Genomic DNA, 57,671 nt, shown 5'->3' with positions numbered 1-57,671 from the left:
TCGAGGAAGCCTCCGCCAAGACGCAGGCCCGGATCGACGCCGGAAAACAGGCGGTGATCGGCGTCAACAAGTACAAGCCGGTCAATGAAGCTGCGATCGACGTGCTCAAGGTCGAAAACTCCACCGTGCGGCGGCTGCAGATCGACAAGCTGAAGCGGCTGCGCACCGAGCGCGATCAGAAAGAAGTCGAGCAGGCGCTCGCAGCACTGACGCGCAGCGCCGGCGAAGGCAATGGCAATCTCCTGGCGCTCGCCATCGACGCGGCGCGCGCTAAGGCAACCGTCGGCGAAATTTCGGACGCGATGGAAAAGGTATTCGGCCGTCACCGCGCCGAAATCAGATCCATCACCGGCGTCTACAAGCGGGAGGCGTCCGCCATGTCCAACCGGGTCGAGAAGGTGCAGGAGCTGATCGATGCGTTCGAGAACGCGGAAGGCCGCCGCCCCCGCATCCTCGTCGCCAAGATCGGCCAGGACGGCCACGACCGCGGCCAGAAGGTGATCGCATCCGCCTTCGCCGATGTCGGCTTCGACGTCGACATCGGACCGCTGTTTGCCACCGCCGACGAGGCGGCGCGGCAGGCGGTCGAGAACGACGTGCATATCCTCGGCGTCTCGTCACTGGCCGCCGCCCACCTCACCGCGGTGCCGGAACTGAAGGCCGCGCTGAAGAAGCACGGCCGCGAGGACATCATGATCATCATCGGCGGTGTGGTGCCGCCGCAGGATTATGACGCGCTGTATGCAGCCGGCGCCGAAGCGATCTTCCCGCCCGGCACCGTGATCTCCGACGCCGCCGAAGAGCTGATCCGCAAGCTCAACACCCGGCTTGGCCACAGCAGCGAAGCGGCGGAGTAGTTCTCCGCCCGCTACGTCTTCCAAAGGATCGCCCTTGCACAGCATAGCGTTCGTCACGTTCGCCCGGACCATTGGCTTCGCGGGCGCGATTGCATGCGCTGCGACGCTGGCGTCTGCCGCCGATCCCAAGCCGGACTTTTCCATCAAGACCAAATGGGTTGAAGCCAGCGTCATCCTCGACGCCGGGGTCAAGGCCGATCCGGCGCTGGCGGCGAACTGCCTGACCGAGGGCAAGGCATGGGCCACAAAGAACAAGGCCGATGCCGACAAGGAGCGCAAGCAGGACCCGGACCTGTTCCGCAATGCCTGGTCGTATGAACGGAAATACGAGACGCGCTCGGTGATAGATGGCCGCTACATCAGCATCATCAGGGCGGACTACGAATATACTGGAGGCGCTCACCCCAACAGCACGTCCGATACCATCCTGTGGGACAAGTCGGCGAACAAGCGCATCAGCATCCGTCCGTTCTTCACCGAAACCGCCGACAACGGCCCGACGCTGAAGGCGATGCGGCAAGGCGTCATTGCTTCGCTCGCGGCCGAGAAGAAGAAACGCGGCGCAGAAGGCACCGACGCCAGCGCCATCGAAGGCATCGAGCCGAAGCTTCTCAAGATCGGCCCGGTGGCGCTGGCGCCGTCGACCGAACAAGGCAAGAGCTCCGGCCTGAACTTCTACTACGCGCCTTACGCGGTCGGCTCCTACGCCGAAGGCGAGTATATCGCCTTCGTACCGTGGGAGACATTGAAGCCGTATCTGACGCCGGAAGGCGCCAGAATTTTCGGCGGCGCACGACCGAAGGGCGACGAAGACCGGCCTCAGTGACGGTTGCGCCGTCAAGCATCTTTGCGGTCGAGCGTTCGCTCGAGCGAATGGGTCCAGTCCGGAATCCATGACTGAAACAGCGCTTGCCAGCGATCCGCGTCCTGCGGCGCGGTGTCGAGTTGTACGGACCATTCGATGAAGGTCCGGTTGCCCTCCACGACCGGCAGCAGGTGCATCGTTCCTTCGTAGCGCGTCGGCTCGGTCGCACCCGGCGATAGCTCCGACGGAAACGGCAGCGGTTCGATGCCGGCATAGGTCAGCGAATGTCCTTGGTCGGAATGGCCGGCGAGCCGCTGGCGGATCCAGTTGCCGAGGTAGCAGAAGCGCCTGATGGCGCCGACTTCGTCGCCGCCCTTGTCGTCCTCGATCACGCTTTCGCTGACCCCTTCGATATAGGCCGGGTAGTTGTTGAAATCGCGGATCAGGGTCCACACGGTTTCGAGGGGATGGTTCAGCACGGTGCTGTAATAGGCTGTCGTCATGGTTCTCTCCGCATTTCGATCGCGGCCCGATGGGGGGCTGCACACGGATACCTATTTCGCCTGGCCCTGTTGCCGCCACCCGATTTCCGGATGTGGCGAGATGCCCACCGGCGATAAAACTGCTTTCACGACCAATGCCTTGCGAGCAGAGCCTAAAGCCGCCTAGAATGTCTCATCACAAGAGCGTCCGGCTTCACGGGCGCCGCAGGGAGACCGCCTAATGTCCAAAAAGATCACGCGCCGCGCCTTTGCGGCTTCATCCGCTGCTGCCGCGGCTGTCGCGGGCTTTGGTTTCAAGCCGGCCTTGGCGCAGGCCTATCCGGCGCGGCCGGTGACCGTGATCGTGCCCTGGGGCGCCGGCGGCGGAACCGACGCGACCGCGCGCATCGTCGCGGCGCTTTTGGAAAAGGATCTCGGCCAGCCGTTCAACGTGGTCAACCGCACCGGCGGCTCCGGCGTCGTCGGCCATACCGCGATCGCGACCGCGCCGGCGGACGGCTACACCATCGGCATGCTGACGGTGGAAATCTCGATGATGCACTGGCAGGGCCTCACCGAACTCGCACCCAAGAGCTACACGCCGCTGGCGCTGATGAACGAGGATCCGCCCGGCATCCAGGTCAGTTCCACCTCGCCCTACAAGACGGTGAAGGAGCTCGCTGACGCCATCAAGGCCGCGCCCGCCGGCAAGTTCAAGGCGTCCGGCACCGGTCAGGGCGGCATCTGGCATCTGGCGCTGGTCGGCTGGATGCAGGCGATGGGACTTGCTCCCAATCATGTCGCGTGGGTGCCATCGAACGGCGCCGCGCCCGCGATGCAGGATCTCGCGGCCGGCGGGCTCGACCTCACCACCTGCTCGGTGCCGGAAGCCCGCGCGATCATCGAGGCCGGCAAGGCGCGCAGCCTCGCCGTCATGGCTACGGCGCGCAACCCCGCCTTCCCCGATGTGCCGACGCTGAAGGAAGCGATGGGCATCGACTATTCGACCGGCGCCTGGCGCGGCATTGCCGGCCCCAAGAGCTTGCCGCCCGACGTCGCCACCAAGCTCACCGCGGCGCTCAAGAAGGTTTACGACTCCAAGGAGTTCAAGGAGTTCATGAGCAATCGCGGCTTCGGAACAGTCTGGGGCGATGCGACCGAATTCGCGACCTTCATGGACAAGGGCGACGCCCAGATGGGCGTAGCGATGAAGGCCGCCGGTCTGTCGAAGGCGTGATCCGTCTTCGCCGGCTGACATCGTTCGAAATCCGCGGAGTTGGTTCATGCGTCTACCCGATCGCGTCACGGGTCTGTTTCTCGTTGGCCTCGGCGCGGCTGCCGCCTATGGCGGCTGGCAGTTGCCGCCGGTGCCCGGTCAGCCGGTCGGGCCCAACGTCTTCCCGTTGGTGATCGGAACGGGCCTTGCACTGTGCGGGCTTGCGATTGCACTCGGGATTGGCCGCAGCTTCGAAGAAGAAGAGCACCTTATTCCGGTCGAGGGCGGCCAACCGACACCGCCGACCAGCAAGCTCTATGGTCTGCGCGCCCTGCTCCCGCCGGCGTTGCTGCTGCTTTACGTCGCGATCGCCGAGCGGCTCGGTTTCATCCTCACGGCGGCGATGATCGTCTACGTGACCTCGACCGCGCTCGGCGCCCGCTGGAAGGTTGCGTTGCCGCTCGCGCTGCTGGCGCCGATCGGCATCCACCTGATTTTCTCCAAATTGCTGCGCGTGCCGCTGCCGCCCGGCGTTTTGCCGATGCCCTGGTGATCGATGCTCAATACCCTCGCCCAAGCCTTCGCGCTCATCACCACCTGGGAAGTCATCGTCGCGATGTTCGCGGCATCGGTCTATGGCCTCGTCATCGGATCGCTGCCCGGGCTATCAGCGACCATGGCGACCGCCCTCCTGGTCCCGGTCACCTTCTATCTGTCGCCGATCGCCGCGATCGCCACCATCGTGGCGGCATCCACGATGGCGATCTTCGCAGGTGACATTCCAGGCGCCCTGCTGCGCATTCCCGGCACCCCCGCTTCGGCGGCCTACGCCGACGAAGCCTATGCGATGACGCGCAAGGGCGAGGCCGAACTCGCGCTCGGCGCCGGCGTCTGGTTTTCCGCTGTCGGCGGCATTGCGGGCACGCTGTCGCTGATGATCCTGGCGCCGCCGCTCGCTGAAATCGCGCTGTCGTTCTCGACCTTCGAATATTTCTGGCTCGCATTCCTCGGCCTGATGTGCGCCACGCTGGTCGCGCGCTCGTCGCCGGTGAAGGCGATCGCCAGCATGTTCATCGGCCTCCTGGTCGCATGCATCGGCATCGAGAATCCCGGCGGCGTGCCGCGCTTCACCTTCGGCATCACCAATTTGTTCGGCGGCATCGAGCCGATCCCGGCGCTGGTCGGCGTCTTTGCGGTGGCGCAGGTAATGCGCGCGATGCTGACGCCGGAACCGCCGCCGATCCCGAAGCGCAAGTTCGGGAGCATCATGGCGGGCCAGTGGCGACTGACCAAAAAGTACAACTGGCAGATGACCCGCGGGAACATCATCGGGATCATCATCGGCGTGCTGCCGGGCGCCGGCGCCGACATGGCCGCCTGGGTCAGCTACGCCATGTCGAAACGGTTTTCGAAAGAACCCGAGAAGTTCGGCACCGGCCATGTCGAAGGCCTGGTCGAAGCCGGCGCCAGCAACAACGCCAGCATCGCCTCGGGCTGGGTGCCCTCGCTGCTGTTTGGCATTCCCGGCGATACCATCGCCGCTATTGCGATCGGCGTGCTCTACATGAAGGGGCTGAACCCCGGGCCGACGCTGTTCACCGAAAAAGCGTCGAGCATGTATGCGATCTACCTGATGTTCATCATCGCCAACATCATCATGATCCCGCTCGGCATCGTCATGATCCGCCTCGCAAGCCATGTGCTGCGCGCCCCGCGCTCCACCGTGATGCCCGTCATCATGCTGTGCTGCGCGGTCGGCTCCTTCGCCATCGGCAACAACATGTTTGGCGTCGTCACCGTCGCGACCTTCGGCATCATCGGCTATGTCATGGAGGAAAACGGCTATCCGGTTGCCGCCATGGTGCTCGGCATCGTCATGGGCACCATGATCGAGCAGAGTTTCGTGACCTCGCTGATCAAGTCCGACGGCAGCGTGCTGCCGTTCTTCGAGCGGCCGATCGCCGCCATCCTCGCCGCCATGGCGATCGGCGCGCTGATCTGGCCGGTGCTGGTCTGGGTGTGGCGGAAACTCAGGCGCGAGGCTGCCCCAGCTACGGCGTCCCGCTGAACGATCCGCGCAGGCCCTCTCGCCTGCACGGCGCGGCCGTTGTAAACCATGGCATGACCTCGCCGAAAACTGTTTCCCCCGATTTCAAGAAGCTTGCCAAGGACCTCCGCTCGGGCCAGCGCGCGGCGCTGGCGCGCGCGATCACCCTGATCGAGAGCCGGCGCGCCGATCACCAGGCTGCCGCCCGCGAACTGGTGCAGGCGCTGCTGCCCGACACCGGGAAAGCCGTCCGCGTCGGCATCACCGGATCGCCCGGGGTCGGCAAATCCACCACGATCGACGCACTCGGCATGTTCCTGATCGAGCGCGGCCACAAGGTCGCCGTGCTGGCGGTGGACCCCTCCTCGGCCCGCACCGGCGGCTCGATCCTCGGCGACAAGACGCGGATGGCGCGGCTGGCGAATTCGGAAGCCGCCTTCGTCCGGCCCTCGCCCTCGTCGGGCACGCTCGGCGGCGTCGCCGCAAAGACCCGCGAGGCGATGTTGTTGTGCGAAGCCGCCGGCTTCGATGTGGTGCTGGTGGAGACCGTCGGCATCGGCCAGTCCGAAACCGCGGTCTGCGACATGACCGATTTCTTCCTCGCTTTGATGCTGCCTGGCGCCGGCGACGAGTTGCAAGGCATCAAGAAGGGCCTGGTCGAACTCGCCGACATGATCGCGATCAACAAGGCCGACGGCGACAATATCAAGCGCGCCAATCTGGCCGCCGCCGAGTATCGCGGCGCGCTGCATATTCTGAGCCCCCGCTCGGAGCACTGGCATCCGCCGGTCGTGACCTATTCGGCGCTGACCGGCACCGGCATGGATACGCTGTGGCAGAAGATTCTGGATCACTGCACCGCCATGAATGCCTCCGGCGAATTCGCCGCGCGACGGCGCGAGCAGCAGGTCAAATGGATGTGGTCGATGCTGGAGCAGCGCATGATGGCCCGTCTGCGTTCCGACGCCACGATCCGCGCCAAGGTGAAAAAGACCGAGGCCGAGGTTGCCGACGGCCGCATCACGCCGGCGGTCGCCGCCGAACAGATCGCGGAGATGCTGCGGTGAGCGACAAGCTTCGTATCCTCGTCACCGGCTTCGGCCCGTTTCCGGGCGCACCTTATAATCCGACGCAGCCACTGGTAGCGCGGTTGACGCGGCTGCACCGGCCGGCCTTCACCGACGTCGAACTCTCCAGCCACATCTTCCCCGTCACCTACACAGCGGTCGACCGCGAATTGCCGCTGGCGCTCGCGAAACACAAGCCGCACGCGCTCTTGATGTTCGGGCTCGCCGGCCGCACCGACTATCTCCGGATCGAAACCCGCGCCCGCAACGCCGTCACCATGCTGTGGCCCGACGCCGCGCAGACCCGCGCCCGCAAGGGCTCGATCGCTGACGGCGCCGACGCGCAACGGTTCGGCCCGCACACCGCAAAGCTGCTGCGCGCGGCCAAGGCCACCGGCCTCGATGCCCGCGCCTCGCGCGACGCCGGAAGCTATCTCTGCAACTACTTGAGCTGGCGCGCGATCGAATCCGTCGATGCCGGCAACGGCCCGCGCCTCGCCGCCTTCATCCACATCCCGCCGCTGGCGCGCAGCGGCGCGGTCAGGCGCAAGGGTTCTCCGCGCATCACGCTGGAGGAACTGGTCGATGCCGGCGAAGCGATGCTGCTGGAAATGGTGCGGCTGGCGCGAAGGGGTGCGTAGTCTCGTAGGGTGGGCAAAGCGCAGCGTGCCCACCATCTTCATCCGTGAGCCATCCGGTGGGCACGCTGCGCTTTGCCCACCCTACGGATTTTCGGGCGCACCCAACATTAACCCTACCCCGAACAATCGCCGCCGCTGTTCCCGGTCTTCACCATGCCCGGTCGCATTTTCGCGATACCTATGGGCCTTGCGAATGCCGCGACCTGCATTGCGCGAGGGCCATTCACCATGGACATGAACCGCCGCCGTCTCATTGGAGCATCCGCCGCCGGTGCCGCCGGCGCGCTGGCGATGTCGTCTGACGCTGCGCGTGCCGCTCCGCCCGCTTCCACGCTCGGCCGCGACGTCACGCAATTCGGTGTTCGCCCCGGCAGTCCCGACGATCAGACCGCGAAACTGCAGCGCGCGATCGATGAAGCATCACGCGTGCAAGTGCCGCTGGCGCTTCCGCCGGGCGTCTACCGCACCGGCATGCTGCGCCTTTCGAACGGCACCCAACTGGTCGGGATCCGCGGCGCGACCAGGCTCGTGTTCACGGGCGGCGCCTCGATGCTGCAGGGCGAAGGCGCCAACAGTGTCGGCCTGACCGGGATCACCCTCGATGGCGGCCGCATCCCGCTGCCAACGCGGCGCGGCCTCGTCCATTGCCTCGGCGGCCGCGACGTCCGCATCGCCGATTGCGAAATCACTGGCAGCGGCGGCAACGGCATCTGGCTCGAGCAGGTCTCGGGCGATATTTCCAACAACATCTTCACGAAGATCGAGACCACCGCGGTCGTATCCTTTGACGCGCTCGGCCTGATCGTCTCGCGCAACACCATCACCGATACCAACGACAACGGCATCGAGATCCTGCGCACGTCGATCGGCGACGACGGCACTCTGGTGCTCGACAACCGCATCGAGGACATCAAGGCCGGCCCCGGCGGCTCCGGTCAGTATGGCAACGCCATCAACGCCTTCCGCGCCGGCAACGTGATCGTGCGCGGCAACCGCATCAGGAATTGCGACTACTCCGCGGTGCGCGGCAATTCAGCCTCGAACATCCACATCACCGACAACAGCGTCAGCAATGTCCGCGAGGTCGCGCTCTATTCGGAATTCGCGTTCGAAGGCGCCGTGATCGCCAACAACACGGTGGATGGCGCCGCCGTCGGTGTCTCCGTGTGCAATTTCAACGAGGGCGGCCGCATTGCGGTCGTGCAGGGCAACGTCATCCGCAACCTGCTGCCGAAGCGGCCGATCGGCACCGCACCCGATGACGACGCCGGCATCGGCATCTATGTCGAGGCGGACTCCACGGTCACAGGCAATGTGGTGGAGAACGCCCCCTCCTTCGGCATCATTGCCGGCTGGGGCAAATATCTGCGCGACGTCGCCATTACCGGCAACGTGATCCGCAAGGCCTTCGTCGGCGTCGGCGTGTCGGTAATGCCCGGCGCCGGAACGGCGCTGGTCAACAACAACATGATTTCTGAAACCCCGCGTGGCGCCGTGGTCGGGCTCGACCACGCCCGCACGATTACGACCGATCTGTCAGCCGAAGGCGCCCAGCGCTATGCGCAGGTGGTGGTCGGCGGCAATGCGGTCAGGCGGTAACTTGCCCTCGCCGGCCTACAGCGCGTTGCGCAGCAGCGGATAGCGCTCCTTCATCGCATCGAGATCGAGCGCCGGGAACGATATCTCGTCCAGCGCCAGCGGATCGGCCACGGACGGCGCGGCATCGACAACGGCGAGCTGGCTTTCCAGTGCGACCAGAACGTCGGCGGGAACATCGCGCGGCGGCGTGGGAGCAATCGGCGCAGGCACCGGCTGAAGTTGCACCACCGGCTGCGGCCGACGATGCACGACCGGCGGACGGTACCCCTCATCGCGCGGCAGCGGTGTCAGCGGCAGCGGCGACGTTCGACGCCGGCCGAGCCAGGCCAAATCGATTTGCGTGTTGTCGAGTGCGGCCTCACGGCTCAAGAGATCGCGCCAGGTTGCAACCGCAGCCTTGGCTTCCCTGATGTTCTCGAGGAATTCGCGTTCGGTGTGAAAGCGGCGCCAGCGCCCGGTCTCGAACAGTTCAGTAAGGTATTCCAGCCGTTGCTCGGCGAGGTTGCACCACCGCGCAACAATGTTGCGGCCGCGTGCCACGTCTGCAGGATGTGCCATAAATTAGCCCGTAAGAGAGAGACGGACGCAGACGCAACCAGAGACGAATCAGTTTGGAGATGACAGGCATATTCTGTGGAAAACTTTTTGGTTGTCCAGTACGTGCAGCTACGGATTGCACCAGCAATCAAAGAAACCCGCACAAATACGGAGTCGTCAGCTCAATCCACCGTCAGGCTGCCCAGCAGCATGGGCGCGCTGCGAAGCGCACGCCGGGAATTGCGCTGGAGAAGACACACGGGAAAATTGCACGCTGCGCCGGCAAACGAAAAACTTGCACCCGGCAAGCACGTGCCGCGGCCCTGCATGCAACGCAACTTCTTCGAAAACTCGTGCTGAAAATGAAAGACCCGTCCGGGGGGACAACCGGACGGGTCAAGCCATATGGGCGCTTGGGGTGGATGGGCGCTCGCGCCGAATACAGCCACTGGGAGGGGATTACCGCTCCCACATTATTTGGTCGCAACACCCTCGCCAGACGTTCAAAACGCCGGTCGATTTTTTTAACGTTCTGTTTAGGGGGCGATTGCCGAAAATCACCGCGTATCGGGCTTATTTCGCGGCGTTTACGGCCGATTTGTCCGCTGCCATCGACGGCGGGGCGTCATTCAGCGCCCGGCTCACGGAAGCGTTATCGGCGGACGGGTCCAGCGCCGGCGCTTTTTCTCCCGCCGGTTTGCCTGAGGCCGAGGCAAGTGGAACCGCCGGCGCGGCGGCTGCGGCGGTAACCGCGGCAAAGGCGTCGGCCTCGCCCGCTCCGAACTGATCGTCGCGGCCGGGGATGCCGAGATCACGGGCGGTGTTGGTCAGGATCGTGCGGACGTCGCCAGGCTTCAGTGCCGGATTGCGCTCCATGATCAGCGCCGCGACGCCGCTGATATAGGCCGCGGAGAACGAGGTGCCCGACGTGATCTGATATTTGTCGTCGGGCGCTGGCAGGAAGATATCCGCGCCAGGCGCGGCAACCGCGATGTGATTGCCCCGGTTCGACGCCGTAAACAGCTTTTCCTGCGCGTCGGTGCCGCTCACCGCGATCACGTTGGGATTGGCAGCCGGATAGAGCGGCGGCGATTTCGCACCGGCATTGCCGGCCGCGGCGACCATCAGGATGCCGCGAGCCGCGGTTGCTGCGATACCCCGCTCGATCAGCGGATCCTTCGGGCCGGCAAAGCTCATGTTGATGATCTGCGCGCCGTGCTCGGCCGCATAGTCCAATCCCCGAAGGATCACATAGGACGTGCTCTCCGCGCCCTTCGATCCCGCGCCGAATGCGCGGATCGCAATCAACCTCGCTTCCGGGGCGCTGCCCATCAACCGGGCATGCGCGACGATCGCGCCGGCAATGCCGGTGCCGTGGGTATGCGGGCCTTCCTTGCTGCCGAGCGCGTCAAAACTGTCGGCGACCGAGTTGGCGAGTTCGGGATGTCTCGCGTCGATGCCTGAATCGATCACCGCAATGGTGACGTTCATGCCGCGGACAAGCTTGTGCGCCTGCGGCAGCCGAAGCTGGGCGACGGCGTATTGCGCGGCGTCGCCCTCGGTCGAAGCCTTCTTCTGGTCCTGCAGGAAGTACCGGAAATTGAGCTGCACCGAACGCACGCTGCCGTCGGCCGCGAGTTCGCGGCGTACCGTGTCCACCGGCCGGTTATCGACGATGCGGAACAGGCCGATGGTGCCGCCGAGCAGCGGGAAGCTCTGCGACGCGATGCGCTCCAGGCCGTGACGGCGCGCCAGTTGGTCGGCCTCGGCGGTGGACAACGCGCCGTCGATTTCGGCGACGAGCTCGTTCTTGACCGCGCGCAGATTGACCGCCGCCTGCGCATTGTTGTTGCCCGACCCGCCCTTGCCCTTCTTGGCCGAGGCGCTGTTGCCATTGCCGCCGCCGGCCGACGTCACTGGACGATCGAAACACTCGCCGTCGGGACCGCGCATCGCATATTGGCAGGCCGGATAGAGGTTGGGCGAAAACCGCGCATAAGGCAGGGTCGACCGCACGCCGGTGCCCGGGCGCACCCGCAAGGTCGAACTCATGGTGCCGATCCGGGTCGGCGGCGTCCGCGCGGCGGTATCGACGCTCGGGCGGACAGCGACAGTCGGGCGCGCCGCGATGGTGGGGTTGATGCGCGGCGTTATCGTTGGATTGATGGTGGGCGTGCGCGCCCCGACATTGAGATTGGGCGTGCGCATGATGCTTTGCGCATGAACAGGCGAAGCTGCAGCCGCGATCAAAGGCAAAAGCGCCGCCGGCAAAATCAATGCCGCGCGGCGCGTCTTCATCAGCCAATTCGGGCCATCGTGAACCATGGGACCTCGGCTTCCCGGGGCGCGCCGGAGCCTCTACGGCGTTGCGACCGCCAGGCTGACGATCTTCTCACGCTGCAGCCTGCTCAACAGGCTTGCGGCCTCGTCCTTGCTCATCGCCTTGTTGCCGAACTGCAGGCGGAACATGCCGCCCTTGGCGCCGTCGACGATCGAGGCCTGGTAATTGTCGAGCAGCGTGGTGATGTCGGCGATACGCGCTTCCGGCGCAAACCGCACCAGCGCGCGCGGCGGCGTCGCCGCAACACCGAGATCGCGGGTGATGGGCGCCGACGACGATTGCTCGTTCATGCTCAGCGATGCGGTCTGGAACGAACCGGTCTGGTTCTTCATCAGCACCGCGCCGATTACGCCGGCCTGCAACAGTAGCAGTACGGCGCCGAGGCTCGCCGACCAGGCCAGCGTGCGCGGTGACAGGCTTGCAAAGAATCCCGATAACCGCGCAGACAGGCCAATCGAACGCGATGGCTCGCGCGCCGGCTCCGCATCGATTGCCGCGAACAACTTCTGCATGGCGCGCGCGGACGGCGCACCCAGGCTCTCGTTGAGGCTGATCGTCTCGGCATATTCTTCGCGAATGACGGCGTACTGCCGGGCCAGTTCGGGATCGCTGGCGAGCGCTTCCTCGACGCGGCGCGCATCGCGCGCGTTCAAGGTGCCGGCCGCGTGAAAGGGCAACAGCGTCTCGACTTCGCTGGGCTCGTGATCCAGCATTTTTTTGCTCGCTGCCATCATGGCCAACCTCGCTCTATGCCTGCTGCCTTGAGCAACTCGGCCAATTTCTTGCGCGCATAAAACAGGCGCGTCTTGACGGTGTTCTCCGGAATACCGACGATTTCAGCCACCTCTTCCACGGATTTCTCGTGGTAGTAGACGAGATCGACGATCTCCCGATGCTCTGGCGAAAGTCCCGTCAGGCACTTCCGCAACGCTTCACCCGTATCCTTCTTCTGAACCACCACTTCCGGATCGTCGGACGTGTCCTCGATCGCGTTTGCGGTTTCGTCGTCCAGTCCAACGTCCTTACGGCGCCGAAGTGCCGAAAGGGCCTTGAATCGCGTAATCGCCAAGAGCCAGGTGGTAACGGCGGATCGGCCTTCGAACTTGCCGGCCTGGCGCCACACATCGAGAAAAACCTCGCTGATGAGGTCTTCCGCAATCTGTTCGTCCCTTACGAGCCGAAGCCCGAAACGGAACACCCTGACATGGTGCCTTCCGTAAAGCACCTGCATGGCGAGCCGGTCGCCTTGAGCGATCCGAGCGATCAGAATTTCGTCTGAAGCCGCCTGTGTCACGCTCAATGGCCGTCTCGCAAAGTTGGTCGGACGGGGGTGGCCGGCGGTTCGATGAGAAGCGTGAGATTCTTCACATTACGGCAATGCCGGATTTGCATGTGTGACCTACCCCACAGACGGACATGGTCCGGCCATCTTCCCGGCCGAAGCAAGTTGAGCCCCAATATTGGTACCATAATACGGAAACACTTTCCTAAAGACGCGCCACCCCGCGACCTTATCAAGGCTTCGCCTGCAGGGCAGCATCTGCGTGACGTCGGCCGCCCCTCGGGAGGCGGGTTCCACCCTATCGGAATTCGGCAGATTTCTACTGCGAAAACAGTGCAATGGCAGGGTTTTAACGGACCCGATTCGACCTCAAAAGATACCAAACCTAAAGGCTTTATTCCCTAAAGTTTCGTCCGACGCACACCAACAGCGACGGGACATGAGCAGCGCGGCTTCATTGCTTCAGGGACAAGCCTCCCACAGTGCGACCGCATATCCGGTCCGCCTGCCCTCGGAAGTATTGAAGCGCCGGGTCGGCCAGCGCCGCCATATGCTCGCGGTCCAGGGCGTCAGCTATTCGCTGATCACCTCGGTCCTGCTGGTCTACAGCTACGCCGGCACCATCCCGATCATCATCCCGTCGGCCTATTTCCTTTCCGGCATCGGATTGCTCTCGATCTTCGTGGTGCTGTCGGAAGCCCATTTCAACGACCGGTTCGAGGACCACTATCTCACGATCTTCCAGGTCGCCGGCCACGTCGTGATCCAGCTCGGCTTTCTGCTGGCGGCGCCCGGAATCGGATTTGCCTTCCTGAGCGTCGTGTTCCTGATCTTCGGGTTCGGCGCGCTGCGAATGACGTCGCGGCAGGCCATCATCGCCTGGACGCTGACCATGATCGGCCTGGCGCCGATCTTCCTCTTTACCAACACCCCGATCGGCCTGCCGATCACCACGCAGACCGAACGCGTCGCGGCGATGCTTTCCTTTGTTTTCACCATCGGGCAATGCGCCTTCGTGGGACTGTACGGCTCGACCATGCGCAAGATGCTCTACGACCGCAGCTTCGAACTGAAGGCGGCGTACAAGCGGATCGAGGAGCTTGCCGAACTCGACGAATTGACGGGCGCGTCCAACCGGCGCTGCATCATGCGGATGCTGGAGGAAGAGATTGACCGCGCGACCCGCGGCGGATCGCCCTGCTCCATCGCGCTAATCGACCTCGACTGGTTCAAGCGCATCAACGACGCCTACGGCCATCCGACGGGCGACGAGGTGCTGCGGACTTTCTCGATCACCACCTTCGCCAACATCCGCAGCGTCGACCGGTTTGGCCGCTATGGCGGCGAGGAATTCTTGCTGGTGCTGCCCGGCATGGACACCGGCCAGGCCATGCGGGCGCTCGACCGCCTGCGCGTTATCATCGCCGAGCTCGACTGGAGCGCATTCTCGCCGGGCATGAAGGTGACGATGTCGGCAGGCGTTGCAACGCTGAATCCGAACGAGACCTCAGACACATTCCTCGCGCGCGCCGACAGCGCGCTTTATGCAGCCAAGGCGCAGGGACGCAACCGTATTACCAGCGCCTGATCCAACATTTTCAGCTCCCTCCGGCGGTGAAGAATCCGCCGCCGGCTTTTGCTCCAGGATAGAGTCATGATTTCGAAGACCGCCACTTCTCCCTCGCCCGGAAGTCTGCTCGACGAGCTGCAGTCCACGCTCGCGCACGGAACGGTCGCGCGCCGGGTGGAAACCCTGCGCCGGGTGACCGATCTCTTCATCAACGGCGCGGTGGATTATTCGGACGAGCAGATCGGGCTGTTCGACGACGTCTTCCAGTGCCTGATCGATCACATTGAAACCTCGGCCAAGATGCTGCTGGCCAACCGTCTCGCCCCGATCGACACGGCGCCTCCGCTCACCATCCGCGCACTCGCGTTCGATGACGTGATCGAGGTGGCGGGTCCTGTGCTGTCGCAATCGATGCGGCTCGACGACAAGACCCTGATCGAGAATGCGCGCAGCAAGAGCCAGGCGCATTTGATGGCGATCTCGACCCGCAAGACCCTGAGCGGCGCGGTCACCGACGTGCTGGTCCAGCGCGGCAACGACCAGGTGGTCGCGTCGACCGTAAAGAATCCCGGCGCGGAATTCACCGAGCGCGGCTTTACCCGCCTCGTCGACCGCGCCGAAGGCGATGACGATCTCACGGCCTCGATCGGCCTGCGCCCGTCGGTGCCGCGGCACCTCTATCTGAAACTGCTCGCCAAGGCTTCCGACACCGTGCGGCAGCGGCTGGAGGCCGCCAATCCGGCGCAGGCGGCGCAAGTGCCTACCGCTGTCAAGGAGGCAACGCGGCGTGCGCGATCGGCGACCTCGACGATCACCAGGAACACCGAGATCGCGCACGCGCTGGTCAAGTCGTTGTACGAGGACGGCCGGCTCGACGAATCCCAGGTGGCGTCGTTTGCCAAGGCCGGGAAATTCGACGAGGCCAACGCCTCGATCGCGGCGCTCGCCAACGTATCGGTTGCGATCGCCGAGAACATGATGATCGAAAGCCGGGCCGAAGGCGTGATGATCCTGGCGAAGGTCGCCGGACTGTCATGGCCGACGGTCAGGACCCTGATCAAGATGCGCGACGAACTGTCCGGCGCGGAGCCGACCGATCTCACGGCCAGCCAGGACACCTATGAGCGACTGCGACCATCGACGGCGCAACAGGTGCTGCGCTTCCACCGCATGCAGCAGAACGTGCCGGCATAAGCTTCGCACCCTCCCCTGGAGGGTGACTACGCCGCTTCAATATTTCAGCAGCTTCGCCCCGGCGAGCGCGCCGATCGCCGTCACCAGCGCGGTCGCGATCGAGTACCAGGCCGCCACGAACAGCGGTGAATCATCCGTGCAATGCGAAGCGTAGAGCGTCGCGGCCAATCCCGCCGACAACAGTCCGGCGATGGCGCCGGCAACCGCCGGCCGCGACGGAGCGCCGTGGCGCAATCCGAGCAGCGCGCCAGCAAGCAGCGGCAGCGACATCAGCGGGATCGCTACCAGGCAGGTCGATGAATTCTTGCCGACCATCCGCGTCATCATCGGCAATCGCTGCGGCATCATCATCTCGCCGCCGATCGCGGCGGCCAGGATCCCGACCGGGGCCAGCAGCAGCCAGCCAAATCCGCGCAGCGAGGCCTCGGGCCGCGACAGATGCAGGCTGACGGCGATTGCCGCGATCGCCAGCGCCAGCGTCACCGCGAATTTCAGATCGAAGAACGGATTGCGCATCGCAACCATCACGTCGGGCCTGACGCCGAGTTCCGTGAAGAACATCAACAGCGAGACCGGTGCCGCCGCCAATAGCGCCAGCATCAGCGCGAAGCCGACCGGGCGTGCCCGGTGCGCATTGTCGGCAGCCAACGTTCGAATGAGCCGATCGGTATCCATTCTCATCGTTCCCGCAGCTTGGCCATCAGGCTGGTCAGCCCCCGGTGCAGCGCCACCCGCACCGCGCCCTCGCTCATCGAAAATTTCGCCGCCGTATCCCTGATCGAGGCGCTGTCGACCGCGATCGCCTGCAGCACATCGCGCTGCCGCGCCGGCAGCGTCTGAAGCTGGGCCGCGACCTCGCTTGGCGATGCGGTCTCGGCCGGCGTTTCACCCGGCAGCGTCTCGGCGAAATCGTCGATATCGACGAAAATGCGCCGGCCGCGGCGGCGCAACGCATCGATCAGCTTGTTCCGGGCGATGGCGAACAGCCACGGGGCAAACGGGGCGCTGACGTCCCAGGTGTGTCGCTTCAGATGAACCGCCAGCAAAATGTCCTGCACGATGTCCTCGGACTGATCGACCGGTTGCCCTGCCCGCGCCAAGCCACGGCGCGCCGCGGCCCGGAGCACCGGCGTGACGGCCTTGAGCAGGCGATGATACGCCGCACTGTCGCCTGCGATGGCCGACCGCATCAGGCCGGTCCATTCGTCATCCCGCTCGCGCACCCGCGCTCCTACCCTGCAATTCGGTCGATCTTTCAATTTGTTACGTCAGGATGCCTCGATCACGAAGTCGTGATAGAAGGTCCAGGCCGCAGCCGGAGCTGGCCGCTGTCCGAAGAATTCGACCGCCCACTGCACGACGGCAGGCTCATAACATCGATTGCGCGGGCCCGCATCCGGTCGGTTGCAACAGGATTGCCCAGCTTTCGCCGGGTGTTGCCCGAAGATTCCCTTTTTCTGCCGCGCTGTGGACATCCGCAGGGTCTCATTTCGCCGCTGGGCGGCGGCCAATGGGGAGATTCGGTAATGACAATCAAAGCCAGCGCGGCCTTGATTATTGCGGCAGGGTTCTTGGTAGGTTTCGCAGTACCGCTACCGGCGATGGCCGCGGGCGCAGATGACGCCGCCGCCGTCTCGAAATCGGAAAGCGCGACGTCCGACAAGTCCGCCAGGCAAGATTCGCGTTCCCCGAAGAAGCGTGACGCCCATCGCAAAACCACGCGCGCGGCTGAAAAATCCAACGAGAGCAACGAGGCGAAGAAGCCTGAGGAGAAGCAGGTCGCCGAGGCGAACGGCGCTCCGCCCGCGATCCCCGGGTGGCTCGCCAATGCCAACGCCCAGATGACCGCCGCCGATGCGCCGGCCGACAGCGCCAAGGGGATGTCGGCGGCGATGTCCGACAAGGCCAATACGGTCCTGCAGGCGGCGGCGGAAAAACCTGCAGACGCCGAGGCCCCGGCCGAAGCCGCCGTGGTTGCCTCCGACCAGCTCAACGATGTCGATCGGGCCCTCCAGGTGGGCTCGCCCGAGACCCCCTCCACGCAGACGGTCGCGATGGCTTCGGCGGCCAAACCGGCATCGGAAGCGACCGCTCAGGCCGCCAACAACGACAGCTCCACCCTGGACAAGACCTCGCTGATCGGAAAGATCTTCATCGCCTTCGGCGCCCTGCTGACGATGGCGTCGGCCGCGCGCATGTTCATGGCGTAGCGGCCTTCCGTTCCGGGCGCGGCAAGGCGCATCCGGAACCGGAACCGCCCACTTGAAGCCCACCCCGGCAGCGGGCACATTGCCCGCAAATCAGCTACCCGGGGTGGATCATGGCGACGTTCGAACACATCATTGTCGAGAGCAAAGGCGCGGTCGGCATCATAACGCTGAACCGGCCGAAAATGCTCAACGCGCTGTCGTTCGGCGTGTTTCGCGAGATTGCGGCGGCTGTCGATGATCTCGAAGCCGACGACAAGATCGGCTGCATCCTGCTCACCGGCAGCGAAAAGGCATTCGCCGCCGGCGCCGACATCAAGGAGATGCAGCCGAAAAGCTTCATCGACATGTTCTCCAGCGACTTCACCGCCATCGGCGGCGATCGTGTCGCGACCTGCCGGAAGCCGACGATCGCGGCCGTCAGTGGCTATGCGCTCGGCGGCGGCTGCGAGCTCGCCATGATGTGCGACATCATCATCGCCTCCGACACCGCCAAATTCGGCCAGCCCGAAATCACGCTCGGCACCATCCCCGGCATCGGCGGCACCCAGCGGCTGACGCGCGCGATCGGCAAGTCCAAGGCGATGGATCTCTGCCTCACCGGCCGCATGATGGATGCCGCGGAAGCCGAGCGCTCCGGCCTGGTCAGCCGCGTCGTGCCGGCAGACAAGTTGATGGAAGAGGCGCTGTCGGCCGCCGAAAAGATCGCCTCGATGTCGCGCCCCGCAGCCGCGATGGCCAAGGAAGCCATCAACCGCGCGTTCGAGACGCCGCTCTCGGAAGGCATGAACGTCGAGCGCAACCTGTTCCACTCGACCTTCGCGCTGGAAGACCGCGCCGAAGGCATGGCCGCCTTCATCGAGAAGCGCAAGCCGGTGAACAAGAACAGGTAGGCCTCGCTCGATTTCGTAGGGTGGGCAAAGGCGCACAGCGCTGTGCCCACCATTCTAGCATCCGGTGCAAACAATGGTGGGCACGCTGCGCTTTGCCCACCCTACGGCACGACAGCTACTTTGCATGGGGTTGTTTTCGATATTTTCATCGTCTCGCTATTTCGTCCTCGCCAGCGCCGCATTCACTAGTGCGCGATAGCCGCGCTCCGCAAACGTCGTCGGGCGATCGAGGCCGAGCCGCTTCAGGCATTCGCGCTTGGCAGCATCCGGCGGCTGCGTCATTCCCTGCCACAGCAATCCCGGCAGAAGCAGCGGCGTCCGCTGCGCCTCACGAAGCAACTGCAAGGCCGGGATCAGCCGCTGCTCGGTCTCGGTAAAATCGCTGCCGAACGGGAACGACGGCAGCAGCCCGGCCTCGCGCGCAGGTTTCAGGGCCGCCGTGATCCGCTCCGGAAAGTTCTCGCGGTGGCTGCGCGGAATTTCATACGTCTTCGGCAGCTTGCCGGCATCCTTGGCGATCCCGGCCAGTTCATCCTGGAAGCGGGAATCTGTGACCGCCAGCATCGCCGCGATGGTCTCGGCATCCGATTTACCCCTGACATCGGCCGCGCCATATTCGGTGACGAACACGTCGCGCAGATGCCGCGGGATGGTCTGGTGGCCGTAATTCCAGCGGATGTTGGAGAGCGTCTTGCGACCGGCCGGCCGTGTCGATTCCAGTGCGAGAATTGACCGCGCACCCTGAAGCGCGAACGCCTGCGCGACGAAATTGTACTGGCCGCCGACGCCACTGACGACCTGGCCGTCCTCGAGGCCGTCGGAGACCGCAGCGCCCATCAGCGTCGCCATCATCGCGGTGTTGACGAAGCGCGCATCGATCCGCGCGCGGCGCTTGGCATCCTCGTCGCCATAGAGCTGGTTGGTGAATGACACCGGCATCATCTGGATGCGCGCGAGCTTATCGGGGGCCATCTCGCGCAACGCGCGATAGAACGATTTCGGCCCGAGAAAAAATGCCCCGTGCAGCACGGCGCCATCGACTTCGCGCTTGAGAATGCCCGCATCGATCAGGCCGAGGAACGCGTCGATCAGCATTTCGCTGACGCCATAGAGCCCTTTCTCGAACGGACCCGTCTGCGCAGGTTCGCTGCCCGGCCCGAGCCGCTTCATGATGGCGCGAAACTGCGCATTGTCGCGGTGACGGACAATCAGCCCTTGCGCCAGCGCATCGCCGACCTGCCCGATACCAATCTGCAGCGTACCGCCGTCGGGCACGAGGCTCGCGGCATGCAGCCCGATCGCATATTTGGTGTCACTGACCGGCTCGGCCGGCGGCGCGAACAGCGGGAAATCCGTCGCAGGACCATCGAGCACCGCAGAAAATTCATCGCCCGGCAGGTCGCCGGCGCCCGGCATGAACGGCAGCTCTGAATTGACCTGGCCGATCAGCTTGAACGATGCCCGTCCCTCATTGCGGGCACGCAAAATGTCGAGCGACGTATCGGTGTTGCAGCTCAGGCTGTAGCGCGTCACGCCATCGACCACGCGTTTCGCCACCAGTTGGGTGACGACGTTGAGCCCGCGCGTCAGCAGATAGGATGAGGCGTGAGTATAATTCGCCGAGATGTAATGCTGCTGCGCGTACGGCACGCGCAGCCATTTGCCGGCCAGGAAGAAGAACTCGATCACCTCAATGTTCGGCGGCAGTTCGCCGGCATGCAGGGCATCGGCATAGGCGAGGTCCGGATAGCCGCCGAACAGGCGATCGATCACCGGTCCGATGAAGCGCCGTTCGAGCAGGCTTGAGGGCCGCGGCTTCTCCAGCGTCAGCGCCGAAAACAAGGTGAGCTTGATCGAGCGGTCGGCCACGGCGCGCGCGTACAGCGCGTTGACGACATGGTTCGCCTTGCCGAGCCCGAGCGGCAAGCCGACCACGAGGTCGGTCCCGACATCGCGGATGATATCCTCCGCGATCGCTTCGGGGTCGGAAAACAGTTTTGGCATCAGTCGCGGACCCGGGCGTAGCTTGGAAGCCAACCGCCCTGAGTCGGACGCCAGCTATCGGAGCATAGCGCATTTGTCGCCGAACTTCGTCTGTGACGAACCGGCAACAGCCAAGCACGGATTTCACCAAATTAATGTACTGATGTCGCGCGGCAGTTTGCCTGTGGCCACGACGCCCCCTAAACAGGTAGACGAGCCGGGGTTGTCGGGCGGGGGTGGGCGAGCAACGCATGATCCGGGAATGACGGCTAACCGGCATTTCCTGAAGATCATGCCAAACAGGAAGATAGAGCGGGATGACTCGAAGCAGGGTCATCACGTTCTCGTGTTGACTACGGGATCAAATGGCAAGGCGCGCCGTTAGCATTGGCTACGTTACGAGGCGGTTGCTTCAATCGAGCATTTGCCTTGCGGCAGGTTGCTTCGTGTTCGCGGCACCGGCCGCGCATGGCGAAAGCCTGCCCGACGCGCTGGCCAAGGCCTACCAGACCAACCCTGCCCTCAACGCCGAACGGGCGCGCCAGCGCGCGACGGACGAGAACGTGCCGCAGGCGCTCTCGGGCTATCGGCCGCAGATCATCGCGACGCTTTCCGCCGGCTTTCAGGCCGTGCGCAACCTGCTGCCCGACAACACCGTCCAGTCGGCGAACCTGAAGCCCTGGACCATCGGGGTGACTGTGTCCCAGACGCTGTTCAACGGTTTCAAGACTGCCAACAGCGTCCGCGTGGCGGAGCTGCAGGTGCAGTCCGGCCGCGAAGCGCTGCGCAATGTCGGCCAGGGCGTGCTGCTCGATGCGGTCACGGTCTATACCAACGTGCTCGCCAACCAGTCGCTGGTCGAAGCGCAGCGCGCCAACGTGGCGTTCCTGCAGGAAACGCTCGGCATCACCCAGAAGCGTCTCAATGCCGGCGACGTCACGCCGACCGATACCGCGCAGGCCGAGGCACGTCTGAGCCGGGGGCGCGCCGATCTGAATGCCGCCGAGGTCAATCTGGCCGTCAGCCAGGCGACTTATCTTCAGGTCATCGGCAACGCGCCCAACCAGCTCCGCACTGCCGATGCCATCGACCGCCTGCTGCCGCGCAGCCGCGACGATGCCACCGGTCTTGCGTTCCGGGAGCATCCGGCGGTGATGGCGGCAAGCTTCGATTTCGATGTCGCCTCCACGTCGATCCGCGTCGCCGAAAGCAGCCTGATGCCGACCATCACGCTGCAAGGCAGCGCCAGCCGCAGCAGGCAGTCCGACCCTACCCTGAGCAGCGCAGGGACCGACCAGGCTTCCATAACCGGCCAGCTCACCCAGCCGATCTATGATGGCGGCATGGCGGCCTCCCAGACCCGGCAGGCCAAGGAAATCGCGACTCAAAGCCGGCAGGTGCTGGACCAGGTCCGCAACCAGGCCCGCACCGCCGCGGTCGGCGCCTGGGTTGCCAACGAGGGCGCCAAGATTGCGGTCTCTGCATCCGAAGCCGAAGTCCGCGCCGCCACCGTCGCGCTGCAGGGCGTGCAACGGGAGGCCGCCGGCGGGCAACGCACCACGGTCGACGTGCTGAACGCGCAGCAGGACCTGATCCTGGCCAAGGCGCGGCTGATCGGCGCGCAGCGCGATCGCGTCATCGCCTCCTATACGCTGCTCAGCGCCATCGGCCGGCTCGACGTCAAGAATCTCGGCCTCAACACGCCGGATTATCTGCCTGAGGTGCACTACCATCAGGTGCGCGACGCCTGGCACGGGTTGCGGACGCCATCCGGACAGTAGGTTGTATTTTCTCCCGGTGTTAACCGGACGCTGATCATGTCGGGTATTTTCAGTCGCCAGTAACCGGCGTTGTTTTAAGACTCAGGGGTTCCCGCCCCGTTTTATTTCGATGGATCTTGCGAGGCCTCGTGGTTTCAAACATCCTGCGCTGGTCGGCCAACGGCCTGTTGATCCTCGTCCTGTCGATTATCCTTCTGATCACCTCGTTTCGCATGGCGGCGTCGATACGCGAGACCGGCATGCGCGCTCAACTTGCGCCAACGACCGGCCATCTGGTGCCGACACGATCGGGCGGCGTCTTCGTGCAGGAGAAAGGCCCCGCGAACGGCATTCCCGTGGTGCTGTTTCACGGCACGGCGGCGTGGAGCGAGCTATGGCGGCAGACCAGCGACGCGCTGGCATCCGCCGGCTTTCATGTGATTGCCCTTGATCTCCCCCCGTTCGGATTCTCGGATCGTCCCGGCAACTATACGCGGCAGGACCAAGCTGCCCGGATCAACGACGTGCTCGATACGCTGGAGGCCCCACCCGCCATCATCGTCGGCCACTCCTTCGGCGCCGGTGCCGCGACTGAGCTGGTGATGCGATATCCGGATCGGGCGCGCGCCTTGGTGCTGGTCGATGCGGCCCTCGGATTGACGGCCACGCCATCGGCCGCACCCTGGGTGATCCAGCCACAATGGATTCGCGAAATCCTGGTGTCGCTTACCATCATCAATCCGATCGCGACGCAAACGCTGCTGCAATCGATGATCGCCAAGAAGGAGCGCGCGCTGCCGGAATATGTCGCGATCCTGCAAAGGCCGCTGGCCCAGCGCGACAGCACGAGCGACATCGCCGACTGGCTCTACTACTTCCTCGGCAGCGACACCAACGCGGCAAGCGCGGACCGCACGGCCTATGCCAAGCTGGAAGTCCCGGTCGCTATCCTCTGGGGCGACAAGGACACGATTACGCCGGTCGAACAGGCCCGCGATCTCCAGACGCTGCTGCCGCCTGAAACGGACCTCACCTTGCTGCCCGGACTCGGCCACATTCCGCAGATCGAGGATCCCGGCATGTTCAACGACGCCCTGCTCAAGACGCTTGCAAAACTCTAGACTGGCAAAGATTCGACAAGCCTTACAGATTGCTGCCGGAGACATCATGGACATCATCAGACTGTGCGCCTGGGGCTATGCCGCCCTGCTCGGCTTCGTGATCCTCACCGGCTACATCCCGGCCTTCATCGACGCCAATGACATGATCTTCGGCCTGTTCCGCCGCACGTGGTACGCCGACGGGCTGCATCTGGTTTCGGCGCTATGGGCGGCCGCAGGGGCGATGACCTCGCGCCGCGCCTCGGAATTGTTCTTTCAGTTGTTCGGCGTGTTCTATTTCGCCGACGGCATGCTCGGCCTGCTCACCGGCAGCGGCTATCTCGATTTCGGCATCCTGATCAACGGCGTCCTCAACCTGCCGCTTTCGACGCGGTTCTTCGCCAACGCCCCGCATCTCGCCCTTGGCGGCGTGGCGATCCTGATCGGCTATTTGCTCGCGCCGCGGACGCGGACCGCCGTTCATGCTTAAATGGCTGCGGCGCATCCTCGCTGTCGTCGCAATCCTGATTGCGCTGACGGTGCTTTTGCCGCTGGCCTATATCGAGGGCACGTGCCGTCCGTCGTCCGGCACAACGGCAGCGAGCGCACCCGCCGTTACCCTGCCCGCGATCGATGAGGCGGGCTACCGGCGCAAGCTGAACAACACGTTCTTCACTTTTCCCGAATGGTACATCGTCTATTCCTTCGAGGAATTCGGCCGCTTCCTCGACCGCTCCAGCGAAAGCCATTTTGGCTATCTCGGCCACATCTTCGGATTCTGGCGAAGTTTCTGCACCATCAACCGCGCGGTGCCTGCGACGGGAGAATCGCTCGCCGAAGTGAAGACGATGATCTACATCATCGGCATCAGCTACTCCGTCGAATACGCCGTTAAGGGGTTTTACGAGAACACCATCGGTCGCGTGTTCGAATGGATCAGGGGCGAGAAGCGCACCCCGCAGGACGAGTTCGGCCGCGCCGTGCTGCAGGACTATGCCGCCTTCCTCTACACCGTCCCCTGGTACAAATATCCGTTCCGCGAAAAGCTCGACGGCCTGATGGCGATATCCGCGCCGACGCCGAGTTCATTGCGGACATGGGAGCGCGACTTCGCGCTCGGCGCCGAATATTTCGTCAAGATCGGCTATGCCTCGCTGATCCAGAAGGCACTCGACGCCGGCGGCGACACCGAGCCCCGCGACATCATGTTTGCAGTCGCGACACTGCCACCCGACGTGCTGGCAAAGGAGCCGCGCATCAAGCCGATCCGCGCGCTGACCCCGCAATGGCAATTGGTGCAGACGCCGCGCTACAAGGACTTTACCGACATCCTCAAGGGCCTGCTGGATCAGGGTTATGGGGTTGCGGAGATCGCAGGCAATCACGACATCCTCATCACCGTGATTGCCCCCGATGCCGCCAAACTCGACATCAAGGGCACGACAGAACTATTCTCGTTGGAATTGGATGCACGGCCCGGCTTCCGCCGCGCGGGCCTGAAGGCAAGGATCGACCGACTTGTCGATATCAACCGCGAGCTCAAGGCCAGGGGTGCAAGCATTGAGCACTTCTATGATTACTGACGAGCAGCAACGTGAGGGTTGGCGATGGGGTCGGGTTGCCGGCGCGATTGCACTCGTGATCGGCGGCTGGCTCGCAGTAGTCGTTGCGCTGACCTTCGGCTCGGCCCCGGGCAAGTCGATGGCCGTCATCGGTCCGCCATCGCAGGCACTGACAGCCATCGCAAAGGCAAATGGGCGTGTTCTCGCCTCGAGTGATTACGTCACTATCGCGCGTTCCGACGATGCCGACTTTGTCGCTCGCCTCTATGCCGCGGGCGCGCTGCTGGTGCTGGACGCCGAACAGGCCGGCGGTTGCACCGGCCTGTCACCGTCATTACGAGCGAAGCGACTTGTCCGCCGAAGCCTTGGCGAAGGCGGAAGCAATCCATCTTTGAGCCAGGCCGCGAACTCATAAATCTGCCTTGCCAGAGTCCGCTATGCTCCGATAGCGACCAACTTTCGCAGCCAGAAGCGGAAGTGGCAAAGGGAAGTTGCGTCAATAAAAAGCCGCCGAAAGGCGGCTTTGGATTTCGCATAAAAACTGCAGATCGGAGGGTATCAACGCCCCCCAGCCAACTAGCGAGGATCGCCGCCGCCGCCGATTCCCAACCCGATGTCTTTCTTCGGATATTTGACGAAAGTAGCTGCGTGAGCGGCCTGCAATTGGAGAATGGGACCGTAGAGCCACTCGTAGTCGCCATTGCTTCGAGTGAGACGCTCCTTGGGATCGCGATAGACGTCGAATATCCAAGGTGCAACTGCTATGGGCCCGTAGGTTGACATGCTGATGTTCGCGAAGGGCTGCTCGGATTGCACAACCTTGAAGTAGCCCTTGAAGTTTGCCCAGCGGATTGCCGAGAAATCGGCCTGATTGTAGGAAAACACTGCCTGACGACAAGTGTCGCCATCGTCAGCGAGCAAGAATGCCGTCTGGTTGACGCCGTCGATATAGCGTTCCGTCGGAATTTTGTTCTCGATACCTCCCAGAGCGAGCGACGTATTGAACAAATCCATGAGATCGAACAGTCCATCGCTGACGCGCCCCGGCTTGATCACGCCGGGCCAATAAGCAATGCCGGGCACTCGCACGCCGCCTTCCCAGGTCGTCCCCTTACCGGACCGGAAAGGCGTGAAACCAGAGTCAGGATAGGAATCTTCCTCAGGACCATTGTCGGAAGTGAAGAAAACCAAGGTGTTGTCGGCCTGTCCGGTTTCTTCAAGGGTTTTGGTCAGACGGCCAACGATGTCGTCTATCTCGACCACAGCGTCTCTGTAGGGCAACTTGGCAGCGCTGCGGCCAAGATACCCGTCGCCGGGATAGTTATCGAAGTGAACCTTGGCGAATGCATGGATCAGGTAGAACGGCTTCCTGGCCTGCGCAGCGCGCTTGATGAAGTCCACCGAAAAGTTGGCGAAGTCCTGATCGACGTTCCCCATTTGCTGGGGCGTCTCTAGCTTATAGGCAATCTTCAGATCGCCGCCCTTCTTTCCTTCGACGATTCCGTTGTATTCGCTCAAGCCCTTGAACGTCTTCAAGCGTTCGGCGTCGAGCATCAGCTGCGAATACTTTGCAAGGTTCATGTACTGCGTGTATTCGCTGACGACCGACAGAAAGCCGCGGAACTCGTCGTAGCCGACATCTTGCGGCTGCATCCCTTTGGCTTCACCGATATGCCACTTGCCGGACAAGCCGGTCACGTAGCCGTTCTGGCTCAGCAATTTCGCTGCGGTGACCTCGTCGGCCCACGGGTTTTTGGTTGGTTTATCGCTTGCAAGAAGAGGTCGCGTAAGGCCGCTCCGCGCCGGAATGCGGCCCGTCATCAAAGCCGCACGCGAGGGAGTGCAGACCGGTGTTGCGTAGGCCGACGTTAGCTTCAGCCCGCGGGCGGCGAGGCTATCGATATTCGGCGTCGGGGCTCCAAGCATCGCGCCGCCCCCGTATGCACCCGGGTCGCCATAACCCATGTCATCTACGAGTACGATCAGAATGTTTGGTTTTCGTCCGGTCCTGGCTTCAACCTGCCGTAACTTTTCCAAGGCCGCTTGTTGTTGAGTTGGACGTGGAATCGCAGGTTCCAGATAATCGGCGGTTCTGACCGTGCGGTCCCAGCCCTTTGCTTCTTGCGCCTGTGACGTCGCGGCTATCAATGTGAGCGAAGCGGCCAGCGAGTAGCGAAAAACATGCTTATTAGTTTTCATTGCGCATGCTCCTAGTTCAGGCACGCCGCCTTCGACGGCACCCTAGATTGTTTTCCCGCCTGCGCCGATGACCTTTACTGCGCTCGGGTCACGACGATGCTTCAGGCGGCTTCGCATTCGAGCGTCATGTCGTAGTCGGCGCTATCGTCCGAAAAAAGATGGACCTTGGTCCAGCAGGTAGCCCTGACTGTGCGAGGTCCCAACTTCGCGCGAGTATGACGTCACGCTGCCGCCATAAGCTCTCAACAGCGAATGGGAGCGCGCGGAAACTGGCGTGAAGTCGAAATCCGGCAAAATGTGTGTAATTTTCAAACCCGTCGACAAACCGCCGCAGTCGGCTGGGCTCGACAGGCACAACCCTATGTTTTAATTTGAGTATTGATTTCTACTAGACCGGATCGACCGTAGTGCGGGCTGACCATCGAAGTATTGGGCCCAGGGTCAAATACGCGCCACATCCGCGCGGCGTATCTTTTTTGGTCGTCCTCATTCTTCTGGGATCAGTTGCTATATCCCGCGCGCAAGACCGCCCGCAGCGCGTTCTCATCCTGCATGCATTCAATTTCACCTTTCCTGCCAACACGCTCATTGCGGACGCTCTTCGCCAGCGATTAACCGAAGCACCTTCCAGACGCGTCGAAATCGAAGCGGATTTCCTCGATCTGGCACGGCGCCCGGACGCAGCTCACGCCTCTCGTATGGCCGATTTCCTGCGCGAAAAATATGCCAATTGTAGTGATCGGCCCTGGGGGGGCACCATTTCTGATCAAATACCGCGACATGATCGCGCCTGGTGTCCCTGTTGTGCTTTCCGACATAACGCGCGCCACCTACGAGTCTCTGCAGCTGCCGCCTGGCTACACTGCGGTGATTACCGAATATAACCTGGAGAAGACGCTGGAACTCGCAGAGCGCCTTCAGCCCGATGCAAGACGGCTTGTGGTGATCGGTGGAAGTGACAGCGTCAGCGGCCGCTGGCGCGAGCGGATGCAGAAGGTCATTGTTGGCCGAAGTACAAAACTGGAGACGGCTTACTGGTTTGACCTTCCGTATGAACGGCTACTGGCGGACGTATCGCGGCTGCCGCCTGACACGATCGTCGTATTCCTCACTCACTTTTCGGACAGTGAGGGCAAACGCCTGGTCCCAAGAGACGTAGCCGCCGCGATTGCAACAGCATCCCCCGTTCCGGTGTATGGTTTCTTTGAGACCTACCTCGGCACCGGCGTTGTCGGAGGATATACCGATACATACAAGTCGGTCGGAACAACTGCTGCCGACATTGTCCTCGAAATTCTCTCGGGCACGGACGTCGCCAAAATTCCTCCGCGGGTCAATCCTGAGCTGGCCTTCCGCGTCGATGAGCGAGCTATGCAGCGATGGAACCTGAAGCAGACTAACCTGCCGCCCGATAGCGTGGTCATGTTTCATGTACCAGGCATTTGGGAGCAACATTACCTGCTGATTTCTGGAATCGCACTGGTCATTGCGCTGCAATCCATGGCCGTGGCGGGCCTGTTGTTTCAACGCCGCAGACGGCGGCAAGCCGAGGCATCGTTCAGGGAAAGCGAGGAGCGCATGACGTTTACCGCCGCTTCCGTGAATGCTGGCTTGTGGCAATTCGACCGGACGACGGACGAGTTGTGGGCGACCGAACATTGCCGCTCGATGTTCGGCCTCGGGAAGGGAGTTCCCCTCACGCGCGAGTCGTTCATTGCGGCCGTGCATCCCGAGGATCGGCGCGCTGCCGTAGCCACGTTGCGGGGGGCGTTGAGAGGACAGGCCGCCTTGACCGACGTTCGCGTCGTCCACCCCGGTGGCGAGGTGCGCTGGATCAGGGTGCGAGTTCGTTTTGAAGGAACGCCGGAACAACTCAGTGGACTTTTCGTGGACATTACCGACCAGAAAACCGCAGAAATCGAGGCGGAGCTGCAGCATCAGGAAGTCACCCATCTGATGCGGGTTTCAGTCATGGGTGAGCTATCGGGCGCGATAGCCCATGAGGTCAACCAGCCGCTAACCGCGATGCTGACCAACGCGCGGTCGGCGCTGTTTCTGCTCGACCAGGATTCCATAAACCGCGCCGAAATGGGCAACACGTTGCTCGACATTGTCAGCGAGGGTAAGCGCGCCAGCGAAGTCGTCCAGCGGTTACGCGGCTTGCTCAAGAAGGGCAAGCCCCGGTCCGAGGCGGTAGATCTCAACGAACTGGTCGGCTCGACCACGGCGCTGCTCCGCAACGAGTTGATCCGCCAGCAAGTGCTGGTCGAGACCGACCTTGCGACGAACCTCCCCGTAGTGTTTGGCGATTCCGTGCAGCTGCAGCAAGTGCTGCTAAACCTGACTGTGAATGCAGTGGATGCAATGTCGGCGACGCCCGTCCCTCAACGACGCGTGATGATCCGCACCCTTCGGAAGCCGGCCGGAGACATTCAGGTCCTCATCAGGGATCATGGACCTGGAATCAAGATGGCTAACGGAAAGCAGGCTTTCGCGCCGTTCTTCACCACCAAAGACCATGGCTTGGGACTCGGTTTGTCGATTTGTTCGACGATCATCCGCAAGCATGGAGGAACGATCAATCTGAGAAATGATGACGGCGGCGGCGCTGTCGCGGAGTTCTCGCTGCCCGCCCGTGTCATGATGGCGGCGCAATGACGAACCGTCCGTTTACAGTTTTCCTGGTCGACGACGATGCCGGCGTGCTCAAAGCGCTCGACCGGATGCTGCAGCTAAGGGGATATGAGGTCCGCTCATTCACTTCGCCACAGTTATTTCTTGCAAGTCACGACGCATCAGTACCCGGTTGCGCCGTACTCGATGTCGCCATGCCCGAACTGGACGGGTTGGCGCTGCAGCATGCGCTGACCGCGGAAGGATCGCAGCGGCCGGTCATCTTCCTGACCGGAGAGGGTGATATCCCAACCACCGTACGGGCGATGCGCGCCGGGGCCGTCGACTTCCTGACCAAACCCTTTAGCGACGTTGACTTGCTCGCCGCCATTTTACGCGCCGAAAAGGAAGATGCCGAAAACCGGACCGCGAACGCCAGCCTGAATTCGATTAACGCCAGGCTTGCGATGCTAACGTCCCGGGAACGCGAGGTGATGACGCATGTAGTCGCCGGCCGGCTCAACAAGCAGATCGCAAGCGATATCGGAACCGTTGAGAAGACCGTAAAGCTCCACCGCGGCAGGATGATGCGCAAGCTCGGCGTGCGCTCGGTTGCCGACCTCGTCCGCTTGGCCGAGAGAGCCGGAATTACCGCTGGCGGATCGTAGCTGCGATGTTGCGACAGTGGACCTTGGGCTAGCTCGACAATTGTCAGCGACGTAGCGGATAGTTCCCAGATGACGCAATCTTCGCCTTGGATTGCAATTGTAGACGATGATCCGGCAGTCCTGAAAGCCTTGGCCCGGTTCCTGAGGCTGCGCGCGATTGAAGTCAGGACGTATGTATCGGCCCAAGACTTCTTGGCATCGCTGCCCGAAAAAACCTCCGACGAGTTGCCCGAATGCCTGATCGTTGACCTGCAGATGCCGGAAATGAGCGGCCTTGAGCTGCAACACCACCTCAACCGCGCAGGTATCCGGATTCCGACCATCGTGATTACCGCAAGTCGCGAGGCCGAAATGCGCGACCAATGCGAGGCCGCTGGAGCCGAGTCGTACTTGCTCAAGCCGCTTGAGGATACTTCCCTGCTCGCAGCAATCAATGAAATCAGGGCCATGCCCGATCAGCGCAAGCGTCCGAGATAATTGCCGAAACATGTCCGGTTGGGGTCATTCACGACCGGGTCGAGTCAGCAGCAAGTCCGGCTACGTCCGTGATGCCGTCGAAAGCGGAAGTAATTCAGGGCATATCGCTCCACTACGGCGCGGTCCGCCCTAGCTTCGGAAAGATCTAGATTGCTGCGTCCCGCAGCCGGATCGCGCGCGAGTACGCGCGGCCCGTTGGCCCTCGCAATGACGGGCAGAACTACGACGCGTACTTCTGATAAAACGTATTCGTAAACAATTCGCCCGGATCATACTTCCGCTTCGCCGCGAAGAAGTCGTTGATCTGCGGATACGAGCGCTGCAACTGATCCTTCGAATAGTAGAGCTGATACGGCAGGAAGAACCGGCCCTTGTGCGCGATGGTGAGGTCGATCAGTTCTTCGGTCGCCTTCTTCATGCGCCGATTGCCCTCATCGTCCGTGGTCTGGTTGATGTAGAGCACCAGCGAGAATGCCGGCTCCGGCGAATAGGTCAGGAAATTGTTCTCCTGATGCACGACGCGCACCGACGCGTTGAGGAGATTGGTCCTGTTGTCGGTCAGCACCTTGCGCATGCCGTCGACAAACGAAACGAACTGGCTGCGCGGGATGAAGTATTCGTGCAGGATGTCGGTATCGTCGGGCAATGAGTTGCGCAAGTAGGGCACGGAATCGTGCATCGGGTCGTTGCGGTTGACGAGGCAGGCCTCCGCCGAACCGATCGCCTGCGCGCGCGTCACCGTGCAGCTCTCCATGCGATGCTCGATGTGCTTCTCGGACAGCCACTTCATTTCCTGAAACAGCGCGCCCTGCTTGGACAGGTTGATGGTGAGCCGCCGCAATTTGGTGCCGCTGACTTCGCCAAGCGGCTGGCGTTTGAAATCGGTACCGTCGACCCTGGTGTAGGTGTACAGCAGCAACTCCTTCAGGAACGAGCTTGGCGCGGTCGAGAGATGGCCGTACATCAGGCCGATATTGCCGTCCTTCTCGATCTCCTTGGCGAACAGCGCCGGGAATTCCTTGTAGTCCATCATGCGGCGGCCGGTCTGGTAGACCAGATTGTCCGCGATATCGAGCTCGGCTTCGACGATGACGCCGAACAGGCCATAGCCGCCCACCACGAGGTTGAACAGATCCGGGTTCTCGGTCGCCGACACCGTGCGCAGCGACCCGTCCGCCAGCATCACCTTCATCGACCTGATCGATTTCGCGAGCGCGCCGGCCTGATGATCCATGCCATGGGCATTGACCGAGATCGAACCGCCGACGGTGAAGATGTCGGTAGACTGCATGGCGCGAACCGCAAAGCGCGGGTGCAGCACGTTCTGGATGTCGTGCCAGGTCGCGCCCGGCTGCACCGTGACCGATCGCGAACTCTCGTTGAGCACGATCTTGTTGAAGCCGCGCATGTCGAGCACGATGCCGCCCTTGCGGAAGGCGTGCCCGCCCATGCTGTGGCGCACGCCGGCAGTGGTGACGGAAAGCTTGTTGTCGCGTGCGAAGGCCAGCGTCTTGGCAATGTCGTCGACACTGCGGACATCGACCACGCCGTAGATCTCGGTTTTGCTGAGGCAGCTCGCATCATTGATGCTGCCGCCGAGCTGCGACCATTTCACGTCCTTGAGCGGCGCAATCGCCTTGATCCGCGCCAGGTCGATTTTCGCCTGCTCACCACCGCCAACCGCCGGCCCGCAATCCTTTTCCCCGTTGGGATCGGCGGCCAGTGCCTGAAGCTTGCGATAGCTGTAAATGCCGAGCAACACGACGACCACGGCAACGACCGACGCGCCGGTTTTGAACTTTTGTGAAAATTTTCGCATGAAGTGATTCCAGAAGGGAGCGAGATATTCCGGGCGGGCGGATGATTAGTCAAATCGAGGCGTCTTCCGGTTCGATGGACCGGCTGCGTTACTGAGCCGATAGCCCGAAGTACGGCTGCCCTTCCCGCGCCGCACTTCTCCCGATAAGCTCCCGGCCGCTCAGCGGGCGAAGCACGCCCGGCGCCGAGGATGGGAGAACGCTGGAGCTGACGGGTCCGAGGCCCTGTCCAGACGCCAACAATCAACAACAATATCCAGGGAGAACACCAATGCTGACGCGACGCAGTATGATGCTTGCCTCCATCGCAGCCGGAGTATTGATGAATAACAGAACCGCCTCTGCCAAAGCGGCGCAGCCCGCGACGCCGGTGAATTTCGACGTTCCCGCGGGTGCCTGCGACTGCCATACCCACATTCACCCCGATCCCGAAAAATTCCCGTTCTTCTCCGGCCGCGTCTACACGCCCGAACTGGCTTCGCCCGAGGAAATGACCGCGCTGCACAAGGCGCTGAAGATGGAGCGCGTGGTGATCGTCACGCCCTCGATCTACGGCACCGACAACTCGGCAACATTGTTCGGCATGGCGGCGCGGGGACCGACTGCGCGCGGCGTCGCCGTGATCGACGATAAGACGTCCGAGAGCGATCTCGATCTGATGGGCAAGGCCGGCATTCGCGGCGTCCGCCTCAACCTCGCAACCGGCGGCGTCAACGATCCGAACGTCGCGCGGCCGCGATTTACGACCGCCGTGGAGCGCATGAAGGCGCGCGGCTGGCACGTGCAGATCTACACCAACCCGGCGATGATTTCAGCGGTCAAGGACCTGGTCATGGCCTCGCCGGTGCCTGTCGTGTTCGATCATTTCGGCGGCGCGCAGGCGGCGCTTGGCGTCGAACAGCCGGGCTTTGCCGATCTCGTGGATCTCGTGAAGTCGGGCAAGGCCTATGTGAAGATTTCCGGCGCCTATCGCTCCTCGAAACTCGGCGCCGAATACACCGACTGCATCCCGTTCGCCAAGGCGTTGATCGCGGCCAATCCCGACCGCATCGTCTGGGGCACCGACTGGCCGCATCCGGATTCGGTTACACCGGCCGGCAAAAAGGTCACCGACGTCACGCCGCTGTTTCAGATCGACGACGGGAAGCTGTTGAATCAGCTTCCGGTGTGGGCGCCGGATGCGGCGGTCCGCAAGAAGATCCTGGTCGACAACCCGGCGCAGCTCTACGGGTTCTGAAGCCCGGCGTGCGAGATCGCGGCCCGCTCCACGTGCTGGAGCGGGCCGTGTTCGGTGTCGCGCAGCCACGCACCGGCCTTGCGCAGGCCACCGAACGGAAACAGGTGGAATCCCGCAATTGATGCGGTCGCAGCCGGCGGTGCCGACCGCAATCCCCTGACGACATCATCCGGCCCGGTATCTGTCAGCAGGCGGCCGAACCGGCCGATCTGGGCCCGCAGCGCGCGCATGGAATTGCCGATGCCGCAGCGGAGCGCGAATTTTGTCAGCGTCGCCGGTGTCGCCGGCGCGGCCAGGCCGATAATGACCGGAAGATCGATGCCGGCGCGATCGAGGGCACCGATCCATTGCAGGATCGGCGTGCTCTCGAAGCAGAACTGCGTGACGATATCGACTCGTGTTTTCGTCTGCCGTCCCCAGTCGCGCCAACCGCCGAGCACTTTCATGGCGTCAGGAAGTTCGAGGAATGGATGGCCCTCGGGATGACCGGCCAAGCTGACGGACGAGACCGCGTGCGCCTCGATCAAGCCGCTGACGCAGATGTCGCGCGTCGACTTGAACGGGCCCTTGGCGGCGGCGACGTCGCCTGCGATCAGCAGGATGCGCGACACACCGGCTTCACCTCGCGCACGCGCCAGGAAATCGTCGAGCGCTTCCCGTGAGGCCAATTCACGCGCAGCGATATGGGGCACCGGATTGTAGCCGGCGCGGCGCAGCGCGGTAGCGGTTTCCACATTGTGGCGGTAATGGTCGCCCGGCAGGAACGTGATCGTGACGTCGGTACCAGCAGCGAAATGGTCGCGCAGTTCTGCAAGCTGATGCCCGCGCGAGGAGATTTCGACGGAGGCCGACGGCAGCAGCGCGGCCAGTCTGGGGGATAGCTGGTCGGAGACGGTCACGGACGCCTCCCAAACTCAGGCCGGCGCGCGGCGGCGCGAGATGACGTAGGTTTCGTCGTTGAACCACAGCCCGCCATGCTTCTTCAGCACGCGGTCCGTGGCTTCGAGATAGCGGCCGTCGCGAACCACTTCCGACAGCCTGTTGTCCTCGATCTGCGCCACATAGATCGCGGCGTTCCAGGCGGCGAACAGCGTCGAGGTGCCGATCGGTCCGCTGACCTCGTCCGGCAGGGTGTGCATGTGATAGCGGAAGATCGAGCGCGCATCCGAGGACGCATTGAAATTGTAGTGCCGTGCGGCCGCGCCAAGCTCGTGCTTGACCTGGCGCAGGATGGCGTAGCGATCGGTCTTGAAGGGATCGTCGCCCGGCCAGATCTGGTCGATGATCTCGCTGCCGGGGTCTTTGCCGTGCGAATGGATGCCGATCAGCCGCCCGCCCGGCCGCAGCGATTTGACCAGCGGGGTCACGACTTTCGAGGCCTTGAACTCGACGCTCGCCCGCGCCCGGTAGGGCTGCGAAGCGATCACGAGATCATAGTCGGCCATCACCCGCCCCGGACGCGGCATGATCGGATCGAGCAGGAACGAATGGTCCTCGCGCCGCAGCGTCAGGATCACCGGGCGCTGGTAGACCGGATTGCCCGTGGTTGGGCTGATGCCGGCGCGCCAGTTCTCGGCGAGGAAGCCTTCGAGCTCGCCGATCTGTTCGGCGAAGCCGTGTGCGGTGTTGCCGGTCAGCGTGACATCCTTCCAGATCAGGCCTTGCGCTGAGGTCACCGAGCGCGGCGTCAGCCACGGCGCCTCGGCGTAATAGAGGTTGGTGACGACCAGCACGGTGGCAGGATGCTCGAAAAGGCGGTCCGCCATCTTCTCCAGCATCAGGCGGACGTCTTCGTAGCTGATCTCCTTCGCCACGACATAGAGCGGCATCGTGGGGAAACGCGCATGCACTGCGCGCATCACCCGCGACAGCACGGTGCCGTCGCCGACCCCGGCGTCGAAGATACGCAGCGCCGGCGGCGCCGGCTGCAGATTGCCGAGCTCGAGCGAGATGCGGTTACCGACCTCGGATTTCTCGCTGCAGGTCGAGACGAACAGCAGATACTTTTGCCGGTTGTCGAAGAATCTGAAGCCTGGATGCGCAACCGCTGGGGCTGCGGCCGTGCCGTTTTGCGGCGTGGCCGATGGTGAATTGGTTGGCGCGTCGGCCGACGCAGGCCGGTGCTCGGCGAGATACGCGCGGACCTTGTCGAGCGTACCGGTCGTGATCCTGGCGCCGTCGCGCAGCCGCGATACCAGCTTGCCGTCGTTGACCACCAGCCGTCCGAAGGTCGATTCGGCCGTGCGCGTCTGACGGCAGAAGTCGCGGATTTCGCCGAGTATCTGTTCGGCCGTCGGCGCGGTCTTCGCAGGCGGTACATGGCCGTTCGTTGGCCCTGCAGAGATTTGGCTCGTGCCCTGGCTTTCCTCGATCCGCATGGCTTGCTCCTGCGGTTGTCCCTGCCGGTATCAAGGAACGGCCGCAGGTTTGCGTCAACCACAAACCGAGTGGGCAGAAAACATGGGCATCTGCCCACTCGGTTTCTAGCGCGCCCGGCGCGAGAACACCGAGATCAGCACCGGAAGCGTCACGAGGATGACGACCGGCGCCAGCATCATTCCGGTGACGACCACGACCGCCAGCGGTTTTTGCACCTGCGAGCCGATCCCCTCCGAGAGGGCCGCCGGCAGCAGCCCGACGCCCGCGACCACGCAGGTCATCAGCACCGGCCGCAACTGCAGTTCGCCGGTGCGGATCACCGCGCGCATCCGCTCATAGCCCTCATCGATGAGCTGGTTGTACTGCGACAGGATGATGATGCCGTCCATCACGGCGATGCCGAACAGCGCAATGAAGCCGATCGCCGCCGACACGCTGAACGGAATGCCCGAGATCAGCAATCCGAGCACGCCGCCGAAGATCGCCATCGGGATCACGCTCATCGCGAGCAAGGTGTCGCCCATCGAACCGAAATTGAAGAACAAGAGCACGCCGATCAGCGCGAGGCTGATCGGCACCACGATCGACAGCCGGCGGATGGCATCCTTGAGGTTGCCGAATTCGCCGACCCATTCGATCCGCGATCCCGGCGGAAGCTGCACCTGCTCGGCGACCTTGTCCTGCGCTTCATGGATCGCGCTGCCGAGGTCGCGGTTACGGACCGAGAACTTGATCGGCAGATAGCGTTCCTGCCCTTCGCGGTAAATGTAGGCGGCGCCGGAGATCAGGTTGATCGAGGCGACCTCGCTGAGCGGAATCTGCGTAATGCCGCCCTGCCCGGCCACGCCGATCCGCAAATTATGGATCGCCTCCGCGCTCTTGCGGTACTCCGGCGCAAGGCGAACGATGATCGGGAAATGGCGATCGCTGCCGGGCTCATAGATATCGCCGGCGCTGTCGCCGCCAACCGCGACCTTGATGGTGGCATTGATATCGCCGGGCGACAGGCCGTAGCGCGCCGCGCGGGCGCGGTCGATATCGATCTGGATCGTCGGCTGGCCGAGCGAGGTGAACACCGCAAGGTCGGTCACGCCCTGCACGGTACCGAGCACGGATTTGATCTTGTTGGCGGTATCGGTCAGCGCCTGCAGATCGTTGCCGTAGAGCTTGATCGAGTTCTCGCCCTTGACGCCCGAGACGGCCTCCGAGACGTTGTCCTGCAAATATTGCGAGAAGTTGAATTCGACGCCCGGGAATTTGTCCTGCAACTGCCCCAAGAGCTGCGCGGTCAGTTCATCCTTGTCGCGGGTGCCGGGCCATTCGCTGTTGGGTTTGAGCGGCGCGAAGAATTCGGCGTTGAACAGACCGGCGGCGTCGGTGCCGTCGTCCGGGCGTCCATGCTGCGACACCACCGATTCCACCTCGGGACGCGCGCGGATCATCCTGCGCATCTCGTTGACGTAGGCGTTGCCCTCCTGCAGCGAGATGGTGGGCGGCAGCGTGGCGCGAATCCAAAGATTTCCTTCTTCCAGCTTGGGCAGGAATTCCAGGCCGAGCAACCGCGCGAACGCGATGGTCATCAGGAAGAGTGCGGCAGCGCCGCCCAACACGATCTTTCGGTTCGCTATCGCCCACCTCAGGACCGGCATATAGAGCCAGTGCAGGAGCGCCATGAAGCGGGTCTCGGTTTCCTGCATGTGAGCAGGCAGGATGATCGCGCTCAGCGCCGGCGTCACCGTAAAGGTCGCAATCAGGCCGCCCGCCAGCGCGTAGGCATAGGTCCGCGCCATCGGCCCGAAGATATTGCCCTCGACGCCGCTCAGTGTGAACAGCGGCAGGAAGGCGGCGATGATGATGGCCGCGGCGAAGAAGATCGAGCGCGACACGTCGGCAGACGCCGACATGATGGCGTGGCTCTTCATCCCCATCGTGGTTTCGAAGGAGATGTGGCTCTGCTCGGCTTCCGACAGCGCCGTCGTCTGGGTCAGCCGCCGGAAGATCGCCTCCACCATGATCACGGTGCCGTCGACGATCAGGCCGAAGTCGATCGCGCCGACCGACAGCAGATTGGCGGATTCGCCGCGCAGCACCAGGATGATGACGGCGAAAAACAGCGCGAACGGGATCGTCGCGCCGACGATCAGCGCGCTGCGGAGATCGCCGAGGAACATCCACTGCAGCAGCACGATCAGGATGATCCCGACCACCATATTGTGCAGCACCGTATGCGTGGTGATGTCGATCAGGTCCTTGCGGTCGTAGATCCGCTCTATCCTGACCCCCGGCGGCAGGACGCTGGAGTTGTTGATGTCGCGAACGAGCTGTTCGACCCGGGCGATGGTCGGCGAGCTCTGCTCGCCGCGCCGCATCAGGACGATGCCCTGCACGATGTCGTCGTCCTGGTCGAGGCCGGCGATGCCGAGCCGCGGCTTCTCCCCGATCGTGACATGGGCGATGTCGCGGACCAGCACCGGATTGCCGCCGGACTGCGACACCATGGTGTTGTTGAGGTCGTCGATCGAGCGGATCAGGCCGACACCGCGCACCACGGCGGATTGCGCGCCGATGTTGACGGTGTTGCCACCGACATTGATGTTGGCGTTGCTGACGGCCTGCAGCACCTGCGGCAACGTCAGCCCGTTGGCGACCAGCTTGTTGAAATCGACCTGCAGCTCGTAGGTCTTGGTCTTGCCGCCCCAACCCGTGACGTCGATCACCCCGGGCACGGCGCGGAAGCGGCGCTGCAGCACCCAGTCCTGCAGCGTCTTGAGGTCCAGCACGCTGTAGTTCGGCGGGCCCTTCAGGCGGTAACGAAAAATCTCGCCGATCGGACTGAGCGGCGAGATGGTCGGTTGCGCGCCACCCGGCAGTGGCGGCAATTGCGCCAGGCGGTTCAGCACCTGCTGCAGCGCCTCTTCATAGGTATAGTCGAAGGAGAATTGCAGTTTGACGTCGGACAGTCCGTAGAGCGAGATGGTTCTGATGGTGCGCAGGTTCTTGATGCCGGCGACCTGGGTCTCGATCGGGATCGTGATGTAGCGCTCGATCTCTTCCGACGACAGGCCCGGGCTCTGCGTCACGATATCGACCATCGGCGGGGTGGGATCGGGATAGGCCTCGATGTTGAGCTGCCTGAACGCGATCAGGCCGCCGACCAGCACAGCGACGAACATGCCGACCATCAAATAGCGGCGGTTGACAGCTAGGGCGACCAGGCGGTCCATTCAGATCGAAGCTTTCAATGAGGGATCAGCTGCCGGAAGCGGCACGGTCGATGAACAAGGCGCCCTTGGTGACGATCTGCTCGCCGGGTTTCAGATTGCCGACGACTTCGACGAGGTCGCCATTGATGAGGCCGGGCTTGATCTGACGCAGTTCAATGGTCTTGTCCGGATGCGCGACCCAGATCCGGACCTGCTCGCCTTCATAGATCAGCGCCTGTTTCGGCACGCCGACCGCGGGACGGTCGCCCGCCGAATAGATCGTGACGTTGGCGAACATCTCCGGCTTCAGCGTACCGTTCTTGTTGTCGATGGTGGCGCGCACGAGCAGCCGCCGCGTCGCCGGATCGATCGCGGTGGCGACATAGTTGATCCGCGCCGACAGCGTGCGGCCCGGCAGCGCGAGCACGCTGAAACTCACCTCCTGCCCGATCGCGACGTTGGCGCAATCCGACTCGCGTACGAACGCCGTCATCCAGACGGTGGAGAGATCGCCGATCACATAGACGGGGTCGCTGGCGCCGGCGTTGACATACTGGCCGGGGCCGATCTTGCGTTGGACCACGGTGCCGCCGAGCGGCGCGAAGATGGTGATCTCGGGATTGATGCGGCCCTTCTCCTGGAAGGTCGCGATGTCGTCGTCGGTGAGGCCGAGAAGGCGCAGCTTGTTGCGTGCTGCCTGCACCGCCGTTTCCGACGAGCGCATGTCGTTCTGCGCCTGGATCAGCGTCGCCTGGCTCTGCTGATAATCCTTCAGCGGGACGGCCTTGCCCTCGAACAGGTCCTTGGCGCGCTGCCCCTGCAACTGCGCCAGGTCGAGCGCGGACTTCGCCTTGTTCATGGCGGTCATCGCCGCGATGAAATCGTTTTGCGCCTGAACGTTGTCGGCGGCCTCGATCACGAACAGCGGCTGGCCCTTGACGACGCTGTCGCCCGGCTTGGCCAGCAGCCTGGTGACGCGGCCCGCATAGGGCGAGAACACCGGCGTCGAGCGATCTTCATCGATCGCGATCTTGCCTTCGGTGACGTTCTCGGCGCGGAAGCCGCGTTCGGTGACGGGCTGAATGGTCAGGCTGGCCCATTCGGCGGGACTCGGCGTGTAACGCTGCAGGCCCTTGCGCGACTGGCTCGAGATTTCCGAATGCCCGCGCTTTGGAGCAGCGATCTGGGCGTAGCCATAGGCGCCTGCACCGACGAGGACCGCCAGGCCGATGGCCACGGTCAGCCGCTGCCGGGTAACGATCTGCAATCGCTTGGTAAACACCTTGAGCATCCGACCCGGAACCATTCAGCGACGTTTTGTCTCACTTTGCGCTAATAGGGCCCATTTGGCGTTTTAGACAACCTAAAAATCGAAAATCGGCCTGACGGGGAGGTTAAAGTTTGGAGAACCGAGGCGGACCGCCCGATCGTGGCCTCATTCGCGTGCCGGCCATTGCGGTGGATGGGTACCGAGCGGCATCGCCGGACGGGCCCAAAACGCCGGGGTTTTCAACAAGATCGCGGAATGCCGGACCGACCGCAGCGCACCAAAGCCTGAATCGACCTCCTCGATAAACGGCATCACCGCCTCCCCCGTAAGATCCCGGGTATCCAGTCCGCCGGCGACCCGCCCGAGATTCCACAGCCACCGTCCGGTCTGCGCCAGCGACACCTGGACGTGCCAACTGCCGCCTTCGTGCGCCTGGCGCGCTTTCGCCATCATGGCGCCGAACGCCATGAAGTAACCGGTGGCGTGGTCGAGCATCTGCGCCGGCAATTCCTTTGGACCATCGACGCCGGCGGCCTGCCCCTCGGCATGATTGAATCCGGTTGTGGTCTGCACCAGTGAGTCAAAACCGCGCCGCTCCGCCCACGGCCCGGCGGCACCATAGGCGGACAACGTGACATAAATGATACCGGGATTGATGCGCGCCGTTTCCTCCGGCGAGAAGCCGAGACTGGCCAGCGCGCGCGGCCGATAACCTTGCGAGAAGATGTCCGCTTCGGTCAGCAGTTCGCGCAGGGTCGCCCGCCCCTGCTCCGTCTTGAGCTCGACAAAACTCGTCAGCTTGCCGCGGCCGGTATCGATCGTGAGCCACGGAATCGCCGGCAGATCCGGCCCCGAGATCAGCAGCACATCGGCGCCGTGGGCCGCGAGCGTCCGTCCCGCCACGGGACCTGCGATGACGCGCGACAGATCGAGCGCGCGAACACCGGCGAGTGGCCGGTTGCCCGCCGGCCACGGCTTTGGCGCGGCCTCGCCGATTTTCGTGATCGAGACCAGCGGCAATGCAGCGAGTGCCCTGGCATGCGGCGTCGCCGACCATTGGTCATGGGAGCGCATGAAGGCGACGACGCCGCCGTTCGCGTAGGCTGCGGTCTCGAACGCCTCGCCGTCCCATTGCATCAGCGCGGCCTGCACCGCGTCACGCTCCGGCTTGCAGTTCAATACCTTGCAGACGGCGTCGCGATGGTGCGGAAAATTGGTGTGCAGCCGAACGAAGCCATCGCTGACCTTGTAGACACCGGCGATCGCGTCCCAGGCCGGTGGTGGCGGCTTGCCGTCGACGCGCAGATAACGCTCGCTCCGGCATTCGACCACGGCATGGCGCATGTCGACCGAGACGCCCTGCGCCTCTCCGCTGCGCATTTTCCAGATCTCGGCCGCGGCGAGCGCGCTCGCGGCAACGCTGACCTGCGCTGCGGCAGCGACGCGAAACGATGACGGCAATTGCGGCTCCTCGCCGGTCAATGTGAGGGCATCGAGCGAGGACGGATCGCCGCCGGCAGAAGTCCAGATATCGGCAAGGATTTCGCTGGGGCTTTGCATGAACGCGTCTCTTCCCTAACGTTTCGTCTCGAATATTCCAGTCAACGTAGCCCGGATGGAGCGCCAGCGAAATCCGGGAACGATCTTGCCACGCAGATCGCGCTTACCCGGATTGCGCTTCGCTTCATCCGGGCTACGCGTCCTCAACCCGGAAGGAGTTGCAATGGCGGCCATCGACCCCCTGACGGCGGGAGCCGTTTTCCTTGCGACCGCAGGGACCGACGCGGTCTATGTGATGTTCACTTCAGCGGTGGTGCACCGCAAGCGCGTGCCGGCGGCGACCTGGAGCAGCATCTGGTACGTGCTCTCGTCCTACGCCGTGATCAGCTACACCGACAATTGGGTCTATGTCGTGTTCGCCGCTATCGGCTCATGGGTCGGCGCCTATGCGACGATCACCTTTTTGCACCGACCGCCCGGCGGCCCGCCCGTTGGGGCGGCGCCGGAGTAGTGATGCGGGGATGGCGACGCAACACGAAAGCGGCTGCAAGACGCGGTAAGCGCCTGCCGCTGGATGCCATCCGCAGGGCGCGTGATACGCCGATCTGAAAGCTGGAGCCATCCTTCCGATGTTGGTCCTGTGGCACGCGCCGGTACAAGCCGCCGCTTCGCATGATCAAGCTGACCGAGCATCGCGAGATTACGCCGTACAAGTGGGGGCTTCCCGACGGGGAACGATAGGGGGCAAATACGAACAGTACCTAAATCACAGCTCATACGAGACGCGTCATTAGCTTCTCGATGTAGTCATTTACGGTATCGGCAAAGTCGGACTGAGAACTGGATGATCCGGCTGCGTTACGGTGAGCTTTCACTACCGATCGAACGCTTTCCAAGGCATCCCGTTGAAGGGGCACGGGCGTCACAGCCACCAGTTCGTTGATGGCATTCTCTGCCAGAGGGATACCGTTCGTCTTGGCCTCCGCGATTAGCGGCTGCAGAACGGAAGTGCATTTGTGTACGTTTTCCATCCGCCGAATATGCGCCCGGCCCCTCCGGTTTTCCAGCCACACAATGGTGACGTAAACACCATAAAGTCACGGCTGCTACTTAATTCCTTCGACGTAGTGCCGGACGAAGATACGGTGGTCTAGAGGCCCCCTGTGCCTGCTTGATCTGAACACTACGCTGGCGACCAAGACACAGCGGATAAAATTCCTTGAGCTAGGTCAAGTGCAAGGCCGGTCACGGAGGCGCAGCCTCACCCTCTCTCCATTTGAAGGAGGTATCAACAATAAGGAGTAACATTATGCGCACGTTCGGAGCTGTATGTTTCTCATTATTACTATCGGCAGTTCCTGCGACTGCATCAGATCAAAATCTCAAGGATGAATTCGGTAAGTTGACGGCAGCCTATGAGCAGCACTTCAACAAGAAGGATGCTGCCGGAATCACATCGCTTTTTGCGAAAGACTATTTGCGTGTGACCCAGAACGGAATTGAGAAAGACAACACCAAATATTACGAAGGTGCCTTCAAGAGAGGGGCGGATCATCTGGAAATCACAACCAACGCTATCCAGCCCCTGTCAGAGAATATGGTCATACGCACCGGCGAAGCCCACGTCACCGGCAAGACCGAGAAGGGTGATCCTATCAACTTGAATATTGTCTGGACGAGCGTTGATGTTCGTGAGAACGGGCAATGGAAGATCCGTATGCTGACGTCGGTTCCTAAACCGCCGCCGCCGCCGCAACAAGCAGCAAAGTAACTGAAGAAGAACTACCTCCAGCCGAGGAAAGCGGCGGTGCCAACCAGCACCGCCGTGCTTCCAAGCAGAATCAGCTTGTAGCTTGGACGAGCCGCAGCGACATCCGGGACCGCTCCACCACCGCCCCGGAAATCGCTTCGCGCGACTCCGCCAACTAGAAATGTCAACGCTGACTACGTCAGTAATCACTGTAGGACCGCAACTGCTCACGCCGTCGCCTGCTCGGCTCGCCGATGTTCGACTGAACGTCCCTGGAATTGGCTTGAACCTCGATGGATCGCCTTAGCTCCCTTAGTCGCAGCTCCCTGAACCGCCGATAGGCTTCTGAGCGCTCGCTCGATGGCGGAGTGTAGCTTTCGTTGACGCTCGCCTGAGCCTCGCTGGATTGTGCTCGCCTCAGCCGCATTTCCCTGAGCCGGCGCCAACTCTCCGCCGACATCCTGTTCGTTGGCGGCGTGTACGCCTCGCCTCTCTTGCACGCGGCGCGGCATTCGCTGTAGAAGCGCTCGGCTGCGCTGCGTGAGTCATTGCTCTGATGGTGCACACATTTCTTATGGCACGGATGGACCGTTTGGCTGGCACCAGCCGGATAGGAACCCCCTATAAGACTCATCCCTAAGAGCGTTGCCGCAAAAAAGTAGCGCATATCAAACCCTCTTTTTGTGACCGCAGTCGCCTCCATAGTGACACTGCGCGCGCTCGTATCTGGCGCATATGAACTAACTCACAAGTTGCAACCAACGGACCGCGCGAATGCGCCTGGTGCCTCGCAATGACGCTCGGGACGTTGGCGATTTGAGCTTTCGTCGTAACCGTCATGACCGCTACAGTGTGGCGGGATCAATCAAGGAAAAAACAAAATGGACTTGGGTTTGAAGGGCAGAAACGCCGTCGTGCTCGGCGGCACGCGGGGCATCGGGCGGGCGATTGCCGACACGCTGGCGGGCGAAGGCGCGGGCGTCGCGGTGTGCGCGCGCAATGTGGATCAGGTCGCGGCAACCATCACCGAGTTGAAGGCGCATGGCGGGCGCGCGATCGGCGCCTCTGTCGACGTCACCGATGCGGCCGCGCTGAAATCATGGATATCCGATACGGCCAACGAACTCGGCAGCATCGACATGCTGTTTTCCAATGCCGGGGCGATGGCGCAAGGCGGCGATCCCGCGTCATGGGAGCAGAATTTTCGGCTCGACGTGCTCGGCGCCGTCAACGCATTCGAGGCGGCGCGGCCGTTTCTCGAGGACAGCGGCGGAAAAACCGGCGACGCGGCCTTCGTCATCATCTCGTCGATCTCGGCCGCTCAGGCCGACGCCGCCAGCTCCTACGGCCCGATCAAGGCGGCGCTGATCCACATGGCCAAGGGACTGGCGCGGCAATACGCGGGCAAGAAAATCCGCGTCAACGTGGTGTCGCCGGGCACGGTCTATTTCAAGGGCGGCATCTGGAACATGGTCGAGCAGAACATGCCGAAGCGCTACCAGGACGCGCTGGCGCGCAACCCGACCGGCCGGATGGCGACGCCGCAGGAGATCGCCAACGCGGCCGTGTTCCTGGCGAGCCCTGTCTCCTCGTTCACGACCGGCTCGAACCTCGTCGTCGACGGCGCGATCTCGAACCGGGTGAATTTCTGAAGGGCACGCTGCGTAGGGTGGGCAAAGGCGCGCATGCGCCGTGCTCACCATTTGCAACGGCAATCCGGATAGACAGTGGTGGGCACGCTTCGCTTTGCCCACCCTACGCCCCGCCGCGGTTGCGAGAGGCGGACTTACAACTCACGAAGCAAACCGGGTCAATTTGAATCGATTAGCTAAGGGAACTTTACGAACTTGCATTCACTGTGATCAGTGCTTCGAAGACCCAGCCGACTGGGTCCAATGACGGATGGCCACGATGATTGTCGACGAGCAAAGGACAAAAGTGCAGCGCGAGCCGCGACGCCAGCTGCGCAAACGGCCGACATGGGTGACGACGGACAACGGGGTGACAAAGATCGAATGCATCGTCCTGGACGTCTCCCCGGGCGGCGCCAAGATCGCGACCGATGCTCCATTCGACGTCAGGGACAGCTTTGAATTGGCGCTGGTGCCCGAACATACCACGCGCCAGTCGTGCGAAGTGGTGTGGCGCCGCGGCAAGACGTACGGCGTGAAGTTTCTGTCCTGAAGCGCCTTCGGCCGCTCCTTCGAGGATGCGGCTGCTACCGTGGCCTTCATGGTTCGAGACGGCGCGTTGTGCCTCCTCACCATGAGGGGAGAGAGATACTCTGCGGCGCGCACTAAATCTGAGCTCCCGAGGCCAACCTAGAACCTCATCCTGAGGAGCGGCATATTTGCCGTGTCTCGAAGGATGCAGGCCCGGCTGTCACAATCGCGGCCCTCCGTGCGACCGGAGCGCCAGCCCCCCTCGCCGACATACTCTTGTCGTGATTCGGCTCGACATACGTGAATGTATTATTACATTCATATGTCAGTTCGATTACGGCGGAGCAGCAGCGAATGAGCTTGGAATGGCAGGCGCGGTCAGGTTCTCTGGCCTGGTCAAATCCCGTGTCCTGGTGGTGGGGCCTCTTGACGCTGGTGAGCGGCGTCAACATCGCCGTCTGGTTCGTCCTGTATCGCGAGCTTCCGATGCCGCCGGCAGGAGCCGTCGGCGGCATATCCGGCACCGGCGCCATGCTGCTGTTCTGCGCGGCCTATGTGTTCGGCTGCGCCTTCCGGTCGTTCCTGCCGCGCGCCGACGTGCAGCGGATCTGCCTGTTCGACACCTGGCTGTCGAGCGTCATGGTCGGACGTTCGGTGGCGACCGTCGCCGAGATCTGCTTCGTGGCGCAATGGGCCATCATCCTGCACCAGCTCGGCACCATGACCGGCGCGGAAACCGTGACGAATGTCGCGTGGGTGATCGTGCCGCTGATCCTGATCGCAGAATCCCTGTCATGGTATGCGGTGCTGACGAGGAATTATCTCGGCAACGCCATCGAGAACTCGCTATGGGCGGTGGCCTTCTTTGCCATTGGCGTCGCGCTCTGCCGCCTGCTGCCGGAATTCAACGGCGCGGTTCGCGCCGTCCTCGCCGTCGCCATCGCGGGCATTGCCGGCTTTCTGGCATTTCTCATGACGATCGACGTGCCGATGTATCTGAAGCGCTGGCGGACCGGCGATGCCGATGGCGACAAGCGCCTGACGCCGCGCGAGGGCCTGCGCGATGTCACTACGCGCTGGGTGGTGACGCACGACCTTCGCGAGTGGAAGGACGAGATTGCCTGGATGTCGCTTTATTTCAGCCTGGCGGTGTGGTCGAGCCTGGCGCTGTGCGTGTTCTATTCGCTGGAAAATCAGCTGCCGCAGTACCGGACCACGGCAGCGATCACGAGCGGCGCGCCGGGTACGACCGTCGCCGGCAACCCCAGGTAACACGACAGTCCCGCGCTGAAACTTTGTTCCGCCCTGCGGCGTTACCCGCATGTGTCGCGGGTAGCGGGGCTTTGTTTCAGAGGGGCGTGTTTTGGACCGATTTCAGATAGGTGTTCATTTTCTGACGCTGGCGGCGGCATTCGCGCTGGCCATCCCGATCGGCTGGGATCGCGAAAAGCGGGCGCGGAGTGCGGGCCTGCGTACCTTTCCGCTGGTCGCACTGGCAAGCTGCGGATTCGTACAGGCCAGCGAACAGCTGATGGTGAATTCTCCCGATGGCATGTCGAAGGTGATCGAAGGCGTGATCACCGGCATCGGCTTCATCGGCGGCGGCGCCATCCTCAAGCAGGGCACCACCGTGCAGGGCACGGCGACCGCCGCGAGCCTGTGGGCCACCGGCGCAATCGGCGTTTCCGTCGGGCTTGGCAGCTACGACGTCGCGGTCACGGTGGCGGTGTTCACGTTCCTGACGCTGCGACTTCTGACGCTGGTGAAGGAAGAAGACGACCTCGAGGACGGCGGGAAGCGCGAGCGCAAGAGCGAGACCAAGGCGGATTGAGCCAAGGTTCGATCGTACCGGGACTGGTCGCAGCAGAGATCACGCCACAGGAGCAGTCCGACGCATACGCCGCATTACGGTCACCGCACCGTGAGGATATTTCGTCGGCCGCGGACAGCATGAAGTATTCCACGTCTTGCGCGAAGCCATTTTTTCGGCCGAAGAAGACGTCCTGAAACGATGACGTCGTAAAGTGATCCCGTGATCAGACAGTGGTCGATCACGTGGACCCTCATCAACATGCTCTTACCGGCTGCAGGAGATGCGCAGGATCGCCCCGCTCACTGAAGCTTGATGAGGCGCGAGCAATCTGTCGCATCCGGCATTTGCCGGCTTGCGGTGAACCGCAATCAGGAATCATCTTGCCGGACCGGGATCGAAGGAGAAGGTCATGCAGCCATCGACAGACGATCTGCTGATACGCCAAATCAGTGCGCTAATATCCGCGACCGCCGATGCAGCGTCCACCAGCCGGGAACATGCCCCCTTCATCGAGGCACGGTTATACCAAGCCCTCGCCGCACACTGCGCCGAAAAGCAGAGGATCGCAGCCATGCTTGCGCGAAGCGGGATCGGCAGGACGCGAACGGGATTGATCTACTGGTAGATCGGAGCCCTGTAAATCCTGCGGATCGTCGGCGAAGCCGTCTCCGGGAGACTTTCGTTTCCCCTCACGCGGCGTCCGAGGGAATGCGCGCACCTCCAACCGGACGCGATGCTCTGGATGTGTCCCTGAATTGGCCCCTGAACTGTCCCGGCGGAGTGCCGAACTCTCGCTTGAACGCCCGATTGAACGCCGCCTCCGAGTCATAGCCGACCTCGGACGCCACCTGTATCACCGGCTCCCGCGTGGTTTGCAGCATCCGGGCGGCGAGTTGCAGCCGCCAGCGAGCGAGATAGGCCAGCGGCGGCTCGCCGAGAAACCGGGAAAACCTCTCGGCCAGGACCGAGCGTGAGACCGCAGTAGCGGTGGCCAGTTCCTCCACGGTCCAGTGATGACAGGGCTTTCGGTGCAGCAGCGCCAGTGCACCGCCGACAATTGGATCGCGCGCACCCGCAAGCCAGCCGGTCTGCTCCGCCGGCAGCGCCTCCATGTAGCGGCGAATGGTTTCGATGAAGAGCGCTTCCGCCATCTTGGAAAGCAGCACTGCTTGTCCCGGCCGAGGGGATTCAGCCTGGGAGACAAGATGGCGAACCGAACTTTCCAGCCATTCGCCGGCCGGGTCGCCGCGCAGGTTGATCTTGATCATCAGCGGCAGGCCGGCCAGGAACAGCCGATCGGCATGACGCTCGCAGCCGAAATAGCCGCAGACAAATTGGGTCAGTTCGCCGCCGCCGCCCAAGCGCATGGTCGTGAGATCACCCGCGAGATAGCTGCCGAGCGAGGCCCCGCTGTCCATGAAAGCCGATGGCGAGCCGTTCGAGACGGTATGGGCATCGCCGTGCGGAATGATCAGGATATCTCCCGCCGTGACGGGGATGTCCGCCTCGCCCGGAAAGCACACCACCGCCTTGCCGTGGGTGACCAGGTGATAGCTGACCAGCCGCTCGGTTCCGGGAGCAAGCACGTGGGCAACGTCTCGCAGATGCGGCACCCGGAACCCCCAGGGCGCGGTGCACTCTGCATGGTAGAAGATGGCGCCGGTCATGCGCACAGACGCCAGCGCCTCCGATAGAGCATCCATTGCCATGCTCCCGTCGACCAGTGGACCAGAATGACCTGCAAAGAACCACGGAGTTTCGGCAAAGTTGCGGCTTCGGCTTCCCGCTAGGCTCGCATGCCAGGGTCCAGCCAACGCGATCGGTCAGCCTGGCTGCCATGAACCGGCACGGAAGAACTTTGCAAGGAGATTCCGATGGGCAAGGCATTCGACGTCATCGTCATGGGCGCGCGCTGCGCCGGCTCGCCGACCGCGATGCTCTTGGCGCGCAAGGGTTACCGGGTGCTGGCGGTCGATCGCGCGTCATTCCCGAGCGACACCGTCTCAACGCATCTCGTGCATCCCCGCGCCGTGAATGCGCTGGCGCGATGGGGGCTGCTCGACCGGCTGATCGCGACCGGATGCCCGCCGATCCACACCTACGCCTTCGACTTCGGGGCCTTCACGATTGCCGGCGCTCCAGGCACGGACAAGGACGCCGTTGCCTACTGTCCGCGGCGGACAATCCTCGACAAGCTGCTGGTCGACGCAGTCGCCGAAGCCGGTGCGGAGGTCCGCCAGGGTTTCGTCGTCGAGGAGATCATGATCGAGGAGGATCGCGTCGTCGGCATCAAGGGGCGATCGAAGCACGGCGGCACGGTTACGGAATCTGCCGATGTCGTCGTGGGGGCCGACGGCCGGCACTCGATGCTGAGCGAGGCGGTGCACCCCGAGCACTACCGCGAGAAGCCGCCGCTATGCGCGGGTTACTACAGCTATTGGAGCGGGCTGCCCACCGACGGCCGCTTTGAGGTTTATATCCGCGACAGGCGCGCATTTGCGGCCATGCCGACGCATGATGATCTGACGCTCGTCATCGCCGGATGGCCTTACGCGGAATTTGCGGACAACAAGCGGGATATCGAGGGCCATTATCTGAAAGCCATCGAGCAGGCGCCGCACTTTGCCGCGCGGTTGCGGCGTGCAACGCGCGAAGCGCCATTCGCCGGCGCCGCGGTGCCAAACTACTTTTGCAAGCCTTACGGGCCCGGCTGGGCGCTCGCAGGCGACGCCGGCTATAACAGGGACTTCATAACCGCACAGGGAATTCTCGACGCCTTCCGCGACGCCGAACTTTGCGCCACGGCGATCGACCAATCATTGTCGGGCGCGCGGCCGTTCGAGGACGCCATGGCTGAGTACCAGCGCATCCGCGACGCGGACGTCGGCGCGATGTACGATTTCACCTGCGACCTCGCCACGCTCGAGCCGCCACCACCCGAGCTGCAACTGATCCTCGGCGCGGTCCACGGCAACCAGGCCGCCATGGACGGCTTTGCACGCCTGAACGCCGGGACGATATCGCCGACGGAATTTTTTGCGCCTGAGAATATCGAAGCGATCTTTGCCGCTGCGGCCACGGGAACTCAAAGGGCGAGCGCATCGTGATCGCAGCGTCAGCCCCGGAGGCAGGCGTGCCACAGACGGTGACCGTGGCAGATAGCTCAGCCGGAATGAGGCCGGCGCCCATCGCCTCATCCGGAAGCGCGTGCGCGCCGTCTCCGGATGAGCCACATCGCAAATCTGACGATCCAGTCCGGCGCTTTCAGGTAGCGCAATGTTTCAACCTGACCCTGGTCCTCGCGGTCTCGAAAGCTTGTATCGGAGAGATAGTCCCGATCCGTAGTGAACCACTCCAGTGTGCGTGCAATCTGCTCCTGTAAAGGACCGCTATCTGGCAGCTTTGCGAGACAGTTCAGTTCGCGCCGGAGACAGATCGCTTCGATTCGATAGCGGCTCTCCTCTTCATAGATGATTCCCCATCGTTCGAGCCTTGCATGAGTCGCTTCATGGACAATGGTGGAAGCTATCCCATCGAGCGTCATCTCCTCCTTGAGGAGGTAACGCTCATCAAGAATGCAAGCGTTCAATTCCCTTTCATAGTGCGCTTCAGCGCTTGGAATCAGATGCACCCATATCCGGTCGAGATTGCGGATGACGCGTAAATAGTTGAGCGGGTCGTGGTGCTTGATCAGTTGAAGCGCATCTTCGACGCGACGCAAGCCCGGATAAGGCTTATCTTCCATGGAGCCCACCCAGAGCCCGTCGACGTCTCTGTTCGTTGATAGCCAGAGCCAAATGAGGTCGGCGTAGGAGGGATTTCGGTCCGGCTTTTTTGCCACGACGAGACCGCGGGATTTTCGCGGCAATTCCAAGTACTGCAAGCGTCCCCCGCTATGTCAGGTCCGGCTCCGCGATGATCGTAAGCGGTCGTCTCTTTAAGGTTGTTTAGAACCTCAATTAAAATCATACCGATTGTAGCGACGAAGTACGTTCCGCAATATAGCCCCGCTCTCGCCCGGGCCCATCCTTCGCTCCTTCAGGATGAGGTCGTTGGGTGTGGCGGCCGCAATCTCAATGAAAATCCCGGGACGGCGGCAGGATGCGGACGTCGCGCGGGTGGCGGATTTTTTGTGCTGGTGTATCGGCGTGATCGCGGCGGTCGTCGTTGAGCGGTTCGACCAGCGCAGGACCCGCGGGCACCGGATGCTTGCGGCATAGCGCATCGTTGGCGAGGCCGATCAGGTCGTGGGAGCGGTCGAACATCCGCTGCGCCACCAGGTGCGTCACCTGCTCCGGGCTGCTCTGGATGTAACCCTCGACCAGGATCAGGCGCGCGCCCATCACCTCCTTGCGGTACTGCTCCATCACCTTGGGCCACACCACGATGTTGGCGATGCCGGTTTCATCCTCCAGCGTCATGAAGACGACGCCCTTGGCGCTGCCCGGCCGCTGCCGCACCAGCACCACGCCGGCGCAACTGACACGGCGCCTGTCGTTCCTGTGGTTGACGTCCTTGCAGGGAACGACGCGCTCTCTAGTGAACATCTCGCGCAGGAATTCCATCGGGTGGCCCTTCAGCGACAGGCGCACCGTCTGGTAATCGGCGACGACCTGCTCCGGCAGCGGCATCAGGGGCAGCGGCTTGGCATTCTCGTCAGGCTGCTCGCGGGCAACCGCGGCCTGGAACAGCGGCAGCGGCACGTCGTCGGGCAGCCGCCGTACCGTCCACAGCGCCGCGCGACGGTCCAGCCCGAGGGAGCGGAAGGCATCGGCATCCGCCAGCAGGATCAGCGCGCGTTTAGGCAGGCCGGTGTCGCGGGCGAATTCCTCCAGTGAGGTGAAGGGCCGGCGCTTGCGGGCGGCGACGATGCGGTCGGCCCAGTCTTGCTCTTTCCTCACATTGTCATTCCGGGGCGCTGCGATAGTAGCGAACTCTGATGTGCAATTGCACATCAGAGAATCTCGAGGTTCCACAATGCGCAATTGCGCATCGGGGTTCGTCGCTTGCGCGACGCCCCGGAACGACGACTGCATTTGCTTCAGCCGCTCCTCATCCTCGTCGAGCCAGTGAAAACCGTCGATCTGGCGGAAGCCCAAACGCACCGCGCAGTATTTGCCCTCGCCCTCCTCCAGCGTGTTCTGGGCAAAGCTAAAGGACACATCGATCTCGCGGACCTCGACGCCGTTCTTGCGGGCGTCGCCGACGATCTGCGCGGGGGCGTAGAAACCCATAGGCTGCGAATTGAGCAGGCCGCAGCAGAAGGCATCGGGGTGGTAATGCTTCAGCCATGACGAGACATAGACGAGCTGGGCGAAGCTTGCGGCGTGGCTTTCCGGAAAGCCGTAACTGCCAAAGCCCTTGATCTGGTCAAAGCAGCTTTTGGCAAATTCGGGATCGTAGCCGCGCGCGATCATGTTGCCGATCAGCTTGTCTTCGAACTTGCCGATGGTGCCGACATTGCGGAAGGTCGCCATCGCGCGGCGCAGACCATTGGCTTCCTCGGACGTGAAGTGGGCCGCCTCGATCGCGATCCGCATCGCCTGCTCCTGGAACAGTGGCACGCCGAGCGTCTTGTGCAGCACGCGATATAGTTCATCCGCCTTGCCGTGGGCGGGCGATGGCGAGGGATAGCTCACTTTTTCCTTGCCGTTTCGCCGCCGCAAGTATGGATGCACCATATCGCCCTGGATCGGGCCGGGCCGCACGATCGCAACCTCGATGACGAGATCGTAAAACGTCTTCGGCTTCAGGCGCGGCAACATGTTCATCTGCGCGCGGCTCTCGACCTGGAACACGCCGAGGGACTCTCCCCGCTGCAGCATTTTGAAAACATCATCGTTGTCGATCGCCTTGATGTCAGCCAACCCGTATCGCTCGCCCTTGTGGTCGGCGATCAGGTCAAAGCATTTGCGGATGCAGGTCAGCATGCCCAGCGCCAGCACGTCGACCTTCATCATGCTCAGCGCATCGACGTCGTCCTTGTCCCATTCGATGAAGGTGCGGTCGTCCATCGCGGCGTTGCCGATCGGCACATAGGTGTCGAGCCGGTCCTGCGTCAGCACATAACCGCCGACATGCTGCGACAGATGGCGGGGGAATTCGATCAGCTCGGTGGCAAGCTCGACGGCGAGTTCGACCATCGCATTCGCAGGGTCCAGCCCGGCTTGGCGGACCTGCATCTCGTTGAGGCCCTTGCCCCAGCTTCCCCACACGGTATCGGCCAGCGCCGCGGTGACATCCTCGGTCAGCCCCAGCGCCTTGCCGACGTCGCGGATCGCGCTGCGCGGGCGATAATGGATGACGGTGGCGATAACAGCGGCGCGGTGACGGCCGTAGCGGCGATAGACATATTGCATCACCTCCTCGCGCCGCGAATGCTCAAAATCGACGTCGATGTCGGGCGGCTCCAGCCGTTCCTTGGAGATGAAACGCTCGAACAGCAAATCGACCTTGGTCGGATCGACCGAGGTGACGCCGAGCACGTAGCAGACGGCGGAGTTCGCCGCCGAGCCCCGGCCCTGGCAAAGGATGTTCTGGCTGCGCGCATACTGCACGATGTCGTGCACGGTGAGGAAGTAATGCGCGTATTTGAGCTCGGCGATCAGATCGAGCTCCTTGCGCAAGGTGGCGCGCAGCGTGTCGTCGATCACGCCACCGAAATATTTGTCTACACCGGCCCAGGTCAGGTCTTCGAGATGCTGCTGCGCGGTCTTGCCCGGCGGCACCGGCTCGTCCGGATACTGGTATTTGAGCTGGTCGAGCGAAAACGAAATGCGGGAAGCAAAGCGCATAGTTTCGGTGATCGCCTCCGGCAGGTCGCGGAACAGCCGTGCCATTTCATGCGGCGGTTTCAGGTAGCGCTCGGCATTGGCTTCGAGCCGCCGGCCGATGGCATCGATGGTGGTCTTCTCGCGGATGCAGGTCAGCACGTCCTGCAGCCGGCGGCGGGCGGGATGGTGATAGAGCACCTCGTTGGTCGCGAGCAGCGGGACTTTGGCGGCGCGCGCGATGCGATGCAGCCCCGCCAGCCGTCGCTTGTCGTCGCCGCGGTAGAGCAGACTCGCGGCGAGCCAGACGCCGTCGGCGCGGCTCGCTTTCAGGCGCTGCAAAATTTCCTGCGCGCCTGCGGCGTCGAAGCGGTGCGGCAGCGAAAGCGCCAGAAGCTGGCCTTCGGCAAAGCCCAGGAGGTCATCAAATCTCAGATGGCACTCACCCTTTTCGATCCGCGTGATGTCGTCGCCGCGCTTGCCGCGGGTGAGCAGTTGGCACAGCCGGCCGTAAGCCGCGCGGTCGCGCGGATAGACCAGGATGTCAGGCGTGCCGTCGATGAAGACGATCCGCGCGCCGATCAGCAATTTTGGTTTGTGCGTGACCTCGGGATTGTCGAGTTCCTTGTACGCGCGGACCACGCCGGCCAGCGTGTTGTGATCGGCGATACCGATGGCGGGGATACCGAGTAGGCTTGCCTGATGCACATAGGCCCGCGGGTCCGAGCCGCCGCGCAGGAAGGAGAAATTGGTGGTGATGCCAATCTCGGCATAATTGGCGAGAGGGTTTTTCATGCGAACAGCCCGTGCACGAACCATCTGACCGAGCCGGGCTCGACTTCCGCATCCGCCGGTTCGCTTTCATAGAGCCCGTCGCGAAAGATCCAGAAGCGCAGGCCCGCTTCGTCCTCGATGCGGAAATAATCCCGCGTCGGGCCGTCGCCGTTTTGCTTCCACCATTCCATCGCGATGCGCTCGGGCCCCTCTACCCGCGCCACCGTGTGCGTCACGCGCCGCCAGGTGAATTGATGCGGCGGACCGTCGGGCACGGTCGCAAACGGCACTTTGATGGGCTCGGGTTTGTCGAACAGGCGCAAGGGACGCAGCGGCGGCTCGCTCTCGATACGTTCGGGCCATGCGGCCTGCGCGGCGGCCGCCAGATGATGCTGCGCTGCTACAGCCAGCACGGCGCTCTCGGGGATGTGTGTATCCTGCGGCAGATGCACGACGACGCGTTTTCCCCCGATGCGCGCGGCGATGCGGTCGATCAGCGCGGACAGTTCGTCATTGTCATGAACGTTGGCATCGAGGTCGCGCTGCTGCTGCACCACGATTTCAGTGCGGCTGGCGGAGAGGCGGATGAGATCGAAGCCGAAGCCGGGATCGAGGGGATCGTTGAGCGCATCGAGGCGCTCGCGAAACAGGCGGTCGATCACTTCCGGCTTCGTCACCGGACGTCCGGTGTCGACAGATATCGTACGCACCGCGCCATCGGTGCGGAAAAAACTCGCATCCAGCCGCCGCGCGCCCTTGCCCTGCCTGTCCATCGCCGTGACCAGCATCGCGGCCAGCGCGGAGAGATTCATCGCGATCACGGTGTCGGTGGTAACAGGATCGGGAAAGCGCTTTTCGACGATGTAATCCGGCAGCGGCTTTCGCGGACTGATCGGTGCATCGCCCTGCCCCAGCGCATGCGCCAACAGCGTCGTGAAGGACGCGCCGAACCGCGCGGTGATCTCGTGGGGTGCGCGCAAGGCGACGTCGCCGATGGTCTTCAACCCGGCGCGGCGCAGGCCGGCGGTGATGGCGTCACTCGCGCCGAGCGCGGATATCGGCAGCGGAGCGACGGCCTCGGCCTCCTCGCCATCGGCGACGATCTTTCCGGAGGCGTGGCGGGTCAGCGTGCGGGCGCAGATCGAGGTGGAAGCAATCGCGGCGCTGACGGCAAAGCCGCGCCGGCTGAGCGCACCGCTCACGATCTGCAGCAGCGCGCGCTCGCCGCCGAACAGATGGGTGCAACCGGTGATGTCGAGGAACAGACCGTAGGGCGGATCGAGCGCTACCAATGGCGTGAAGCGGTCGCACCAGTCGGCGATGTCATCGAGCGTCTTGCGGTCGGCGACTTCATCGGCGTCGAACACCGTCAATTCGGGGCAGATGGCGCGGGCATTGGCGAGCGGCAGGCCGATCGAGAGGCCGGCGCGGACGGCGGCCTCGTCGAGCGAATGGATCAGGATGGCGTTGTGCTGCTTGGCGACGACGATGGAGGGGTGCTTCACTTCTAAAGTAAGACTCCCGGCGAGACCCCCACCCCAACCCTCCCCCGCAAGCGGGAGAGGGAGCCGACCGGTCGTGTCGTTAGAATTTTGCTCACGCGCTGCGTCTGAAAGCGCTTTGCATCGCCGCTTGATGCGGTCGATGGGCAGGCGTGGCAGCCATAGGCTGAGGATACGCCGACGGTTCTCTGAACAGGCACTCATCACAATTCCATTCCATGATCCAGCGGCCGACCGGGCCATGACGGTTACGAACCAGCTGCGCGTCGAACACCGGCGCGCCCCAGGCGCTCCAAGGCGCCGCAGGCATTGAAGGCGATCCCGGCGGCGAATGCGCCGCGCGCACGATCCATCTGGTCTCCGCCGTCGAGGGCCGCGGCTCGGCTGCCATCCG

At 63.1% G+C, this 57,671-nt stretch carries 47 protein-coding genes and 1 pseudogene (1 of these 48 running past the window's edge); 28 read left to right on the top strand and 20 right to left on the bottom strand.

Annotation, left to right across the window (positions count from 1 at the left end):
- On the top strand, positions 1 to 857 hold the end of the coding sequence (gene scpA / locus CQ12_RS27615; protein ID WP_057838442.1) for a methylmalonyl-CoA mutase. It extends 1,303 nt beyond the left edge of the window; the window shows 857 of its 2,160 coding nt (coding positions 1,304-2,160); its start codon lies beyond the left edge, outside the window; it ends in the stop codon at positions 855 to 857.
- A 34-nt stretch (positions 858 to 891) separates the two neighbouring features.
- Positions 892 to 1,683, top strand: coding sequence for a DUF3298 and DUF4163 domain-containing protein (locus CQ12_RS27610; protein WP_430642281.1), 792 nt, complete (start codon positions 892 to 894; stop codon positions 1,681 to 1,683).
- 11 nt (positions 1,684 to 1,694) lie between these two features.
- On the opposite strand, the gene CQ12_RS27605 is transcribed toward CQ12_RS27610, so the two are convergent.
- Positions 1,695 to 2,165 (bottom strand): SRPBCC family protein, encoded by a 471-nt coding sequence (locus tag CQ12_RS27605; protein ID WP_057838441.1) that lies wholly within the window; start codon positions 2,163 to 2,165, stop codon positions 1,695 to 1,697.
- A 220-nt stretch (positions 2,166 to 2,385) separates the two neighbouring features.
- On the opposite strand from CQ12_RS27605, the gene CQ12_RS27600 reads away from it, so the two are divergent.
- The 6 genes from CQ12_RS27600 to CQ12_RS27575 all read left to right on the top strand — a co-directional run bounded on the left by CQ12_RS27600 (position 2,386) and on the right by CQ12_RS27575 (position 8,714).
- The gene (locus tag CQ12_RS27600; RefSeq protein ID WP_057838440.1) at positions 2,386 to 3,381 is read left to right on the top strand and encodes a tripartite tricarboxylate transporter substrate binding protein; all 996 of its coding nucleotides are present in this window, start codon (positions 2,386 to 2,388) and stop codon (positions 3,379 to 3,381) included.
- Between the two features lie 46 nt (positions 3,382 to 3,427).
- Positions 3,428 to 3,913: a tripartite tricarboxylate transporter TctB family protein gene (locus CQ12_RS27595; protein ID WP_057838439.1), complete on the top strand. Its 486-nt coding sequence runs from the start codon at positions 3,428 to 3,430 to the stop codon at positions 3,911 to 3,913.
- A 3-nt stretch (positions 3,914 to 3,916) separates the two neighbouring features.
- On the top strand, positions 3,917 to 5,428 hold the full coding sequence (locus CQ12_RS27590) for a tripartite tricarboxylate transporter permease (RefSeq protein ID WP_057838438.1): 1,512 nt from the start codon (positions 3,917 to 3,919) through the stop codon (positions 5,426 to 5,428).
- A 53-nt stretch (positions 5,429 to 5,481) separates the two neighbouring features.
- Positions 5,482 to 6,474 (top strand): methylmalonyl Co-A mutase-associated GTPase MeaB, encoded by a 993-nt coding sequence (gene meaB / locus CQ12_RS27585; protein ID WP_057838437.1) that lies wholly within the window; start codon positions 5,482 to 5,484, stop codon positions 6,472 to 6,474.
- On the top strand, positions 6,471 to 7,115 hold the full coding sequence (locus tag CQ12_RS27580) for a pyroglutamyl-peptidase I (protein ID WP_057838436.1): 645 nt from the start codon (positions 6,471 to 6,473) through the stop codon (positions 7,113 to 7,115). The genes meaB and CQ12_RS27580 overlap by 4 nt, the downstream gene beginning before the upstream one ends.
- Positions 7,116 to 7,343: 228 nt before the next feature.
- Entirely contained in the window at positions 7,344 to 8,714 is a 1,371-nt protein-coding gene (locus tag CQ12_RS27575; protein ID WP_057838452.1) for a TIGR03808 family TAT-translocated repetitive protein, read from the top strand.
- Between the two features lie 15 nt (positions 8,715 to 8,729).
- On the opposite strand, the gene CQ12_RS27570 is transcribed toward CQ12_RS27575, so the two are convergent.
- The 4 genes from CQ12_RS27570 to CQ12_RS27555 form a co-directional block, all read right to left on the bottom strand.
- Positions 8,730 to 9,272, bottom strand: coding sequence for a TIGR03809 family protein (locus CQ12_RS27570; protein WP_057838435.1), 543 nt, complete (start codon positions 9,270 to 9,272; stop codon positions 8,730 to 8,732).
- A 552-nt stretch (positions 9,273 to 9,824) separates the two neighbouring features.
- Entirely contained in the window at positions 9,825 to 11,459 is a 1,635-nt protein-coding gene (locus tag CQ12_RS27565) for a S8 family serine peptidase (RefSeq protein WP_245310190.1), read from the bottom strand.
- 150 nt (positions 11,460 to 11,609) lie between these two features.
- Positions 11,610 to 12,326 carry a hypothetical protein gene (locus CQ12_RS27560; protein WP_057838433.1) on the bottom strand — a complete coding sequence of 239 codons (717 nt, stop codon included), beginning with the start codon at positions 12,324 to 12,326 and terminating at the stop codon, positions 11,610 to 11,612.
- Positions 12,323 to 12,892: a sigma-70 family RNA polymerase sigma factor gene (locus CQ12_RS27555; RefSeq protein WP_057838432.1), complete on the bottom strand. Its 570-nt coding sequence runs from the start codon at positions 12,890 to 12,892 to the stop codon at positions 12,323 to 12,325. The genes CQ12_RS27560 and CQ12_RS27555 overlap by 4 nt, the downstream gene beginning before the upstream one ends.
- A gap of 421 nt (positions 12,893 to 13,313) precedes the next feature.
- Here CQ12_RS27555 and CQ12_RS27550 point away from each other — a divergent pair, with 421 nt between their 5' ends.
- Both CQ12_RS27550 and CQ12_RS27545 read left to right on the top strand, forming a co-directional pair.
- Entirely contained in the window at positions 13,314 to 14,462 is a 1,149-nt protein-coding gene (locus CQ12_RS27550) for a GGDEF domain-containing protein (RefSeq protein ID WP_057838431.1), read from the top strand.
- 66 nt (positions 14,463 to 14,528) lie between these two features.
- A complete protein-coding gene (locus tag CQ12_RS27545) occupies positions 14,529 to 15,638 on the top strand; it encodes a DUF2336 domain-containing protein (RefSeq protein ID WP_057838430.1) in 1,110 nt (369 codons plus the stop codon).
- A gap of 36 nt (positions 15,639 to 15,674) precedes the next feature.
- Here CQ12_RS27545 and CQ12_RS27540 read toward each other — a convergent pair whose 3' ends face one another.
- Together CQ12_RS27540 and CQ12_RS27535 are read right to left on the bottom strand one after the other, a co-directional pair.
- Positions 15,675 to 16,313, bottom strand: coding sequence for an NrsF family protein (locus tag CQ12_RS27540; protein WP_057838429.1), 639 nt, complete (start codon positions 16,311 to 16,313; stop codon positions 15,675 to 15,677).
- 2 nt (positions 16,314 to 16,315) lie between these two features.
- Positions 16,316 to 16,861: a sigma-70 family RNA polymerase sigma factor gene (locus CQ12_RS27535; RefSeq protein WP_057838428.1), complete on the bottom strand. Its 546-nt coding sequence runs from the start codon at positions 16,859 to 16,861 to the stop codon at positions 16,316 to 16,318.
- A 192-nt stretch (positions 16,862 to 17,053) separates the two neighbouring features.
- Between CQ12_RS27535 and CQ12_RS27530 the strand changes: the two genes are divergently transcribed.
- Together CQ12_RS27530 and CQ12_RS27525 are read left to right on the top strand one after the other, a co-directional pair.
- The gene (locus CQ12_RS27530) at positions 17,054 to 17,848 is read left to right on the top strand and encodes a hypothetical protein (protein ID WP_157088535.1); all 795 of its coding nucleotides are present in this window, start codon (positions 17,054 to 17,056) and stop codon (positions 17,846 to 17,848) included.
- A 110-nt stretch (positions 17,849 to 17,958) separates the two neighbouring features.
- Positions 17,959 to 18,738, top strand: a complete 780-nt coding sequence (locus CQ12_RS27525; RefSeq protein WP_057838426.1) for an enoyl-CoA hydratase — start codon at positions 17,959 to 17,961, stop codon at positions 18,736 to 18,738.
- A gap of 156 nt (positions 18,739 to 18,894) precedes the next feature.
- Here CQ12_RS27525 and CQ12_RS27520 read toward each other — a convergent pair whose 3' ends face one another.
- Entirely contained in the window at positions 18,895 to 20,742 is a 1,848-nt protein-coding gene (locus CQ12_RS27520; protein ID WP_057838425.1) for an acetyl-CoA hydrolase/transferase C-terminal domain-containing protein, read from the bottom strand.
- A 344-nt stretch (positions 20,743 to 21,086) separates the two neighbouring features.
- On the opposite strand from CQ12_RS27520, the gene CQ12_RS27515 reads away from it, so the two are divergent.
- The 5 genes from CQ12_RS27515 (at position 21,087) to CQ12_RS27495 (ending at position 25,558) form a co-directional block, all read left to right on the top strand.
- Positions 21,087 to 22,502 (top strand): TolC family outer membrane protein, encoded by a 1,416-nt coding sequence (locus CQ12_RS27515; RefSeq protein ID WP_057838424.1) that lies wholly within the window; start codon positions 21,087 to 21,089, stop codon positions 22,500 to 22,502.
- A gap of 128 nt (positions 22,503 to 22,630) precedes the next feature.
- The gene (locus tag CQ12_RS27510; protein ID WP_057838423.1) at positions 22,631 to 23,602 is read left to right on the top strand and encodes an alpha/beta fold hydrolase; all 972 of its coding nucleotides are present in this window, start codon (positions 22,631 to 22,633) and stop codon (positions 23,600 to 23,602) included.
- Positions 23,603 to 23,648: 46 nt separating this feature from the next.
- Positions 23,649 to 24,071, top strand: a complete 423-nt coding sequence (locus CQ12_RS27505; protein ID WP_057838422.1) for a hypothetical protein — start codon at positions 23,649 to 23,651, stop codon at positions 24,069 to 24,071.
- Positions 24,064 to 25,164, top strand: a complete 1,101-nt coding sequence (locus CQ12_RS27500; RefSeq protein WP_057838421.1) for a hypothetical protein — start codon at positions 24,064 to 24,066, stop codon at positions 25,162 to 25,164. The genes CQ12_RS27505 and CQ12_RS27500 overlap by 8 nt, the downstream gene beginning before the upstream one ends.
- Before the next feature lie 55 nt (positions 25,165 to 25,219).
- The gene (locus CQ12_RS27495; RefSeq protein WP_057838420.1) at positions 25,220 to 25,558 is read left to right on the top strand and encodes a hypothetical protein; all 339 of its coding nucleotides are present in this window, start codon (positions 25,220 to 25,222) and stop codon (positions 25,556 to 25,558) included.
- Between the two features lie 161 nt (positions 25,559 to 25,719).
- Here the strand turns inward: CQ12_RS27495 and CQ12_RS27490 are convergent, their stop codons facing one another.
- Positions 25,720 to 27,342: an arylsulfatase gene (locus tag CQ12_RS27490; RefSeq protein ID WP_063799823.1), complete on the bottom strand. Its 1,623-nt coding sequence runs from the start codon at positions 27,340 to 27,342 to the stop codon at positions 25,720 to 25,722.
- A 723-nt stretch (positions 27,343 to 28,065) separates the two neighbouring features.
- Between CQ12_RS27490 and CQ12_RS27485 the strand changes: the two genes are divergently transcribed.
- From CQ12_RS27485 to CQ12_RS27475, 3 genes are all read left to right on the top strand, one after another.
- The gene (locus CQ12_RS27485) at positions 28,066 to 30,000 is read left to right on the top strand and encodes a sensor histidine kinase (RefSeq protein WP_057838418.1); all 1,935 of its coding nucleotides are present in this window, start codon (positions 28,066 to 28,068) and stop codon (positions 29,998 to 30,000) included.
- Positions 29,997 to 30,623, top strand: coding sequence for a response regulator transcription factor (locus tag CQ12_RS27480; protein ID WP_057838417.1), 627 nt, complete (start codon positions 29,997 to 29,999; stop codon positions 30,621 to 30,623). Before CQ12_RS27485 ends, CQ12_RS27480 begins: the two co-directional genes overlap by 4 nt.
- A 69-nt stretch (positions 30,624 to 30,692) precedes the next feature.
- On the top strand, positions 30,693 to 31,100 hold the full coding sequence (locus tag CQ12_RS27475; protein WP_057838416.1) for a response regulator transcription factor: 408 nt from the start codon (positions 30,693 to 30,695) through the stop codon (positions 31,098 to 31,100).
- A gap of 220 nt (positions 31,101 to 31,320) precedes the next feature.
- Here the strand turns inward: CQ12_RS27475 and CQ12_RS27470 are convergent, their stop codons facing one another.
- Positions 31,321 to 32,919 (bottom strand): FAD-binding oxidoreductase, encoded by a 1,599-nt coding sequence (locus CQ12_RS27470; RefSeq protein WP_057838415.1) that lies wholly within the window; start codon positions 32,917 to 32,919, stop codon positions 31,321 to 31,323.
- 269 nt (positions 32,920 to 33,188) lie between these two features.
- Here CQ12_RS27470 and CQ12_RS27465 point away from each other — a divergent pair, with 269 nt between their 5' ends.
- A complete protein-coding gene (locus CQ12_RS27465) occupies positions 33,189 to 34,154 on the top strand; it encodes an amidohydrolase family protein (RefSeq protein WP_057838414.1) in 966 nt (321 codons plus the stop codon).
- On the opposite strand, the gene CQ12_RS27460 is transcribed toward CQ12_RS27465, so the two are convergent.
- From CQ12_RS27460 to CQ12_RS27440, 5 genes are all read right to left on the bottom strand, one after another.
- Positions 34,142 to 35,053 (bottom strand): methylenetetrahydrofolate reductase, encoded by a 912-nt coding sequence (locus tag CQ12_RS27460; protein WP_057838413.1) that lies wholly within the window; start codon positions 35,051 to 35,053, stop codon positions 34,142 to 34,144. The genes CQ12_RS27465 and CQ12_RS27460 overlap by 13 nt on opposite strands.
- Positions 35,054 to 35,068: 15 nt before the next feature.
- On the bottom strand, positions 35,069 to 36,532 hold the full coding sequence (locus tag CQ12_RS27455) for a hypothetical protein (protein WP_245310188.1): 1,464 nt from the start codon (positions 36,530 to 36,532) through the stop codon (positions 35,069 to 35,071).
- Between the two features lie 105 nt (positions 36,533 to 36,637).
- Positions 36,638 to 39,757, bottom strand: a complete 3,120-nt coding sequence (locus tag CQ12_RS27450) for an efflux RND transporter permease subunit (RefSeq protein ID WP_057838412.1) — start codon at positions 39,755 to 39,757, stop codon at positions 36,638 to 36,640.
- Positions 39,758 to 39,782: 25 nt separating this feature from the next.
- Positions 39,783 to 41,027, bottom strand: coding sequence for an efflux RND transporter periplasmic adaptor subunit (locus tag CQ12_RS27445; RefSeq protein ID WP_057838411.1), 1,245 nt, complete (start codon positions 41,025 to 41,027; stop codon positions 39,783 to 39,785).
- A 144-nt stretch (positions 41,028 to 41,171) separates the two neighbouring features.
- The gene (locus tag CQ12_RS27440) at positions 41,172 to 42,566 is read right to left on the bottom strand and encodes a CoA transferase (RefSeq protein ID WP_057838410.1); all 1,395 of its coding nucleotides are present in this window, start codon (positions 42,564 to 42,566) and stop codon (positions 41,172 to 41,174) included.
- Positions 42,567 to 42,729: 163 nt separating this feature from the next.
- Between CQ12_RS27440 and CQ12_RS27435 the strand changes: the two genes are divergently transcribed.
- From CQ12_RS27435 to CQ12_RS27400, 6 genes are all read left to right on the top strand, one after another.
- Positions 42,730 to 43,017, top strand: a complete 288-nt coding sequence (locus CQ12_RS27435; RefSeq protein ID WP_057838409.1) for a hypothetical protein — start codon at positions 42,730 to 42,732, stop codon at positions 43,015 to 43,017.
- Between the two features lie 798 nt (positions 43,018 to 43,815).
- A complete protein-coding gene (locus CQ12_RS27425) occupies positions 43,816 to 44,277 on the top strand; it encodes a YybH family protein (RefSeq protein WP_057838407.1) in 462 nt (153 codons plus the stop codon).
- Between the two features lie 860 nt (positions 44,278 to 45,137).
- Positions 45,138 to 45,908 (top strand): SDR family NAD(P)-dependent oxidoreductase, encoded by a 771-nt coding sequence (locus CQ12_RS27415; protein WP_057838405.1) that lies wholly within the window; start codon positions 45,138 to 45,140, stop codon positions 45,906 to 45,908.
- A 259-nt stretch (positions 45,909 to 46,167) separates the two neighbouring features.
- Positions 46,168 to 46,440, top strand: a complete 273-nt coding sequence (locus CQ12_RS27410) for a PilZ domain-containing protein (protein WP_063799826.1) — start codon at positions 46,168 to 46,170, stop codon at positions 46,438 to 46,440.
- A 332-nt stretch (positions 46,441 to 46,772) separates the two neighbouring features.
- Positions 46,773 to 47,690 carry a hypothetical protein gene (locus CQ12_RS27405; protein ID WP_057838403.1) on the top strand — a complete coding sequence of 306 codons (918 nt, stop codon included), beginning with the start codon at positions 46,773 to 46,775 and terminating at the stop codon, positions 47,688 to 47,690.
- A 91-nt stretch (positions 47,691 to 47,781) separates the two neighbouring features.
- Positions 47,782 to 48,249: an MgtC/SapB family protein gene (locus tag CQ12_RS27400; protein ID WP_057838402.1), complete on the top strand. Its 468-nt coding sequence runs from the start codon at positions 47,782 to 47,784 to the stop codon at positions 48,247 to 48,249.
- Between the two features lie 671 nt (positions 48,250 to 48,920).
- On the opposite strand, the gene CQ12_RS27390 is transcribed toward CQ12_RS27400, so the two are convergent.
- Entirely contained in the window at positions 48,921 to 49,934 is a 1,014-nt protein-coding gene (locus CQ12_RS27390; RefSeq protein ID WP_057838400.1) for an AraC family transcriptional regulator, read from the bottom strand.
- 171 nt (positions 49,935 to 50,105) lie between these two features.
- Between CQ12_RS27390 and CQ12_RS27385 the strand changes: the two genes are divergently transcribed.
- On the top strand, positions 50,106 to 51,338 hold the full coding sequence (locus CQ12_RS27385; RefSeq protein WP_057838399.1) for an NAD(P)/FAD-dependent oxidoreductase: 1,233 nt from the start codon (positions 50,106 to 50,108) through the stop codon (positions 51,336 to 51,338).
- An 86-nt stretch (positions 51,339 to 51,424) separates the two neighbouring features.
- On the opposite strand, the gene CQ12_RS27380 is transcribed toward CQ12_RS27385, so the two are convergent.
- The 4 genes and pseudogenes from CQ12_RS27380 to CQ12_RS46765 form a co-directional block, all read right to left on the bottom strand.
- Complete coding sequence (locus CQ12_RS27380) at positions 51,425 to 51,976, bottom strand: hypothetical protein (RefSeq protein WP_157088534.1); 552 nt, start codon at positions 51,974 to 51,976, stop codon at positions 51,425 to 51,427.
- A gap of 328 nt (positions 51,977 to 52,304) precedes the next feature.
- Positions 52,305 to 55,796, bottom strand: a complete 3,492-nt coding sequence (locus CQ12_RS27375; RefSeq protein WP_057838397.1) for an error-prone DNA polymerase — start codon at positions 55,794 to 55,796, stop codon at positions 52,305 to 52,307.
- On the bottom strand, positions 55,793 to 57,481 hold the full coding sequence (locus CQ12_RS27370; protein WP_245310187.1) for a Y-family DNA polymerase: 1,689 nt from the start codon (positions 57,479 to 57,481) through the stop codon (positions 55,793 to 55,795). The genes CQ12_RS27375 and CQ12_RS27370 overlap by 4 nt, the downstream gene beginning before the upstream one ends.
- A pseudogene (locus CQ12_RS46765) lies at positions 57,372 to 57,671 on the bottom strand (DNA repair protein); the annotation flags it as partial. The pseudogene CQ12_RS46765 and the gene CQ12_RS27370, both read right to left, overlap by 110 nt.

Source organism: Bradyrhizobium jicamae, assembly GCF_001440395.1.
Taxonomy (GTDB): Bacteria; Pseudomonadota; Alphaproteobacteria; order Rhizobiales; family Xanthobacteraceae; genus Bradyrhizobium; species Bradyrhizobium jicamae.
The sequence above is the reverse complement of the archived record's forward strand: the minus strand, read 5'-3'. Positions and strand labels throughout refer to the sequence as shown.

Bases quoted from the DNA above. Each gene is read 5' to 3' on its own strand.
- CQ12_RS27605 (WP_057838441.1), bottom strand. From the start codon at position 2,165: ATGACGACAGCCTATTACAGCACCGTGCTGAACCATCCCCTCGAAACC.
- CQ12_RS27600 (WP_057838440.1), top strand. From the start codon at position 2,386: ATGTCCAAAAAGATCACGCGCCGCGCCTTTGCGGCTTCATCCGCTGCT.
- CQ12_RS27595 (WP_057838439.1), top strand. From the start codon at position 3,428: ATGCGTCTACCCGATCGCGTCACGGGTCTGTTTCTCGTTGGCCTCGGC.
- CQ12_RS27590 (WP_057838438.1), top strand. From the start codon at position 3,917: ATGCTCAATACCCTCGCCCAAGCCTTCGCGCTCATCACCACCTGGGAA.
- meaB (WP_057838437.1), top strand. From the start codon at position 5,482: ATGACCTCGCCGAAAACTGTTTCCCCCGATTTCAAGAAGCTTGCCAAG.
- CQ12_RS27575 (WP_057838452.1), top strand. From the start codon at position 7,344: ATGGACATGAACCGCCGCCGTCTCATTGGAGCATCCGCCGCCGGTGCC.
- CQ12_RS27570 (WP_057838435.1), bottom strand. From the start codon at position 9,272: ATGGCACATCCTGCAGACGTGGCACGCGGCCGCAACATTGTTGCGCGG.
- CQ12_RS27565 (WP_245310190.1), bottom strand. From the start codon at position 11,459: ATGCGCACGCCCAATCTCAATGTCGGGGCGCGCACGCCCACCATCAAT.
- CQ12_RS27560 (WP_057838433.1), bottom strand. From the start codon at position 12,326: ATGATGGCAGCGAGCAAAAAAATGCTGGATCACGAGCCCAGCGAAGTC.
- CQ12_RS27550 (WP_057838431.1), top strand. From the start codon at position 13,314: ATGAGCAGCGCGGCTTCATTGCTTCAGGGACAAGCCTCCCACAGTGCG.
- CQ12_RS27545 (WP_057838430.1), top strand. From the start codon at position 14,529: ATGATTTCGAAGACCGCCACTTCTCCCTCGCCCGGAAGTCTGCTCGAC.
- CQ12_RS27540 (WP_057838429.1), bottom strand. From the start codon at position 16,313: ATGGATACCGATCGGCTCATTCGAACGTTGGCTGCCGACAATGCGCAC.
- CQ12_RS27525 (WP_057838426.1), top strand. From the start codon at position 17,959: ATGGCGACGTTCGAACACATCATTGTCGAGAGCAAAGGCGCGGTCGGC.
- CQ12_RS27520 (WP_057838425.1), bottom strand. From the start codon at position 20,742: ATGCCAAAACTGTTTTCCGACCCCGAAGCGATCGCGGAGGATATCATC.
- CQ12_RS27515 (WP_057838424.1), top strand. From the start codon at position 21,087: ATGGCAAGGCGCGCCGTTAGCATTGGCTACGTTACGAGGCGGTTGCTT.
- CQ12_RS27505 (WP_057838422.1), top strand. From the start codon at position 23,649: ATGGACATCATCAGACTGTGCGCCTGGGGCTATGCCGCCCTGCTCGGC.
- CQ12_RS27500 (WP_057838421.1), top strand. From the start codon at position 24,064: ATGCTTAAATGGCTGCGGCGCATCCTCGCTGTCGTCGCAATCCTGATT.
- CQ12_RS27490 (WP_063799823.1), bottom strand. From the start codon at position 27,342: ATGAAAACTAATAAGCATGTTTTTCGCTACTCGCTGGCCGCTTCGCTC.
- CQ12_RS27485 (WP_057838418.1), top strand. From the start codon at position 28,066: ATGCCAATTGTAGTGATCGGCCCTGGGGGGGCACCATTTCTGATCAAA.
- CQ12_RS27480 (WP_057838417.1), top strand. From the start codon at position 29,997: ATGACGAACCGTCCGTTTACAGTTTTCCTGGTCGACGACGATGCCGGC.
- CQ12_RS27475 (WP_057838416.1), top strand. From the start codon at position 30,693: ATGACGCAATCTTCGCCTTGGATTGCAATTGTAGACGATGATCCGGCA.
- CQ12_RS27470 (WP_057838415.1), bottom strand. From the start codon at position 32,919: ATGCGAAAATTTTCACAAAAGTTCAAAACCGGCGCGTCGGTCGTTGCC.
- CQ12_RS27465 (WP_057838414.1), top strand. From the start codon at position 33,189: ATGCTGACGCGACGCAGTATGATGCTTGCCTCCATCGCAGCCGGAGTA.
- CQ12_RS27455 (WP_245310188.1), bottom strand. From the start codon at position 36,532: ATGCGGATCGAGGAAAGCCAGGGCACGAGCCAAATCTCTGCAGGGCCA.
- CQ12_RS27450 (WP_057838412.1), bottom strand. From the start codon at position 39,757: ATGGACCGCCTGGTCGCCCTAGCTGTCAACCGCCGCTATTTGATGGTC.
- CQ12_RS27445 (WP_057838411.1), bottom strand. From the start codon at position 41,027: ATGCTCAAGGTGTTTACCAAGCGATTGCAGATCGTTACCCGGCAGCGG.
- CQ12_RS27440 (WP_057838410.1), bottom strand. From the start codon at position 42,566: ATGCAAAGCCCCAGCGAAATCCTTGCCGATATCTGGACTTCTGCCGGC.
- CQ12_RS27435 (WP_057838409.1), top strand. From the start codon at position 42,730: ATGGCGGCCATCGACCCCCTGACGGCGGGAGCCGTTTTCCTTGCGACC.
- CQ12_RS27425 (WP_057838407.1), top strand. From the start codon at position 43,816: ATGCGCACGTTCGGAGCTGTATGTTTCTCATTATTACTATCGGCAGTT.
- CQ12_RS27415 (WP_057838405.1), top strand. From the start codon at position 45,138: ATGGACTTGGGTTTGAAGGGCAGAAACGCCGTCGTGCTCGGCGGCACG.
- CQ12_RS27410 (WP_063799826.1), top strand. From the start codon at position 46,168: ATGATTGTCGACGAGCAAAGGACAAAAGTGCAGCGCGAGCCGCGACGC.
- CQ12_RS27405 (WP_057838403.1), top strand. From the start codon at position 46,773: ATGAGCTTGGAATGGCAGGCGCGGTCAGGTTCTCTGGCCTGGTCAAAT.
- CQ12_RS27390 (WP_057838400.1), bottom strand. From the start codon at position 49,934: ATGGATGCTCTATCGGAGGCGCTGGCGTCTGTGCGCATGACCGGCGCC.
- CQ12_RS27385 (WP_057838399.1), top strand. From the start codon at position 50,106: ATGGGCAAGGCATTCGACGTCATCGTCATGGGCGCGCGCTGCGCCGGC.
- CQ12_RS27380 (WP_157088534.1), bottom strand. From the start codon at position 51,976: ATGGAAGATAAGCCTTATCCGGGCTTGCGTCGCGTCGAAGATGCGCTT.
- CQ12_RS27375 (WP_057838397.1), bottom strand. From the start codon at position 55,796: ATGAAAAACCCTCTCGCCAATTATGCCGAGATTGGCATCACCACCAAT.
- CQ12_RS27370 (WP_245310187.1), bottom strand. From the start codon at position 57,481: ATGAGTGCCTGTTCAGAGAACCGTCGGCGTATCCTCAGCCTATGGCTG.